This is a genomic window from Eubacterium sp. 14-2, from assembly GCF_000403845.2.
In the GTDB taxonomy this organism is placed as follows: Bacteria; Bacillota; Clostridia; order Lachnospirales; family Lachnospiraceae; genus Petralouisia.
In genome coordinates this window covers 280,278-337,948 of sequence record NZ_KE159567.1, presented here as the reverse complement: position 1 = coordinate 337,948, position 57,671 = coordinate 280,278, and the positions used below count along the sequence as shown (strand labels likewise).

Below are 57,671 nucleotides of genomic sequence, written 5' to 3'. Positions count from 1 at the left end.
GCCTGATAATCTTCCTGATCTTCCACAGACAGTTCCAGCCCCAGGCTGGCATTCCAGTTCTGTTTTGCAAGAACAGATTTTGCATGTTCCAGAAAAGCAAAGGATTCCTCTGCGGCTTCTGCTGCAGCGCCAAATTGTTCCATTCCTTCGGCCATACTGCCAAAGGTAAGGGTTTTTGCCAGTTCTTTTACTTCCATTAAGGACAGCTTCAAATCCCCGAAAGCATTTTTCATAACCTCTGCGCAGGACTCCTGAAAATACTGTGCAAACTGCTCTGTGGTAACCTCTGTGTCCTCTATGGCTTTCTGAAGCTCCTTTTCCCGGAATGTCACATTTTTAATGTCAAGGCCGGTGGCTTCAAAGACTTTCCGGGCCTTTTGGGCCTGCTGCTCCATTTCTTCCACATGTTCCTGATATTCCTCTTTGACTTTGTTGCCTTTTATCCAGCCGGCAATGCCGCCGATGCCTGCTCCGATTAACGCGCCAGGCACCGCCATAACTCCACCGAACATAGCCCCAATGGACGCTCCTGCCAGGGCGCCGGTTCCGACTCCCGTTATTTTCCAGGCACCGGATTCTCCGTATGCCGCCGCTTCTTCTTCGTCCTCAGATTTTAAAGCCTTATAAAAATCAATGCCTCCGCTGATAATCGCCGCACCTGCTGCAATCCCTCCTGCTGTGGCGCCTGCACCAAGAAGCGCAGCGGAACTGCCGGACATTGCGCCTGCCATATTACCAAAATACATCCCCGCTGTGCTGCTTCCTCCTGACAGTCCATACCCAACATTGGCCAGCATCCCCAGAAGCCCCGAACCTCTGACCATTGCATTTCCAGTTGCCCCTGTCAGGGAAGTGACTAACGACTGTCCAACAGAACTTCCCAGCAATGCCTTTCCCATGCCCATTACCGGCCGGGCCAGCTTCATCAGCAAGGCGGCAGAAAGGAGGGAAGACAGATCCGCAGACTCACCGCCTGGCAGCAATTTTCCTGCACTGGCAAACAGGTTCTGAAATACCTTTCCCAGCTTCGAGGTAATGGCGCTTACATCAAACCCTTCTGAGAATCCCCTGGCAAAAGAAGCCCCAATGCTGGCTCCTTCATCCAGGATGCCGGATACATCAATGCCAGGTAACGTTATGATTCCCATTCCCAAACCGGCTCCCAAACCGGAGCCAATATCTCCGATAATCTCCGCAATCTTCGCTTTCCCGGTACTGTTCCACCATTTTCCAAAAGGCTCTGCGATAATACCATCCCACAGAATTTCCACTTTTCCAAAAAAATCTGTATCCTGCCACCGCTCAGAATTTACAAGATCATCCAGTTTACGCCGGGCGGTATCCACATGCCTGTCCACAAAATCCATCAGGCTCTCCAGCGCTTCCTCCACCATGGGCATGGCATCTGTCAGCCATTCCGCAATTCCCCGGAAATAAGGTGCAAACCTTTCCCCAAAAGACAGTTTCACGTTATCCACCGCCCCCTGAAGGAGCGTAATGGACCCATCCAGGTTATCCATCATGCTTTCTGCCGCCTCGCCGACTGCACCATCCGCATTGTTGACAGCCGACGACAATTTCTCATAATCTTCTGCAGTGGCGTCCAGGATTGCCAGAAATTCCTTCTGGGCATCGGCGCCGGCCACCGTATTCGCAAGATTTGCTTTCTGTTCATCGGTATAATCTGCGGTAGCATCACGAAGTTCCTGTATAATATTTCCAAATGCCCTGGCTGACCCGTCCGTATTAAAATATGCAATCCCAAGGTCATTCAGAGCGTCTGCCGCGCCATTGACATTGGTGGAAAGCCTGGTAAAGACAGAATTCAGGGCGGCGCCGGACTGGCTGCCGCTGCTTTGGGCGCCGGCCATCAGCCCGGCGGCAAGAGCCACGTCCTCAATAGAGTAACCCAGCATACCGGCCATGGCGCCGGCAGCTTTAAAGGTCTCCGTCAGCAGGGCAACATTTGTACCGGATTTTGAGGACGCCGCCGCCAGCACATCGGCAAAATGCCCTGCCTCATCGGCTTTCATCCCAAAATCAGACAGGACATCCGCCACAAGGTCAGAAGCCTGCGCAAGATCTGTCCCGGACGCTGCCGCAAGGCTGAAAATTCCTTCCATGGCGTCCAGCATGTCCCCCGCTTCCCATCCGGCCATGGCCATAGAATGAAGGGCTTCTGCTGATTCTGCCGCAGTAAACTTTGTTGTTGCCCCCAGCTCCCTGGCCTTATCTGTAAGCCTGCCCATGTCGGAAGCAGCAGCACCGCTGATCACTTCCACCTGGGACATGGCAGCTTCAAAACCACGGAAGGCATCCATGGTGTCTGCCAGTCCAAAACTGACACCCAGTACCTCACCTGCCTGGAGTACCGGATCTTTCAGAAGATTCAGGATTCCCTTTACCGGAGCTGTCACAAAGTCCGCAGCCTTCAGCGCCACCTCATATTTTTCCTTCATCCAGCCGGACAGAGTTTTCTGAACCTTCTCTGCAGAACGGTCAAACTTCGATACCTGATCCCCGGCTTCCTGGGATGCAGTTCCTGCCTGCTCTGCAGCAGTTTTCACCTTTGTAAAATTACGGATACTGCCTGTGAGAACTGGTTCCGTTTCATTCCGGGCCTCTCCGGACTCTTCAATCCGCAGTGTTTCAGCCATCTTCTCCACTCCTTTCCGGGGAGCGCAATGCTATCTGCATGGAAGCCAGCAGAAATTTCTGTACGCCCCTGTTTTTTTTGTAAAATTCATCTGGTGTTATGCCGGTTTTCTGGAAAATATGATGGAGCAGGCAGGCTTTGCCCCCGGCCTCAATCAGTTTTTTGCCACTTCCTCCAGATTTGTATCCGCATAACCGCTTAAACTGTCTATGGCTTCCAGAACCCGGTCTTTTTCTCCTGCTTTTAAGGAATATTCAATGACGTCCAGCCCGTTCATAACGGGCAGCCCCATGGATTTCAGGGATTCCCATACCTTCCGGTTATCCCAGAGTTTTTCCCGGTCGTCCAAAACGGTTGCCTGATAAATCAGGGAAGCCCGGTATCTCACTGCATTTGTTTCTTCCGGAACTTTCATGCCAAGTCTTTTGTTGCGGACAAATCTGGTATTTTTCTTCTTACATCTTTCATATTCATCTTCAGATAATGGCCGGATATGGAATGCAAAAAACAGTTTTCCTTCCCGGATAATCTCAATCTTCTGCTTTTCTGTCTGGGTATACCCGGCAGCATGAATCAGCCCCTGGATAAAGTCCTCCTCACTGCTCCTTATCATTTCCAGGTCCTCATCTTCTGTAAAATCCACTTCTTTTACCGCTTCCTCCCCGGATACCAGATCCATTGCAAAATTACTTTCTTCTGTGGTTACCCCTGGTACAAATTTATTCTGTTCCATCTTATTTCCTCCTGTTTCATTAAAAAATATTCCGGTTTCTGAATTATACAACGGTAAGCTGCTGCTGAAGAGCAGGCGGACGGTTTACAAACAGGTTCCAGTTTCGCTTGATCACATCCCCCACCGTAAGGTTCTGAATGTCAATCTGGCCGGAAGGAATGCATTCATCGTATATCACTGTTTCCGTAGAGCCATTCCTTCCCATCAGAGTCCCTTTGAATCCCCACACCGGCATAGTCTGGGTTTCCATTGCTTCCATCAGTTCAATGATAAACTGATCATCTTCTATGACCACCTGGGACATGGTAAGACTTACGGAAAACGTATTGGACGTTTCATGCTCCTGAGCATCCCCCATAACGGAATATTTGGCATTGTTATACGTTACACTGGAAGCAAAGGAATCCACTGTGGCCAGCAAAACTCCGTCTTTGCTGTAAATCAGGCCGTCTTTTCCGGTTCTTGCATGCCGGGCATCCCCGGCCGCCTTTACATTTCTCATTTTTCTACCTCCTATTCATTCGTACTGAACTGAAACTGATATGTCAGATAAATATGTTCCATGGAATCTTTGTCAATAACGCTGATATCAAACCATGCGCTGTCCACATCCGCAGGATATGTGCTGCTTTCCGATGCTTTAAACGCAACCAGTTTTGATTCTTCCACCATGGCAGTGCCAATGTCGTTCATCCGGCTGACAATGGTGCTTCTTCCATTGCTGTCATTATCTGTTTTCCCCACCAGTTCTTCCACTGCTGCATTAATCCGCCGGAGCAGTTCAAAACGTGTTGTCACGCGCCGGATTTTTTTCCATCCGTCATCCTGATTATCCGTCGGCGTAATCAGCGTATTAATTGCATTGTCAATCCAAACCTGCTTTTCTCTGTTCTGACTGAACACAAGACATCCATTCCGGCTTTCAGCCCGGATGATCTGGGGGTTTGTCAGCTTCTCCAGAATTTCCGTAAATCCTTCCACCACAGCATGGGTCAGAGACTGGCTGGAAGGAGCTTCTCCTATCATTCCGGCAATACGTGCCGCTGTCCGGTAACCGTCAATTTCACGCTCCTGCCCGTCCTTTCCAATCTCCATCATGTGCGCATTCAGCACATAATTCATTTTTTCATTATTAAATTCTGCCGCATGTTCCTGTCTGGTTTCCAGTGACACCGTATGATTTTCCGCCACTACTGCCTGCGCCAGAAGGCCCTCCTCAAAAATCCGGTTTACAAATGCCGCCAGAAGCAGATGGATTTCATGATCTTCCGTATCCACGCAGATGGTATTGAACTCCCAGGCTTCTGTCTGTGCAAACCCATTGGAATAATCCTCTGCCGTCACCTGGGGATTGCTGCCCCCTGTAAAAGGTTCCTGCGCCACAACTGCAAGCAGTGCTTTTTCTTTCCCTTCTTTCAGCTCCCCATGAAAATGCTTCCTGGAATTCAAAGCGGTGACAAGGTGCTGCGCCTCTTCTTCCCCGGCTGCAAATTCCAGCTTTTCAAATTCCTGTGTCCCGGCATAAATAATGCATTCTTTCCGGGAACTGTCTGAAAGTTTTTCCCGGACAGATACGGAAAATTCCTTATCTCCCGGATAGTTGACTGAAATGACCACTGCCTCTGTACCCTCGGTATCATTTAATGCAACGGTGGCCGGCGTGCCTCCATTTCCAATGCGGCAGGCAAGGACTGTCCTGGCGCCGCCATCCATGGCTTCCCGTATTGCATCTGTTGTGAGCCCGTTTCCGAATGTTTCTTCCCATGGTTCTCCGGCCTTCAGTTCCACCACCGTATTAAGGGGTCCGAAATCAGCCCGGAACAGAACCGCAGTGACGCCTTCCAGTATGCTTTCCCCGGATTCCTCTTTCTTCTGAATATTGAAATAAGCGCCGGGCCTTATTTTTGTTTCTCCCAGTATAAAAGTTCCTGCCATTGTCTATTCCACCTCTCTTTTTAAAAACTCTTCTACAATTTTCTTTGCCTCAGAGACCGTACACTCTGCTTTTTTTGCAGCTTCCAGGGCCGCCAGCACACATTCTTTTCTGGTATGGAACATGTTTCTGGCACTGTCGGCCAGTTCTTCTTTCCTGTATACTGATTCTGCCGGCAGTTTTTTCTTTTTTCCGGTCTCCGGCTGGAGCCCTTTCTTTTTCAAATCTGTTTTTGTTTCTCCGGAAGATACTTTTTCTTCCGCTGTCTTTTCTGATGCCATTCTGCTTCCTCCTTACGCATAACTGATTTTTCCCTGCAGTAACCGGCGCTGCTCTGGCCGGTACCGCAAAAGACCGTAATGTCCGGTAAATAAAATCTGCCCTTCTTTCAGATAATCCGCCCTGTAATTTACAGAAATCCCTTTCAGAAACATGGGGGATCGGTCCGGAAGAATCAGTTCCCCGTCCAGAGACATCCGGTTTGCCATGCCGGCTGCCAGTTTCATCCTGATTTCATGGGACGGACTTAAAATGTGAATGGCAATTTTGCTGTCCATCCATGCAACCGTATTTGTTTCTTCTGATTTTTCCAGAGCCGCCAGCCTGCAGTAAACCACCGGCTGCTGTTCTGTAACTTCTGTGATGTCTCCTAAATTGTCACAGCCCATAACAAGGCATTCCGGATACAGCCCTTTCAGATATCCTGCCGCAGCAATAATCGGATCCGGGTCTGTACTTTCCTGAGAAGGGTATTCCAGAATATCAAAACGGATTTCACGCCCGTCTGTCATACTGCTCTTTTCTTCCCCTGCAGCAAACGCTTCTGTCCGCTCCCATATAAAACAGCAGGGATTCCCTCCTTCCGGTTTCAGGATAACATCCCGCAGGCAGTCCTTTACCAGCAGCTCTGTTTCCTCCGGGGCCTTATGGGTTCCCTGACAAAGCAGTGATACCGATAAGGTACCGGCACTGTGCCTTTCTCCACCTGCCTTCCTCTGAAAACTGTAAACCAGCTTCGGACAGAGACTGTTTTCTTCCCATCCTCCCTGACTGTCATCGGGCGGCGACGAACAGAAAACTGCCGGCGACCCTTCAAAAGAGCAAAGCTGCTTTACAAGGTTTTCTGAACTTACAAACCTTTTATGGATTAATTCTTCCAGTATCACCGGATTCTCCTCCCTCCATTTTGGGAACTCCATTCTTTTCTCCGCTGCTTTCTCCCATACCATATTCCTGTATTTCTGACAGTTCTTTTGACCACCGGATTTCCCACTGGCCCTCTGCCGCCTCAGATACCGGGATAACAAAATGATTTGTCACATTTCCGATACCCGGATGGTACTGCACAGTCAGCTGTTCTTCTGTTACCGCTGTCACAAAACCTGCCTTTCCTTCCTCCCAGGTACGATGCCTGCCCCAGAGCAAATACCCTCTGTCAATCAAAGACAGGTTAAAGGCAGCTATTGCTTTTTCTGTTATCAGCGCCATATGTGCCCTCCTTTCCCCACACCCGGACTGCTTTTTCCGCCTCGCCGGATTTCTCCTCTTCCCATAATTTCATTTTGCATTCCTCCTTTCCCCCGCAAGTCACCGGCCTTTCCATGGCCTGGCAATATATTAGCATTTCCTTTCCGGACATACGGGACATTCCGGACAAACTTTCATAAATCTCTGATTTAACTAAAACTTTTAAAACGATTTCACTTGTAGTATCTTTTAAAGTTACCACCGGGTAAAAAAAACAGATGCTGAATCAGAAACAGGAAGTTCCCGCGCCCAGTGCGGTGCGTCAGAGCATACGCAGTATGCTGAACGTATCGCGTTTTAGCACAATTGTCAGGCAATATGATACCTGTTCATTTATTTTATCCATCCTTACTTTCTTTTTTGTAACTTTTTAAGTTACCACTATATTATCACATTTTTGTAACTTGTCAAGATATTTTTAATTGATATCCCCCTGTTTTTGTGATATTATAGAGTTACTAACACAAGGAGGCTGCCCATGACTACAGGGGAACGAATAAAATCTGTGCGAGATAAATTGCAGATAAGCCAGGTAGACTTTGCAGATAAAATCAATGTCTCAAAGCAGACGTTATATAAGTATGAAAACAACATCATAACCAATATCCCATTTGCCAAAATTGAGGCCATAGCACTTATAGGCAATGTTTCTCCCGCTTATATCATGGGATGGGAGGAAACTATATCGGGAAAAGAAAAAAAGCTGAAAATTATCCATTATTATGAATCCCTCAATGACATTGGAAAATATGAGGCTGAAAAGCGTGTGGAGGAACTCACTCACATTGAAAAATACACCGCAGCAGATCGCCTGCTCCTGAATGCCGCGCATGAACGTACTGATACAGAAGTGACAGAAGAAATGCTTCAGCATGATGAAGATATTATGGATGATGAAATTTTTTAAATGAAACATGGAACTGTTTACAGGATTTTACTGTTCTATGGTAAAAACGGAAGGAAAGGAATTAAAAATGAAAAAGAAACTTGTACTTTTATTGCTGTTATCTGTTATGTCCGTTCACGCGGTTTCATGCGGCAGTTCTGAAAGCCCGAAAAATCCAAAGCAAACGGAAGACAGCAAAGAAAGCTCCGCGGATTCGGAAGAGACAGAAACCAGTATCCAGCCGGAAAGCAATAGGGATGAAAAGGAATTAGCTGATATTACAATTACACTTCCTGCCCTGTATGTGGGAGAAACCACTCAGGAGGAGCTGGACGAAAAGGCCGCACAATATGGATATAAAGTCACGAAAAATGATGACGGGAGCGCTACCTATGTCATGACAAAAACTCAGCACAAACAAATGCTGAACAGTTTTGCAGAGGAACTCCATACCGCACTGGACGATATCGCAGGCTCCGAAGATTATCCAAATATAACTGAGATAAAAGCTAATGAAAATTTTACAGATTTTAAAGTTACTACCAAATCAGCAGAACCTGACATGAGCGAATCTTTTTTACCTGTTGCTTTTTATATGTACGGTGGTATGTATAGCATACTTTCCGAAGAAGATACAGGCAATATACATGTTGATTTTATCAATGCAGATACCGGGGAAGTCATTTCTTCCTCTGATTCTTCAGACACCGGTTCCAATTAGAAATACTCCTGATTCTGTCATTCCATAAATCAGACAGATAAACTGCTCCTGATGCTGCAATATCAGGAGCAGGATTATATTACCGGAATCAATATTTTCAAAACAAATTTTCCCTTTTCGCATTTTGTTGTAAGCTGACCGTCATATTTTTCGGTGGCTTTTCTCATATTAGAAATACCAAAGCCATGAAGAAAATCACTGCTCCCTGTCGTACGTTTTTTAGCAGGCTTACTTTCTTCCGTGCAGTTATTTTGTATGACAATGGAAAGGAAATTTTGTATTTTACCTGCTTTTACAAAAATTGTCCTCTGTTCCACGGGAAGCCTTTCACTTGCTTCAATGGCATTATCCAATCCATTGCCAAAAATAGTACTGATGTCAAGGGGCTCTATAAAATCCACGCCATTAAAGTCAGCAGTAACTGATAAAGAAATCTGTTTTTCTCTGGCAAGCTCGGATTTCTCTTTCAGAATGATGTCAAGAATCCCATTGCCCGTATGCACATAGTCTTCATACATTGCCACCTGTGCCTGCAGTTCCTCTACCATCTCGGCTGTTTCGGGAGAATTGATCTGCTGCTGTAAAATAAGCAGATGATTTTTCATATCATGATAAACGGAACGTACCTTTTCTTCGTCCTTTTGTTTTTCCTGATAATAATCAAACTGCTTCTGAAGCTGTGCAATCTGCATTTTATCCTTTTGTTCCTGCTCCCGGAGATATAAGGTATTTCTCACATACAGAAAAAACATCATAAAGAACAATGGGAAAATCACTTCTACGATACAATAAGAGATTTCCGACACTGTTCCCAGATTCAAATGCATAAAAGTATTTTTTAGAAACATTAAGAATCCAATTGCAAAAACAATGGTTAAGACAAGTGTATCTTTCCACATAAGCTGGTATTGATTTTTCCTGCATATTTTATAAACAATAAAAACAGCCAAAGCCCTGATTGCCAATATAAAAAAATATGTTTCCCAGAGTAGAAAATACCTGCTGCCCACCCTGACAATCAAATCCTCATCCAGGGTCAATGTGAAAACCAACGTGCCAATACTCTCAGGTATGATTGATACCACAAAAAAATATACTTCATAAGCAACAACACATTGATAGATGCTGTCTTTATAAAATATCTTCAAAATGACAATCCCTATTATGATGAAGACAGGCATTTTGTATGCTCCCAATGCTGAACACCAGGTAAACGCATAAACACAACTAAAATAGATGCCTGAAATGCACCATTTATATCCTGGAGAATGAAAGCGGGGATTCCTGCAAAAACAGATAGCAAAAGCCAGTAAACTGACCGACTCTGTAATCGTTGACAGAATATCCAGGCTTTGATACAACCACATCATAGCATATTCCCCCAGTAATCCGTCAGTTTTACCATAAAATCCTTTCGCTTGGGCTGGCTGATGGGGATGCGCTTTCCTGTGGTCAGTACAAGTTCCAGTCCCTCAAGGCTTTTCACAAAGGAAAGATTGACCACAAAACTTTTATGACAGCAGGCGAATTGCGGCTGCTGTAAAAGCAGAGAAGATATTTCTTTCATAGTTTTATAAATAATCTGTTCCTGTCCGTCAAAATGCAGCATAACATTGCGCTTGCTGGTTTCCGCACAGGACAGATTTTTATACAGTACCTTGTATTTCCCACTGTCATTTCCAAAGCTAAGATATGGCTCCTCTTTTCCCTGATAACGGGCAAAATAACGGTCTAACTCCATTTTAAGCACATTATATTTCACAGGTTTTAAAAGATAATTGACCGCACTGTATTCATAACCTTTCCAGACATACTGTTTTAAAGAGGTTAAAAAAATAAGTCCCACATTACTGTCCAGCTTCCTGATTTCTTCTGCCGTCTTTAAGCCGTCCATCTTTTCCATCTTAATATCCATAAAAATCAGGTCAAGATCAGGCTGATACTTTGCAAGCAGCTCACTTCCGTCAGAATAAGCCTGGTAACAAAATTCCACCCCCGCATCCGCAGCATATCTGTCTAAATTTTCTTTTAATGTATGGATAAGTATTTCTTCATCATCACAAATTGCTATCTTAAACATATCTGTAACCTCTTAAAGAATAATTCCACATAGCAGTTTCCTGCCATCTGCCCCAATATTATATAGAAAGGAATTCCCGAAGTCAATATCCGGGGCTTTTGATTTTAAGCAAACACGCTGTTTTCTATCTTACAGTAAGAAGCGGAACACCCTGTCGTAAGCATTTTCACATTGTTTCATAAGAAGTTTTCACGCGTTAGCGTGACAAGGTCTTTCCTGGGTAGCGTAAAGGTCAGGCACCTGCCGGTACATCACTTTTTCTGATGAGCGAATATCCCGTATACGGTCTAATAACTCTTTCCAGTAATTTCCGCCTCCCAGATTCTTTAATCGCTCATCATCCATCGCAAAGCCTTTTATCATATATTCTTTCAGACGTTCAGTTGCCCGGTGCTGAAATTGCGTAGCGATTAAAGATTTCACACGATATCCAAGAGAAATTATCATATATTTATGTAGCAACTACTAATCTCAAGCTATTATCTTTCCATTAATTTTCTGCTAATCTCTCTTACGGAACCCAATTGTTTTTCAAACGTAATATCCCATAACTCCAGACATTTTTCAGCAATCTGCTTATCATCTCTTTTTTCAGAGTTAGCAGTTTCATCGTATAAAGAAATAATTAACTTTGAAATTTCGTCCTCTGTCCCCCATTGGTTTCTTAATTCTTCCGATTCCAGATACAAAATATTTTCACATGATTTTATGATAATGTCTGCATAGTCGACAACAGAAAATGCGTTTTCCTTCAGATAACGTGTAAAAGACCACACGATCCTTCTACCTGCTTTTGAATCCATAATTTCTTCCAAAAATTTTCTGTCATCTTCCAACTTAATATGTTCCTGGTTAAAAATCCGAACCAGCGGCAGCTCTAAATCCATATCACAATTTGTATATCTGAGAATAATTGTCTTTGCCACCTCTCGATAATCACCAATATCTAAATACGGAACAGCCATATCTAATATAGCTTTTACCTGATCCTCATTTAATGTTTCATCATGAAACATAATATGGTCAAACTTCCCGTATTGTATATAGAATTCACATACAGCCTGTCCGCCTGCTTCTATAAGCTCTTTGTCAGAATCATAAAAGCATTTTTCAATGATTTTTAAAATTCGCTCTTTATATTTTGGATATAAACGAAAAAACATATTTATAGAATCATAAAAACCTGCAGTCCGTACATCAGCTTCATAAATTTTTATGATGTTTTCCTCTGCCCATTCCCGTTCAATATCATAAGCAGGCCATAAAGCATACAATACAGCAAAACGTACCGCAGGATTTTCATCAAATGCCAGTTTTTCAATAACTTCTCTAAACTGTACTAATAAATTTTTATCCTTCCTCAATAAATGCCCGATTACACTTGCTGCTTGTCCCCTCACACAGTTTAAGGCATTGCTCCTTAACATTTGACAGCTTTTCATGTTCTTATCTTCCGGGCTTGTTATATTTGGCTTGTATAACACAGGATTTTCATGTTCTAATGCAATACTTTTCAACTGATTCAACACTTCCACAGACCACACAGCCGAATCCATTTCCTCAATAATGCCGCAAAACTGATATGCTCTATGTGTCTTCAAATCGCATGGAAATGTATGAAACATTTTTTCTATTGTTTCATGCCCAACCTCTTTCAAACGCTCTGAAAACTCTACGCCAGAAAACAGAGCATCTATAAAAACAGGCAATACATTATCTTTATACTCTAAAACAAGCTCTATCATTTCCTGTGGTACCTGTTTTACTGCTTCTCGGAAATCATCTGCATACGTTTCAAGATAACTCTTAATAATTCCTCCTTTTATTACAATATTTTTAAACCCATTTCGATTTTTTAATTTGCTATTCGTTATTATTTGAAGCCACTGTCTTTTACCAATATTTTTTCCAGACACAGGGGAACTTCCCCCTCTCCAATGTCCATTTTTATGATAGTAACGTGATTGAACTTTATGGAATCTTCTGCCAAGTACCTGTAACAAATCTTTGCTTTTCCCGCTGATTCTTTCTTCTGGTAAACATGATAATAATTCATATTGTAAATCACCCCAGAAGCTCCAATACACACGTTCGCTTTGTTTTGACTTATTCCATTCTATTCTACTTTGATACCATTCGAATGCTTCTGGAGAAACATATTTACAAATCACGTTTTCCAACCAAAGCAATTGTTCCTTTCCGCATTGTTTCCCATGAACTCGTAAAACATTTTTCACCAATTCTAATTCATTTTCTGCCCCACTGGTATAGTCAAAAATATTCTTATCTAAATCACTGCCAATATAACGTATAATTCGATTACTATAATAACCCGGCAAATAACTTAAACCATGCAAAATTATCTCATTAAATACATGATATCCATTTCCCATATATAGTTCATAATATTTCCAGAACTTTTCCGGTGATTTTGATATCACAGCAACATTCGCTTTTTTTATCAACTCTACGCAGGCTCTCTCTATTCCCCTTTTATTCCAATATTTTCCTGACCATTCATTGTATTTTACTTCTGCTGAATCGGTTTTAGAAATATAGGGAAGCAATTCCGTAAGAACAAATTCCCCATTTTCAACCAAAAAAGAATGGTCTGCATCAAACAATTCTTCTTCATAACGATAGACGTATTTCCCCTGACTCTTAAACTTGTTTTTCAGATAAAAAGAAATAAGTCTGACGGCACGCATCTCATATTGTCCCATCATAGATTTTATACCTATAGAAAATTCTTGAGACAAATCAGGATAATGCTCATATAACAACATCCTCAACTCAAACATGTCTTCACTTTCTTCTGTAATACCGCGCCAAAAACATTTGATAAATTTTTTATCATCTTCTTCACTTTTAAAAAGATATTTTTTAATAAACATGATATCTTCTACGGACAAATCCGGACTTAAACTTTGCAGCAAACAAAAAACAATTTCTTTTGTGTCTATATCCTGATACCATCTATCTAATATCCCATGATTCCTCAAAATAGCAACATACTGTTTTTTAGCGTAGATAACATTATTCCATAAATATTTTCCATAAATTTTATTTTCACAATTCTCTATGATAAATTGAATAATATTTTCATCAGGTTCTAAAATCTGTCCCAAAATTTCATAAAATACAAATTTCACATAATATCTTATACCCTCAGAAAACAGCATCGCTTCTCCTGCTCTGATAAAATCTGCACTGTCGTATTCCAATATATTCTGTAAGAACATCTGAACCTGATATCTTCTTCCCGGATTTTGCTTTCTTTTCTCTCCTATGATATTTTCAATATTTTCATCCTCAAAATATCTTTCCATCATTCTTTTCGATATGAAATAGTCCAAAATAGATTGATGTGCAAACCCAATTTTATTTTCCTGCTTTACAATAATTTCCGATGATATTAGATAATCTATTCCGGCCTCCCCAACATTTAAAATATTCTGCGGAACATACAAACGTCCTATTTTATCCAATTTATCCACTATAACAGACGTTGCTTCAATAACAGTTCTCTCCTGTAATCCCTCCGTAATACTTTTTCTGCAAATCTGATGAAACCACTTTTCGATTAGATGACTTGTAGTCAGACAATCGCTGTATGTTTCTTCTTTATCTAAATGCTGCCAAATATAAATATTGCCTGGTATTCTTAATAACAATTTCAGCTTAAAGGATAAGTTATCATACCTCTCACCAATAATTCTCTTTACCGTATCTTCATCAAAATTTTCTATATGAACAATTACCCAATCGCTTTCTTCTGCCTCTTCTTTCTTAAATAAGGAATTGATACTATTATCATTTTCGAAATCATAAGTTCTGCAGACAAACGCCATAATTATTTTCTTTTCCCTCTCACGGTTCAGGTATTTTACCTGCCTGATTAATTCCATGCATACGGAAATTGCCTCACTTGAATTTGCCTGTGTCCACCTCAAAGCATCCAACTGATCTAATACAATTACAGCCTTTTCATTCTTTGAAATACAATGAATTGCATAGGCAGCTGAACCTGGCAAACCCAACTCCTGCCCCCACCTTTCACAATTTCCTTTTGGTATCCTCCTATCAAGTTTTATAGAAATATGCGGTATCCTCTTTCCTTCGCAGTAATTTAAAATTGCTTCCGTACATCCACTTTTTCCATATCCTGCGTTTCCACAAATAATAAATGATTTTTCATTTTCTATTAATTCTATACACCTGCTAAATTCTTTTCTCTCTATCAATCCCTCTTGCAAGGGTTTAAAAGTTTCTCTGTATTCCTGATTAATTTCATTTACCCTTGGAACAATCCTATCATCATTATCTCTTAACCGAAGCTCTATTTTCTGATTCTTAAAATAATCATACAGCAAAGATTGCGTTATTTCTTTTCCTAATATATCCTTTGTAACTACCAAAGAAACAAGAGCGTTATATACAACATCTTTTTCACTTATAAACAAAAACTTTATGCTTTGATTTATAAGTTCTCGAAGCGTATATTCCGGCATAGGCTTATAACTAATTCTTCTTAGGTAATCTATACTTTTTATTATATCCGTATCTATCTCATAGTTTAACCCCATCTCCGTACAAAAATTTTTATAAAAATCTCGAAACTCCTTACCGCTTTCCATAATCTGAACCGCATAAAAATCTTCAGCTTTACCACTTGTGTTATTCGCCCGATCGTTTAAATCGACTAAAAAAGAACACTCCATTGGACTAATTAACGCAACCCTCCTACCATTATCTCGATTCAATTGTGTTTTCCATGCACTCAATATATTTCGTGCTCTTAAGTCACAAATCCCCCAACTTTTTTTACTGGCATTTCGTGCTTTACACTGCTGATGTTCCTTCATACCTTCAAAAGTCGTTACAAGAATATCTGTTCCTATTTCATCTACACCAAGCGCTTCGATAACAACGCTATAATTTATCTCATCTAAAATTTTCAGAATCTCATAAATAATACAATTTATTTCATATTGGTTACCTTTTTTGTCCGCTCTACCACCTTTTTCTAATGGCATATTATCCTCCCAAATAGCAATAACTTTTAATATTCAAACAGCGATTCTCTATTATAAGTACTCACCTGAATAAAAAGAAGTTTTTGCATAGGACAATTTTTCTCTTAAGATGTAGATATGAAAACCATCCTCATGCAAAAACAACACAATGTAATTTCAGATTACAAAAATATCAAATCTAAAATATATAACTATTTTTAAAATGACTATTTTTTGTATCCCCACACCCCACATCAACCACGGCCGAAACCTCAAAATACTTCTCTATCCTCTTTTTCCTCTTCCCCTCTTCATCTTCCACAAACACAAAATGCTTATAAAACTGTTTTAAATAAAGGATTTCCAGATATGTTTCCTTTGCATTCCCACCACACATTCTGTATGCACCGTTACCGCCTAATGAACACGTTTCGCCCACCACGTCACTCTCACATGAACACAAACTCAATTCTGCGTCCACTTCCATAATTACAGTCTTATCAACAACTTCTGCCAGCCCGTTCTCCATCTTATGACACCCTCTTTTCTTCCTTTGACTTCTTTGTCTTTTCCTTAAACTGCTCCTTAGCATGTGGCACTGTTCCTGTTTGATTACCTTTTAACACAAAGGTCAGCTTATAAGGATCGGGTGTACCGTCTTCCTCATATCCTCCAACAATTACCCTGTCGATGATACTCTCAAAAACTACCCTGTCAAATTCATCAAGGACTTGTTCCTTTTCAAGTGTGTCACGAAGTTCTGACATCCGCCTGTTTATATCTTTCTGCGTGCAGATGCTGTCCTCAAGAAGTGCTTTTCTCTCAGACAGCTTATGAAGCTTTCTGGTGAAATCTACCATTTTTTCCTCATACACCTCTTTGGATATTGTACCATCGATCAGCATGTCTGTCATCCGCGATTTTTTTGATTCCAGTGAAGAAATATCCTTATCAATCTGCTGTTTCTTCCGTATATTTTCATCACTGTCAGCCGATTCCGCCACATATGACAATACCACATCCAGCACATCATCAAAATTACCTGCCAGCAGTCCAAAAGCATCCAGAAAAGCTCCCTCTAAAATTGCTTCATCGGCTACTTTACAGTTCGGACAGTTAGCAATGCCATTCTTAGTGGCATTCATACACTGCCACACCGGTTTTTCATAATCAGACCTGCTGTGTCTTGTCCTGCGTGTTAGTTTATGTCCGCAATAGGCACATTCGCACATACTGCTGAATGAATACTGGCGTGTATAATGTTCCCTGTTTCCGGTTGTTTCAACTACTTTATTTCGGGAACGCTTCATGCGTATTTCCTCCGCCTTATCCCAGATTTCTCTTGAGACAATCGGCTCATGATGATCTCTGAGATAATACTGGTTTTCTTCTCCCATATTTGCAAGCCTGCGTTTGGAAATTAGATCGGTAGTAAATGTCTTTCCAAGAAGAATATCCCCTTTGTACTTTTCATTTTTAATCATCCCCATAACACCATGCGTATGCCAGCTTACTTCTCCTTTTTTATTCTTAATTCCAAGTTCCATCAGCCGTTTTGCAATCGTGGTTGTTCCATAACCCTCCAGATACATATCATAAATCATACGGACAATCTCCGCTTCTTCCTCATTGACAGTTATGCTCTTGTCCTCGGTATGATAATCATATCCATAACAGCCATTGAAACCGATTAATTCACCGCGCTTCATTTTCATCTGCAATCCCATCTTGACATTCTGTGAAAGCGACTCCACCTCCTGCTGTGCCAGGGAACTCATAATAGTCAATAACAGCTCGCCGTTCATATCAAGTGTATTGATATTTTCCTTCTCGAAAAATATGGCAATATTCCGGTCGCGGAGCATTCTCACATAATTCAGCGTATCTACCGTGTTGCGTGCAAACCGTGAAATAGACTTTGTAAGTATCATATCTATTTCGCCATTGTGGCAACGGGCAATCATATCCTGAAATCCACTCCGCTTATCCGTCTTTGTTCCTGTGACCGCTTCATCCGCAAATATTCCTGCATTTACCCAATCTTTATTCGATGCTATCTTTTGTTCATAATACAGTTTCTGTGATTCAAAGCTCCCCAACTGCTCATCATCATCGGTAGATACACGGCAGTATGCCGCCACCCTGATACGGTCAACCCTCAAAGCTCCCGTACTGCCCCTGTTCCTGCCATTCGGAACAATTTTTGTCTTTTGCAATACCTGCACTTCGCTCATACAATTCCTCCAATCTTTAAAATAATCTGCATATTAATTACTGTCAGTCCTATATGGGAAATGACAGCTACAAAGAATTTTTCTTTTTGAAACATCCTCTGTATGCTGCCATCATATCCTCAAACTTAAATATTAACGAATGTACCGAAAAATTTTATGCTGCTTCATCGGTATTTTCCACAATCATAAATCTGTCTTTCAGTTTCCCCTTTGTATATCGAAACTCTGATTCTGTAATACTCCCCTTGCGGTAAATCCTGCGAAGGACTGCTATACACTTTGCATACTCCATTTCTCTTGTCATCCGACTCCTCCTCATTCTAATATTTTCACTATCGACTTCTTTATTGATACATTGAATTTAACAAAATGAACATCTCTGGCAAAAGCGTTGACCCATTTGGCCTCCATTCGTATCCCATGCTGTCATTGCTGACCTTTAGCAACGATTTTTGTTTCAAAATCTGCCTGTGGGCTCCCCCTGCTCGGAATATTCCTACCCTTTCGGAAGTGTCTGCCTGCTCCTCTTTTCTACATAAGTATCTTTGCAGGTCTGTTGGCATGAAATACAGCTCATGAATCCGTTTTGGCGGATTATTTATCAATGTTCTTTTGCTGCTTCCAAACCTTCTTCCAATTTTTTCATAATTCGACACAAGATTTATCCACAGCATGATATAATTCTTTTGTAACCGCCTTGTCTGCCTGATGGCTTTAAGCGGCTACGCTTTCATGGATTTATGATACCAATACAGAAAACGGAAAAACATTGACAGAGACTTGACCATACATTGACATAGAATTTTTTGAAGGAGAAAATAATTTGAGAAACCGACTTACCTTTGCAAATATAATAAGCATACTGCTTGAAAATAAAAAGAAAACATATCAGCAACACCAGCTTGTCCGCAGCTTATTTTCTGCATACTTGAACGATGAACTTCCAAGCAGTGAAATATATGCAGAAAACAACACCATGTACAGCCGCTGGTGCACCGGAGCAAGACCGATACCTATGGAAATTCTGCGCATTTATGAGGAAAATAATTTTGAAGTCATGGAAAAAAATTTCCGATGCAAAATCATTCCGAACCTGATAAATGAATCACAGGCACGTTTCCAAATAGAGGAACTGATCAATGACAGCCGCAATATCATTGGTAACAAAACCGCAAATGAAATACTTGCACTTACCGATAATGCGGCATTTTTTACTGCCGCAGTCCGTTATGCCATTCTGTCAGATCATGAACACAGCGGCTTATTTTCACCCGATTTATCCGATACCATACAAAGCAGCCGCCTGCCCTCCATTACGGAAGAATTTGTAGGACGTAAAAATGAACTGAAAGAATGCGGGAAACTTTTGCAGGAACACCCCACACTTTTTATCAGCGGCGTGGCAGGGATCGGGAAAAGTGAATTTGCAAAATATTTTGCGGAAAAAAACCGTAAGAAATATACAAATATCATTTACCTCTATTATGTGGGAGATTTAGTGAAAAGCATTGCAGGCATGGAATTTGACAATGATACCAGTGAAATGACCGAAGATATGCTTTTTGACAGACACTATAAGATATTGAAAAAGCTGCACTATGACAGCCTTATTATTCTTGATAATTTTAATGTACTTCCAAAGGATGACAGCTTTTTCAGGGAATTTGAGCAGAATGATTTCCAGCTATTGATAACCACCAGATGCTGTCCTACGCAGTACCCCATTATGGAATTAAAAGAGCTGGATACAGATACCGAACTGCCGGAACTGTTTTACCGTCTGTGCCCTTCCGCAAAAAAAGATGCACTGGCTACAAAGCAAATCATACAAACCGTACACAGCCATACGCTGACTGTTGTGTTGTCTGCTTTATCCTTATCCGCAAACGGTATGGAAGCAGAAGAACTGCTATATGAATTACAGACCTGCGGACTGAGTATTTCTTCCGGTGAAGCTGTTGAATTATATAAGGATGGAGATTACACCGACGGACTGATGGCAGAGCATTTAAAGAAATTGTTACAGCTTGGGAAACTGTCTGATCCCTGCCTTGATATCCTGCGCAACCTTTCCCTGCTTTCTGCCTCTGGCGTTTTAAAAAATGCTTTTAGAAACTGGCTGAAACTGCCCTCATTAAATGATGTGAATTATCTCGCCAAATACGGTTTTATCCATGATGACAGAGAAAACCGAAAAATCAGTCTGCACCCACTGATAAGAGAAATTGTTGCACTGGAAACATTGCCGTCCATATCAAACTGCCATACACTGCTTGACAGTCTGCATTGCATCTGCCTTGTGCATGGACTGGAAGTTAAAAGACCGCAGAATGTGATTGATTCTCTTATCAGTATTACAGAAAAAATTTTAGCAGACATACCAGAGGATTATCTGCTGTTCCTTCAGGATATGTTCCCGTATCTTGAAAAATATCTTGTGACGGACTATCTGCCAAAACTTGTAGAACGGATAGAATATATAATGAAACAGGATACGCATTCCTACTGCGACAGGGCGTTGCTTCTTGACTATAAGGCAGAACTGTTTCTTATCAAAAATGATTATAAAAATGCCTTGAAGAAACGATTAAAAGCTGTCAGTATCTTAGAACCGTACCATACAGAAGATGCTGACCAGCGGACAGCAAATCTGCTTTCAAACCTGTACAACAATCTTTCCAATGTAAGCGCCAAATATTCCTGCGGATTTTCTAATCTTCTGGATTCCTCTATCATTGTAAATGAAATACAGTTAGACTATTTCACTACAATTACGGAGGATAGGTTATGGCAGCTACACGCAAAGCCCGTGTTCCGATGGCGGAACAGATCCGGCTTATCAATGAATGCCGCCAAAGCGGCATGACAGATGCTGACTGGTGCCGTGAAAACGGTATCGCTGTAAGCACTTTTTATAACTGGGTCAGCCGCTGCAGGAAAACAGCAGCGGATCAGATTCCGGCACCGAATTATGGTCATTGTGAGATCCCGCGTTCAAAGCAGGACGTGGTTCCCATTGCCATTGTTCCGGATCACCTTACGGAACAGCATACAGCATCGCAGATGCACCAGACGAACCCTGACAATTCCCATACGATTGAAGTGTCCATGAATGATGTGATAATCCGCATCAGCAATGATGCGGATCCTGTCCTGCTCACCAGGACGCTCCGCCTGGTCCGGGAGACCTCATGTTAGGTGATATCTCCGGCCTCGAAAAGATTTACATTGTCTGCGGCTATACAGATATGCGCAAATCGATCGATGGGCTCTGTGCCATTGTCGAAGACCAGCTTAAGATGGATCCGGCATCCAGTGCGCTCTTCCTGTTCTGTGGAAGAAGACGGGACAGGATCAAAGCTCTGTTCCGTGAACCGGATGGCTTTGTCCTGATCTATAAACGGCTGTCTGTCCGGGGCGGCTATCAATGGCCAAGGAAGCAGTCGGAAGTCCGAGATCTTTCCTGGCGGGAGTTCGACTGGCTGATGTCAGGAATTGATATCGACCAGCCAAAAGCAATTAAAGCAGAGTAAAAAAGCATCTGGATTCCGGTAAAAATCCTGCACAGAAAAATGGCAGATTTCCTTATAAATTCAGCGTTTTTCAGCACTTGTTTTCCTTTAGGAATGGCTGTATTTTTGGTATAATAAAGGTATCAAATCCAAGGAGAGAACGATGGCTTCCAGTGCAAAAGACATCCAGCTGCGAGAGCTGAAGGACACCATAACCGGGCTGAAAACAATGATCTCTGAGCAAACGGAACTGATCAGATCTCTCCGTCTTGTTATTGACGAAAAAACCAGCCACGAAAAAGCCCTTCAGGAACAGGTGGACTATCTTACCAAAAAGCTTTTCGGTTCCTCCAGTGAAAGAAGAACCGATGACATTCCAGGACAGCAGAACCTTTTTGATGAAGCCGAAGTGGAACAGGATCTATCCCTGTTGGAAGAAGATACCGTGATCCGGGAGCATGCCCGCAAGAAGAAAGCAACCCATGAGGAGCTTTTCAAAGGGCTGAAGGTTGAAAAAGCAGTTATCCCTCTTCCGGAAGAAGATCAGGTCTGCCCGGTCTGCGGTACGCAGATGGTGCTGATCGGCGAAGCGTATGTCCGCCGTGAGCTGGAATTCATCCCGGCCACATGCAAAGTGATCGAATACTACAGTCAGAGTTATGGATGCCCGTCCTGTAAGGAAGGACTGGGAGACACGGAAAAACCTGTGATTGTAAAGTCCCAAGTTCCACAGGCTCTGGTAGGAAAAGGACCGGCGACCGCATCCACCGTTGCATGGACGATGTATCAGAAGTACGCCAATGGACTTCCCCTGTACCGTCAGGAGAAAGACTGGAAACAGTATGGTGCCCGGATCAGCAGGACGACACTTGCCAACTGGATCATCTATTGCTCCAGGAATTACTTCCAGCCAATGTATGATTACTTCCACCGGGAACTGCTGAAGCGCAGCTTCGCAATGGCAGATGAGACCCGGGTCCAGGTACTGAAGGAAGAAGAACGCCGGGCACAGACACAATCTTTTATGTGGTTGTTCCGCAGCGGCGAAGACGGTCTTCCTGCCATTATTTTATATGGCTATTCTCCAACCAGGAGTGGCAGCCATGCAAAAGAGTTCCTGGAAGGTTATCATGGGTATCTGGAAACGGATGGTTATCAGGGCTACAACAGCCTGCCGGATATCAAGCGGTGTTCCTGCCGGGCACATATCCGCCGGTACTTTATCGACGCCGTTCCCAAAGGGAAACCGTATGATTACAGCCAGCCGGCAGTACAGGGAGTCCAGTACTGTAACCGCCTGTTTGCCATAGAGGATTCCATTCACAAAAAATATCCCGGTGATTATGAAAAGCGTAAGCAGCTGCGTCTCGAGAAGGAAAAACCTGTTCTGGAGGCTTTCTGGTCATGGCTTGAGCAGCAAAAGCCAGTCCGGAATACCCGCATGGATAAAGCAGTGAATTATGTCCTTAACCGGCGGGAAACAGCACAGACTTATCTGGAGGATGGCCGCTGCAGCTTCACAAACAATCTCAGCGAGAACGCGATGCGTCCGTTTGCAGTCGGCCGCAAAAACTGGCTGTTCAGTGATTCTGTAGAAGGAGCCAATGCCAGTGCTGTAGTTTATACAATGGTTGAGATGGCAAAGGCGCATGACCTGAATGTTTACGGATATCTGAAATTTCTGTTGGACCATCGGCCAACGAAAGAGATGGCCGATAATCAGCTCGCAGAGCTTGCACCCTGGAGTGAAAAACTCCAATCAAAAATCGCATGTGAATTATAGTGAATTACTCCAACTCGCAAAGGGCTGGGGTAATTTTATATCTGACCGCATTATTATTTGGCGCTTACGTTTCATCTGTTTCTTCTAATGTTTTTCTTTCCATCAGTGATAATTCCTGATTCGTTATAAAAGCAATTCCTTTTGCTCCGTTTCTATAAGCACCTTCCAAATCGTGTCTGTATTTCTTCTTTATTGCACTAAAATTTTGCTGCCCTCTTGGAAAATATACAGCTCCAATCCACTTAAAGCCATTAAATTCGCATAGCATATCCTTGCCACCGTCTTTTCCACCCAAGGGATGTGAAGGATCAATATCACGAAACCCCTCCTGCTCTAAAATCAATGCTGCCAGCCTTTCCGATGCCGCTTGTCCTTTATCCCATTCTAACAGTCTATAAAATGTTTCCCTGCCTTCTGCCCTTCTCAATAAAATCACCATCCAATTCTATTCTTCTAAAATCTTACCTAGAATTTTATATAGTTCCTTTATTTCATCTTTACTCAAAGTGATTCCTTTTCCCATCTTTTCATGTTGAGGCGCCCAATCTCTAATATCGTATTTGGAAGCTCCTCCATTCCACGAAATGAGATTCAATTCTTTTTTCCATCCCTTAGCACTCTCGGAAAGCACTCCGAGTTCTTCCAAGATATCATATTTAATATCTGCCATAATATACCTCCACTAAATCTGCATTCCTGTTTTTTCTCTTAGATAACTATCACATCTATCATCTAACACATTTTTATGAGTACTTAAAAAATCTGATACAAACGGTGCAACCCAATACTGTGAACCGTCTGGCGGCGTATCTCCGACATCCAGATAATCTGTATAGTCAGATGACATTATAAGCAATGGTTTTATTAACACTACCAAGAACAAAAATGAAATTGTAATAAAAATCGCTGCTTCACCAAACTCCTTGCACTCCTCTTTTATTTTGTTTTTTTCATCCAATCGGTTGTATGATTCATTATAAAACCGATAACCATTGGAATGCACATAATTATTTAGCTTATCTGCAAGCTTATCAAACGAATCCTTTAATTGAAAATCCTTTACTGCCTTTCTTGCGGATGGATGTGAAGCAATACACTTTAAAACGGAACCTATATGCAAATCATTTTGCTGGTTATGTACCCAATCCCAAATATTCTTTTCATCTTCATTTAATTGCTGTACATCAACATACTGTGTAAAATCACTATTGTCAGCCACTGTAAAAAGATACACATAATAAAATAAATCATCCCGATATTTACGCAGCAGAGAATATGCATCAGCAAAATTGGCATTCATACAGCAGAAGCGAATACTCTCCATAGTCCTTGTTGCAGAATCAAGAATCATATTGCCATTTACCGCCCCTGTTTGCCTAAAAACAGACATATCTCTGCCAAAAGTCAAATATCCTAATTCGCTAAGAAAATCTCTGATTTGCGTAAGTAAATCTATTAAAGAGATAAAATCCTGATTTGAACTCACACCATTTCTATTAATATCAAATTCATTGGTTGACGAAAACATACCTACTCCTCATTTACTTATTCACTCTCCGCAACTCCAAATTTCTGTCGAAAATCTTCGTAACCATTTACCCAGTCAAATCTTACCTGTTCAGATACTGCCTGAAAATGCAGTTTACCGCACCAAATCTTGTTCCTCTCTACTTCCTGTAAGTTGACATCCTGCTTATCTGCTTTCGTTTCAACAATAAAGTAAATCCCCAATTCCGGACTGTGCAAACTATCTTTCCTGCATACAATCGCCCAGTCAGGAGAATAATTTCCATAAGGTGTATCAATGATAAAACCGCCCTTTTTCAACTTTGTAAACAACAATACATTCTGGTTATTCTCAAGCTTCTGTGCAAACTCTTTTTCGCCTTTACTATCCATTTTGTAATACTCATTCGGGGGTGCGGACATTTTCTTGAACTGGCTAAGCAGCCAGACCAAGGCTCCTCCTGTACTCCAACGGGCTCATGTTTCCAAGGGATATTTTTATCCGCTTTTCGTTATACCATGCCAGATATTCATTCAGTATGTCAATGAATTCCTGGATGCTTACTCCTGTCCAGTCCCGGTTGTAAAACATCTCGTTTTTCAGACGGCCAAACAGCCCTTCGCAGGCGGAATTGTCAGGGGAGCATCCCTTTTTTGACATGGAACGCTCCAATCCGGCTTTCTCCATGCGGCTTATCCAGCCAGACCAGCGGTAGTGATCCCCTGTCAGAATGGACGACGGGATGCTCCGCCACCCCTGACTGTGAGATTGCGCCATCCAGCATGTCATTCACCAGGGCAGCATCCGGTGTCGTGCTGACCGTCCAGTATGGCAGCATCCCATCAAAACAATCCACAATCGGGGAAAGATAGACCTTTCCGGCAGGGATGGCGAATTCTGTGATGTCGGTAAGCCATTTCTCATTCGGTTTTTCCGCATGGAAGTCCCTGTTTACCACATTTGGCACAGAAGGCGAGATCTCCCCTTGATAAGAGCTATATTTCCGCCTGCTCTTGACTCTGACCGCAAGCCCATCTTCCGCCATGATCCTGCGCACAACTTTCTCGGAGATGACGGTTCCCTCGCGGCTGAGCAGGGCGTGTATCCTGCGATACCCATAACGCCCGTTGTTTTCATGGAAAAGGGCGGAGATCCTTTTACGTATGCTGGAATACTTGTCCTGTTTTTTGAAGACAGTCTCCTGATAATAATAACTGCTTTTTGGCAGTTTAAGCTGTTTTAGCAGCAATGGCAGCGGATATTTCCCTTTCAAGGCATCAACAATCGCTGCCTTCTCCCTGTTTTTGAGGGTTTCTGTGTTGATGCCGGGGTCTTTTTTTAATACATTGATGGTTTCCTTTAATATGTCTATTTCCATCTGCATGTCATCCATTCGGGCAAGCAGATGCCGCATTTCAGCATCAGGGGAATCCTGCGTGCCTTCCACAAGGGTACCAGGTTTTATGTTTTTGTCGTTCATCAGTGCGACCGTGCCTCCCTGGAGATATTTTTTCCGCCAGGCATAGATGCTTGCCCGGCTGTAGCCAATCTCCTCTGACACATATTTTATACTTTCTCCAAGCTCAAAGCAACGGTGGATCGCATCCATTTTGACTTCGACGGGAGGGTTACGTGGGTGCGTTGCGGTATTAGTGTTATCCAATGCCTTTCGCGGCGTCTTTTGGATACCCTCGTTTTCAATCCATGTATAGAGTGCCCTTCTGGTTGGATATCCCAGCACGCGTATGGTGTTAGTTACAGAACCGCACTGGTGATAAACCTGTAATGCGATGTTGATTTTGTCCTGAGAATACATAGTGATCCAGCTCCTTTCGGAGTCCGTGGAAGTCCAGTTTTTTGTCCGCACCCCCATCATATATAGTCCACTGTGTCGTGTTATCAACCATTAGAAGTTCTGAATCATGGTTATTTTCTACAGCTATGATTTTATCGAATGCACGATCTATAGCAATCTGTAAGTCACCAACTATATCTGATGCTCCAAACACAAGCTGATGGAAAGATTGCCCGGCTTTATTAATGGACAGTAAATGCACACCATCGCTCTTGCTAACAGAATTACGATTTGATTCATTAATCTCAATCTTACTCATAATTTTCGGAGCATCCAGTTCTTGCTCCATAAAAATATAAAGTAATATTTCTCCAAGAACCGATTCTGCATTTGCTCCATATGTAGTTATAAACTTTAGCATTGCCTGTGAACCTATCGCAGCCTGATTCTTTGTTCTATCATAAATCCTTTTTATTTGAGCTCTTGAGAATACGTAACTTCCAATATTATTTATAATAAAATCTTTCAGACCACTGAATCGAAATTTACAATTACTTGGATCAAGGTAAAAAACAGATGCTTTGGTTGGATTCGCAAGTGCAGATATAGTCATATCTGTTGCCTTAAGGAATAACCTATCAAACATCGGGTCTTTCAACGTTCTTTTTAAAGGTGATACTTGATCATTATCTACCTGTGGAAGTAGGAAAAACACTTTATCTTTAGAATTTGCAAAACTATCTACATAGTCTTTGCCAATTTCGTGAATAGCCGCTTTGCACTTATCATTTTCGGTTTGAGTGATGGCGTAGGTTATAATATTTGCAAGTGTCATCGCCTCGTACAGTGAATTCTGATTTAGAATGCTATCTTTCTCAAATCCAGGTGTAACCCCAACTACAGTTGTACCAACAATGCTTTTATCCTCACGTAGCACTTCCTTGATTGCAAGAAATAATTGATCATGTTTATCTTGATGAATCAAAGGAATTAAATTATCTTCAATGCCTTTTGCAACACAATCAATATTTGCAATTCTAGCTGCGGATATCAATTCGATAGGAACAGGGTCATGTCCACTCTTCAAGTGGCTAGGCAATCCATTATTGTATGTGTTAATATCCAACCCATAGGCCGCAAAAATACCACTACACACGGATTTAATTGTATCTGCACTACGTGTGCGGCTTTGATATATTAGGGTTATCATTGTTCCCAAGCATATCTGCTTCATTTTTGCGACCTCCTATTAAATCATTACAATTTCAAAATTTCCATATCCATTTTTCTTCCTGAAAGGTACAAATCATATGCCATTGTTGCAGGAATCAACCGTGTTTTTATATCTTGAAGTCCCAAATTAGAAAGCATCTCCATTCGAGCCTCACCCTTATCTTCTATCTCGTTATTTTCTGTTGGAAGCAGAAAACAGTTCTTTACAGCTGAGAAATTGTGCTCTTCTATAAACTTCTGATATGACAATTGATATAGATACTGTTTAGTAACAGATTCTATGCCGGGCTGCCCTGTTGGAACAATTCCTTTTTCCAAATGAGCATTATAATATTTCGCATCAAATATGATGAATTGATGCTGACCATTAACCTTACAAATGGAAACCAAATCTGGTATCAATGTATCTTTCGCACACTTTCCTGTAATCGTCCACAATGGTTTCTCGATTAATTCGATCAGCTTCCGTCTTCTGTCATAACCTTCTTTCAAAGGCACAGGCAGTTTTAAAATGCCAAGAGGAACATCTAACTGATTATCCATAATGTCTGCACAGATTTTTTCCCATACAAGGTTGAAACTATTTGTCCCAAATAATGACAAGCACTCTGTATCGTAGAGACTTCCTCTTCTATCGATATAAGCATACATTGTCTTCAAAACCAACTGCTTTCTTGTGTTGAACTGAGTATTAAGTTCGTTTTCAATTCGATATAAGATATATTCTTTATCTCCGAAATCATCCAACTCTTCGTCAGTAAGATCAACATCTGTCATTTCAAATAAGTCAAGTAACTCTGCGTCTTGAAGTTCTTTTGAAGCCATCGTTACTACACACTCATGGAGCCTCTTGAAATAATCAAAATCATTGGTGACTCTTTTACGAGTTTGTAATTCTATATAATATGGACGGTTCTCTGACAGCAAAGTAAAGGTTTCATTGATAGTCTTATCCCACAGTATTTCACCAGAACCGTTACATTCAATGATATCTTCTGTATTGGTATATACACCATTTTCAAAGTAATCCTGTAACAAAAATAACAGCACAGCCAACAGATTAAAGGAGCCACTTTCACTGCTATCGTTGAACATACGAACAATCTGTTCTTTAGAGTTGTATTTCTCCAAAACCTTTATGATCTTTCGCAGTTCGTCCGTAGGTTCCTTTGCATTCAAAAGATACTTAGGATAGCATTTCAGAACTCGTCCGGCTACAACAATAACTCCAACGAAGGTGAACACATAGAGATATTCATTTTCTCCTGCCTCTACATCCACCACCTTGATATCCTCTTCTAACAAATCCGCCATATTTTTCTGAATATCAGAAGCCTTAACAGCCTTTAATACACCGAACTCTTTCAGTTTTCTGATTAACGGAATCGCATGTTCTTCGCTGCACTTTAAAATGTGACACAATTCATTTTGCGTATACCTTTTCTGTTCTCGTACAAATTTAGAGATCATAAACAGACCTCCTTATTCCTGTGACTCATCGTTGGATTTTACATCTTCCACTTCACAGTCCAACTGAATGTCATGGTTAAAGATTCCGACACCTTTTGCTTCAAATTCTCTGCAAATTTCTGAGTATCTGCTATTATTTTGGAAGCAACCTTCAAACAATCTCGCTCTCTTCTGTTTTGCAGCATCTTCAAACAAATACATAATAACTTTATTTTTAAAAGTACTAATGAATCTGTCTCTATCAATCTCAGCCCCTGTTTTAGGAACAACAATACTTCTTGAAATGAAATAAGGTCCAAGCTGTTTGTCTTCGTTAATCTTCTCTTTTGCAAGGAAATTATTGATAGCTTTTCTTAACTTATTCCACTCCACTTTCTGGGATTTATCATCAGCAAGATATACATACTTGCCTTGGAGATCCTGGTCGTTGTCATCGATTCCAAGATATGTAAAATCCCATCTTCTCTTAAATGCTGTATCCATTGGGAATACGCCCTGATCTGCGCTATTCATAGTTGCCCAAATAAACATGTTATCCGGAATTTTTATTTTATTATAATCACTCGGATCCCCACCCAGTTCTCTCGCAAGATATTTTTTAACATCTTCGGTTGCCTGGATTGGATACTCGCTGACAAAATCATCACCTCTATCAAGCAACTGGAATATATCTCCGAAAACTGCTGCTACATTGGCACGATTTATTTCTTCTATAATTAACAAGAACGGTTTAACATTATCTGTCCTGCTGTTCTTCAATGCCTTAATGTACATACGCATGAATGGGCCAAGAACATATTCATAAGAGATATCTTTCTTTCCTTTTGATGGCTTTGAAAGATTTACATATGATCTAATTGCCTTTCCATGATTACGTTCTACGCTATTATCACCAGCTGCATCTGAACCGTCAGCTTTTCTTGTCTTAAAACTTTCATCTGTATACAGACCAAGCAAAAGCGGAAGTCTTGTTAGTCCATCCCCCTTGAATCTGTCATAAAGCAGATCGTATTTTTCTTGGGCAGACTTTGATTCATCAGTTAAAACAGCTAGCACTTCTTTTTCTGTTGCTAAGGAAATAGTCTCTGCAGAATCATCAACCATTACAGGCTTATACGTTCCTACAAAGTTAGCATATGAATAATCTGGATGGAAAGTTACACGTTCATAGTCATCCTCGTTACCCTCACCTAATAACTCTATACGGTCTCTGTTGATACTAAAACTCTTACCTGTTCCCGGTGCTCCAAAAAGAATTCTGTTTCTTGAAAACGAAGATTCATAGCCAGTCTTAAAAGGATCTTCTCTTTCCACATAAGTATCATCGACTAATTCATCTAAATTTGCTAAAACAGCATTTTCCATATATGGGCGATTATCATAAAAAGTAAGATAGTCGATCAAATTATCTTTATGAACTGCCGTTATATATATCCCTAATTTATTTACGATACGCTCTACTTGTTTTGATGGTGCATAATCATTTGGAATAATAATCTGATTTCCCGGACCATTTCTTGATCCATTAATAGTCCCTGAAATTTTTTCAATATCAGACTCATTACACTCTAAACTGAAAGCATATCCGTCATATTTATCAACAGTATCATTTACCCCTATACAGAAGTATTTTAAGTTATTATCAATTGCATAATTCCATGTAACGCCTCGTTCGTAGGCACCACTATCCCTTGTATCAAAATAATTTTTCGTATTATCTTGCTTGTGAACCAAAGGATAAACAAAGATTACTGCTTTTTCTCCATTTGGCAATGAGAATACAAAGCCTCTATTCTTTGTATTCTCAATTATTTCTTTTTCACCATTATTTATGCCCAGATAACCATTCAAGGTTTCTATGGCTTGATTTGTAGTATATGCCACTATACATTACCTCCTAGTTACTATTCTCTGTGAGAATATCATAGACTGCGTTTGCACAACATTTTGCCGCTAAAGATGGAACCGCATTTCCTATCATTTTATATAGCTCCATGTTGCTTCCCTCGAAAATGTAATCATCAGCAAAAGTTTGTAATCTTGCTGCCTCTCTAACTGTGAGAGTTCTACACTGAGATGAATCTGGATGAATATGTCTTAATCCATCTTTGTATAAATGTGCAGGAATTAAGTTACTCGGTTCATCCCACTTGATGACATGATACTTATGAACATTTGAGCTCTTTCCTGTCATCTTTGTATATAATTCCTTTAATGCAGAAATGGAGGTATATTCATTTCTTCCAGATTCAATATCTTCTGTCAAAAGTTTAAAAATACCAACATCTCTATCACTCTGCCATCTAGCCACATGATTTGCGACCATAGGATCTGGTAAAGAATGTCTTGTTCTTGCCCCGTTATATTTCATATCTTCTGTCTGAGGAAATAATTTAGGCAAATCCCCAATAGCTTCCTTTACAGTTACTTTTCGAGGAGATTTATACTTTGGCAATGCCGAAAAATAAAATGATTGAACAATTTCTTCACTTTTGTCTTGAAATATATCTTTTCGCACTCCAAAAATAATCACTCTCTTACGATTCTGTGGAACTCCATATTCCGTAAAATCTATAATCGCTTTACTGAGATCCTTCATTATATGATATCCCGCAGTTTCAAAACTCTCTTGTATAATATCAATTATTGGTCTATCTCCTGGTTTTGCGCTAAGTATTCCTGGAACATTTTCAAACAAGAACGCTTTGGGTCTGTATCTTTCTAGCACTTTTATATAACTTTCAAACAGATAATTTCTGTAATCATTCTTCATTCCATTTTCATCTCGCACTCGACCAGCTATCGAGTATGCTTGACAAGGAGGACCACCAATAATTACATCTATTCCATCTGCAGATTCTATAAGTTTATCTAATCCTACCGATGAGCCATAATCTGGATCATCAGTCCACCCCTTAAATAATACATCTGTTCTCTGTATATCAAATCTAAGAACTCTCTGACTCGCATCCGAATACTTCCATTTTGTTCTTAATCTATTTTCAAGATTTTGACATGGCACCTTTTCCCACTCAACTGCTGCAACAGTATCGTAATGTCCAGATTGTTCAAAGCCATCCATAAGACCACCACACCCGGCAAATAAGTCGATTGCTTTAATCTTAGTCATTATTCTTCTCTCCTATAATTCCAAGTATAGCTTTTCCTAATGCTTCGCCCAATAAAGGTGGAACCGCATTTCCAACCTGTCTATCTTGCTTTGTTCTTGTTCCTGTAAACACAAAGTCATCTGGGAACGATTGAATTCTTGCATTTTCTCTCACAGTAGGAACACGATTCAACTCATAATGAAAAAGATTTCTATGTCCTGTATCTACCGTTCGTGCAGGTGCGTTACCGCCTAATCTTGTCCATGCCATATGAAAAGTTCTACTCTCTCCAACTCCTACAGGCAAATCTTTATAATTTCCCCCTTCTGGAACTAATGCAATAGTTTCTTTCACGAAATCTTTATGATTTGTAGCGACATGGTTTGAAAGAACCATACAGTTCTTTCTCATCATTTTCTGATACTCTGTCGCTGCATCCTGTGAATAAACATCTTCATTCGTTCCTAATTCAGTATTTCTCGTAGGCAAATCTGATATTGCATCGCGGCAAGTACGATAAGGTCGATCTGTTCCCGGACCAAACTGCGCTTCAGGAAAACAAGGTTCCCCTAAGTCTTTTCTTATTCCCATGAAAATAAGACGTTTCCTCATCTGTGGCACACCATAATCACAGGCTTTTAAAATTTTACAATCAATGTTGTACCCCATATCTCGGAATCTCTTAAGAATTTCTTCTTTGATTTGGCCCTTATATAAAGTTGCCATTCCTGGAACATTTTCAATGATAAAAGCTTTAGGTTTATACTGTTTTACCATTTCAATTACTGCCAGATATAGTTTATTTCTCTCATCATCAAAATTACGAGGGCCTGTTAATGAAAATCCCTGGCAAGGTGGTCCAGCGATAATCACATCTATTGTTCTATCTCCGGCTATTTTCTTTATCTCGTCAAACGTTTCCTGCTTGGATAAATCTGCATTCAACGGCTTTGCACCATTATGGTTAAGCGCGAATGTGTTTAGCGCATCCTGATCATTATCAACACCGACAATGATATCAAATCCCGCATCCATAAATCCTTTCGATAATCCACCGCATCCTGCGAATAAATCTATTGCATTCATTTATTTGTTATCCTCCGTTAATTTTTCTTGTTTAAACTCGCAAACATCAGAAATATCGCAGTCTAAGCTTGAACATATTTTCATTAGCACTTCCATGCTAACAACTTGATTTTTGCTTAACTTTGCAAGTGTATTTGTCCCAATTCCCGTGACTTTTCTCAAATCACTCTTATTTGGCATTCCTTTATCAATCATTAATTTCCATAATTTATTGTAACTTACTTCCATCTATTTCCTCCGATTAAGACGTGTAGTCAAACTCTATTTTATATTATACATGGAGAAAACATTTTTATCAACGGAGAAATAAAATATTTCGCCCTCTATATATTTAGAAATTGAACCCCTCTAGGGTTCAACTTCTTGCTATCCATTCCCTAGTGTCAACCCTGCTGAGTAGACCAATTTACACTTAACTATTTTCAAGCATCAAAAAAGGACTTCCACAATGACTTCATGCACCTTTTAACAATAGCCCTTGAGAAAGTTCTTTGTTTACTACACATTATTTACTTGTTAGGGTTCACCCTTGACATCAATACGACGCACTCCACATGTGTCGGAGCTACTATGTAAACACAATTTTTCAGCCTCGTCACTCGTATAGGAACACAATTCTGCGTCATTATGTACAGCCGCAGCGTTTTTACGCTTTGGCTTAAAATCCTTTCCATTAAAATTGGAGTGGATACCAGTTTTATACACAAAGGTTATCTTCAAAGGCTCCTCCACTCCCTCATCATTATAACCTCCGATGACTATTTTTTCAACCACGCTTTCAAAAACCACCCTGTCGAAGCTCTCCAGTATCTCCCCAGAACCTAACACTTTTCTGAACTCCCTTAACCGTGTTCTGGTGTTATCCTGATTCCTGCCCAATTCCATCAACCGCTCCTGTTCCTCTTGGAGCTTCTTCAACTGCTCGGACAGCTCTTGGTTTTTCTTTTCGTAAATGTCCCTGTCGATATTATTATCAAGCCTTAAATCAAGCAGCTTTTCCTTTCGCCTATGCAGGTCAGCCATTTCCTTTTCAATCTTAGGCAGACGCTTCAAAGAAGTATCATCATTAAGGATTCCCTCAACTTTTTGCAGGAACTCATCGACAACCTCCTGCTGGTCTGTGCATAAAAGCTGGTAGCTCTTTACAAAGGCTTTTTCAATCACTTCTTCGGGGATTCCCTTACAATGCGGGCAATGCCTTTTCCCGTTTTTTGTGGCGGTGACGCACTGCCAGATTGTCTTAGTGTATGCGGAGCTGCTGTGCCAGTTCCGCCGTGTCAGAGTACCGCCGCAAAATCCGCACTTTATCATGCAGCTAAACGCATATTTCCTGCTGAACTTGTTCCTTTTCTGCCCCTCTTGATGCACGTTGCGGTTTGTGTTCCGCTTCGCCAGTATCTTCTGTGCTTCCTCAAAAATTTCCTCACTGATTATCGGTTCGTGATGGTCACGGATATAAAACTTATCTTCTTCCCCAAAGTTTTCCAGCCGCCTTTTTGAAATCGGGTCAACCGTGAATGTCTTTCCCAAAAGCAGGTCGCCTTTGTATTTCTCATTTTTGATAATTCCGATGACTGTGGACTGTACCCATTTTGAACTGCCGTACTTTGTCTTGTATCCTAAGTTTTCCAGTTCGTTCCCGATGACCGTGCAGCCTGCGCCCTCAATATAACGATTGAAAATATACCTCACAATTTCAGCCTCCTTTTCATTTACGGATATGCTTTTTGTATCCTTATGGTAGTCATATCCCAGACAGCCTTGAAACCCTACAAGCTCGCCCCTCTGCATCTTCATTTTCAATCCCTTTTTGACATTGGAAGATATATTCTCCACTTCCTGCTGTGCAACGGAGCTGAGTACCACCAACAGCAGCTCGCCGTCCATCGTTAAGGTATTGATGTTTTCATCTTCAAAGAAAACGGCAATGCCTTTCTCTTTCAGCATACGGACATATTTCAGAGTGTCCAGTGTGTTTCTGGCAAATCTTGAAATGGATTTTGTAATCACCATATCAATATCCCCATTCATACAGTCGTTAATCATTCTCTGGAAATCCTCTCGCTTCGCTACCTGTGTGCCTGTTATGGCTTCGTCAGCGTATATGTCCGCCAGTGTCCATTCGTGTTTCTTCTTAATCAAATCCGTGTAATATGTGACCTGTGACTTATAGCTGTTGAGCTGGTCTTCACTGTCCGTGCTGACACGGCAATAGGCGGCTACCCTTAACACTTCGACCTTTCTGCCACGGATACGGTTTTCACTACGGTTCGCTTTGATTACCTGCACATCGCTCATATGATTTACCTCCAAAATATTTATTGATGAATGTCAAGCCGCAAGGTTCGTAACGACATTGTAATCTCTCATAAGCCGCTTCTTGATGGCTTCGTATTCATCTACCGTAATTAAACTTCTTTTCTTCAGCTTCTGCAAACATGCGAATTGGATGCTGTAATGTACAAAATCCTGCTCCCTATTCTGCCCCATCGCCACACCCCGCTTTCTGTTGCTTCATGGATAAGCTAATGGCAAGAGCCTTGTCAATCCTTGCCATTATGTCCGTGGGAATTGTCCCCATATGCTGTTTTAACCGCTGTTTGTCAATCGTCCTTATCTGCTCAAGCAGGATAATGGAGTCCTTATCAAGCCCTTTGTAATCTTTCACGGCGGTATGTGTCGGCAGTTTCGCTTTTGTCTGCACTCGGCTCGTAATGGCAGCAATGATGACTGTCGGGCTGTGCCTGTTTCCTATATTATTGGAAATGATAAGTACGGGTCGTGTGCCGCCCTGTTCTGAACCGACAACGGGATTAAGCTCTGCGTAGTAGATGTCGCCACGCCTGATTGTTCTTTCCATATTCTTTATAAACCTCCTATCTGGATTTTAGGCAGGAGTTTTCTGCCTATGTAGCCGCCAGATACAAGGAAGCATTTAAGGTCGTGAGAATATAAAACAAGCCCTGTTCCAATAGACCGTCCTGCATCTGGCTTTATGATAAAAAGCATTTTCTATTTGTCCCCGACACCCCGAAAATGCTGATGCGTGATTACGCAAGGGAAATCACCAAACGGTCAGCAGCGAACTGACGCCACGGGAGTTCCACCCCAACTGTCGGTCTGACAGAGCCGCCCCCATTGCCTGCGACGGACTGGTTACCGCTCGGACTGTGGCTGGACGGGAGTATCATTGTCCTCTTTGTGGGTCTTGGCGAAATCGGGAGCTGCCCGATATTTTTAGTCGGTATTTTCCGCTTGCCGCCTTTCGGCGGGTCATGGCGTACCGCTGCACACGCTTATGCTTATTACAGCCACAAAGAGAATGTATTTGGTGAATGGGTATTCGGTTTTCAAAGAGCCGTCCCGTTTCCGATATAAAGAAAACTGGGCAAGAGGTTTTTGCCCTCTCACCCAGTAGCCGATGGGAGAGTGCGATTTTGGACACTATCCCAAAAGTTTTTTAATTTTTTTCTTAAATCTGTTCAAACGCTTGTAAATGACTTCCTTGTTTAAACTTAATTCCACTGAAATTTCAGTGACTGAAAATCCCTGCGTCCTCATCAGCAACGCTTGGAGCGTGAGCTTGTCCAACTGATGCAGCTCTTGGTACAGCACTGCATTTTCAATGCTGTCTAAAAATTCCTCAACCGTTTTTATTTCGGGCTGTGCCGTGTCCTCTGCGACTTCCTCAAGATATGTACCCGCATCCTGCAATTTCTCATAGTACCGTCTGTCGGAATTGAATACCGCCCAATCATGGACACGGAGCTTTTCAATATCGCCCTCGCTGACACCCAAGCTTTTAAGCTGCTTTTCCTCGGCTTCTTTCCATAGCCGCCATTTTCTTTCTTCTCTGGCTTTGTTGTACGCCATAATCCGTTACCTCCAATCTGAATTTTTTTAATAATCCAGATTGACGGGCGGAGAACGGCATCCAAGCCCAGAAAACGCCTTACGACGTGTTCTAACAAAAAACGACAAAAGAAAAACCGCAAAGGCTGTCACGCCCTCACGGTTTATAGATATATTGGTTCTTATATGTAGAGATTTAACTTCTACTTCTTGGGTAGAAAGCCCCCTTGCATTGACAAGGATTTTTTTAACAGGCTGTCCACCCATCCCCGATATGATATATGTAAATGGAAATTACTATTTGCAGGCAATAAAAATCCCTCCAAACTTGAAACAGGTTTGGAGAGTGTTTGTTAAGTCTTTCGGGCATAGCAATATCGCCCACCAAGGGCGGCGTTCCATAAGGATGTTAAATCCAAAGACTTCGTAATCAGCCAGAATGATTGGATTGTAGGCAAATTCAAATCATACGGAGGAATTGCAAAATGGCAAAATCAATCTTTGAGAGATTAGGCGGCGAATATGAACAGCAAGGGGATTACTTAACTTAAAGATAGTATATACATACAGCCTGCTGACACATTGCTTGCAGATGCCCCGCAGAAACCAAACCATACAGAAAAGGAGTTTTTGCATATGAAGTCAATATTTGAACAGTTAGGCGGCACATATCACGAAGAAAATGGGTATCTTATTCCAGATTTAATATTACCCAACGAAGAAGAACAGCCGATAGGCACATGGGGACAGCGGCATCAGGATTATCTGAAACAGTACCACAAGGTTACATACACCAATCTTCTCACAAGTGGCAGACTGAACTCCTATCTAGCCGTCATTGACAGGCAGGCGCAGGAACGCTTTGAAAGGCTTATAGAGAGCATGAAACAGGCACAGGACATAACGGAACGGCTAAAGGAAGAAAATGCCATAGAGTGGACAGGCAAAATAAATAATATAAGGGCTTGTGCGAGGGAAATTGTGAACGGAGAAATTATTTTTATATAATCAGAATTGGCGGCAGGGAATATAATTCTTTGCCGCCTTTCAAATGGAGTAACTATATTATGAAATTAGCTTGTGAAATATATTGCTGATTCTTATCCAGCAAATGTTTTAGGGTTTTCAGTCCTGTTTCCAATTGTTGTAAGGAATCAGGGGAACAGGTTGCAATTCTTATAGCTGTGGATTCAGCTTTGCCAACGGTAAAACGGTCAGAACAGAAGATATGAATGCCATTGTCTGTTGCCTGCATTTCCAACTGATAACCGTTATAATGGGCAGGCAGGGGCAGCCATTGGAAGAAGCTGTATTCATTCGGGCAGATGCTGTCTGGAAAGTATTTTTTATATATCCTGTTCCGTTCTTTTGCCTGTCTTTTTTTCTGCCCTATGATTCTGCCTGCATTGCCGCTTGCAATTAATTCGCTTATAATTTCTGCGTTAAGCAGCGGTATTTTCAAATTTACATTATTAGCCGTTTCAAGAAAGGTTTGTCTTAAGCAATCAGGGATAACCATATATGCGCATCTTAAGCCTGCTGAAAGTGATTTTGACAGGCTGTGCAGGTAAATGGTATTATCTGGTATCAATGTCTGAATCGGTTCTCCTGTATCATTTGCAATAAATCCATAAGCGTCATCTTCCATTAAAATCAGATGGTATTGCTGTATGAGGCTGGCAATTTTCCTTTTTCGTTCCATTGACATGACAGTTCCTGTCGGATTATTGCAGGACGGCATTAGGAAGATTCCTTTTATATCCATTATCCTGCACTGCTTTTCCACTAGGTCGGGTATCATTCCATCCTCATCTGCGGCTACTGATATCAACTGGACATTTAACTGTCTGGCTAAGCCGATAAAATTGGAATAAGTGTAAGAATCAGTTAGGATTTTATCTCCAGAGTGGAAAAGAGCCAAAAATACAATCGTCAGGGCATTTTGAGTTCCTGCCGTCAGCATGATGTTTTCAGGCTCTGTTTCTATATGGAAAGATTTCAGCCATTTTATGGCGGTCTGTTTGTGCTTGTAAGATTCCGATATGCTGTCAAATTCAAAAAGATACTGGGAAGTATTGCGTTGTATGGTTTTTTGCGCAATATCAGCGACAATCTTATTATACTGGTAAAAAGGTCTGATTATGCCCAGTTCTACGCACCCGTTATTTGCCTTATGTAAAAAAGGGATGGCGGCATTTGGGGATACAAATGTGCCTTGCCCTATATTGGCATAGATTAGCCCCTTATTTTCACAAATCTTGAATGCACGGGTTATTGTGCTTAGGTTCAAATCAAGAAAGTCTGCTAATTCCCTTTGGGGCGGCAGTTTTGTATTTCCAGCCAGTTTGCCGCTTTGGATATCCTGTTCCAAAAGTTCCGCAATAGATATATAAATTGGTGATTTTAATTTTTCTTTATCGGGTATCCATGGCATTGGGTAATTTTCAAAAGAATTAACTGGCAAGCTTTTTCCCTCCCTGCTCAAAATTGTCTTACATACAATATTAGCATTGAAAGCATACAAAGTCAAGAATATAATCTATATTGTATGTATTGTGTGCAAATAATACCATGCAACAAAAAGGAATAAATTTTATTTTAGTAGGAAAGAGGTTACGAAATGAAGGATTTAACGAGAGAACATGAGTTAAAGACAATATTTTTATTTTCACTGCCAATTTTGGTCGGCAATCTATTCCAGCAACTATATAATCTTGCGGATACGGTTATTGTAGGTAATTTTTTGGGGAAAGAATGTCTGGCGGCGGTAGGGTTCAGTTTTCAGATACACTATCTGCTGATTGCCCTTTCTATGGGCATTTCAATGGGGGCAAGCATATTGGTTTCACGTTATTTTGGCAGTAAGGACATGGAATCTGCGAAAAAAGTTATGGATACAGGATTTGCTTTCTGCTTTTGCCTCAGTTTGATAATTGCTGCTTTGGGCATATGTTTTTCCTATCAGATTCTGCTTGTCTTCCGAGTGCCGTCCGCTTTGCTTGAAGCGGCTGACATATATCTTAAAATTATGTTTATCGGCGTTATCCCCACGTTTGCATATAACGCGCTTACAAATATTCTTCGCGGGATGGGGGATTCAAAAACACCTACATATATTCTGATAGTGGCAGCGCTTCTGAATATTGTGCTTGATATATTGTTCATTAAGGCATTCGGAATGGGTGTGGCAGGGGCGGCATTTGCGACTGTGTTATCGCAGCTTTTGTCATTTATCGTTTGTATGGTATATATGAAAATACATTATCGCAGCTTGTTTATTAATGTATTGCATTTACAGTTTGACAAGGCAGAATTAAAAAAGAGCTTGAAGATAGGTACGCCCGCCATGATACAGCAAGTATTTGTGAGTGTGGGATTTATGTCATTGCAGTTTCTGATTAATGGGTTTGGCACGGATTGCATGGCGGCATATACTGCCGCATCTAAGGTAGATGCTTTTGCAGAAATGCCCGCCTTGAACTTAGGGCAGGCTATGACTAATTTTACTGCCCAGAATTTAGGGGCAAAAAGGAAAGACAGGGTATTGAAAGGCGGGAAATACGCATTGGTTATGGGGATTGCAGTATCAGCGTGTATTTCTGTTGTCATTGTATTGTTTCCGTCTGTATTTATATCAATATTCAATAGGGATACGTCTGTTTTAGATATTGGCAACAGCTATCTGAAGATTGTGCCTGCTTTTTATATTATCTTTACAGCCATGCAGGTATTAAACGGATTGCTTTTGGGGTATGGAAAATCATTTGTGCCGATGATTGCTTCCATATGTTCCCTGTGCTGTCTTCAAGTGCCTGTCGCTATTATTTTGTCTGGCACAAAGCTTGGTTATAATGGAATTTGGATAGCCGCTCCAATCGGCTGGTTTGGAGGGCTATTAATCCGCGCAATTTATTTTTATCATGTCAGCAAAAAAGAAAAACAATAAAAATATACATAAAGAATTTTACCAAACTTGAATCAATGGATAAAAAATTAATGTGGCAATTTAAGCAACAGCTATCTGCAAAAAAACAAATTTGTGTTGAGGATAAAAAGAAGATGGATAGCTATTGCTTATTGCCTGCATTTCATTCATAGCATGGATGTTCACCATATAAAAAAACGGCGTGTGGTGGGCGGTATTGCTATGCCCTAAAAAACTTAACAGACACTCTCCAGACCTGTTTTTGAAGTTTGGAGGGTTTTTTATGTTCTTTTTTCGGGCGGTAATCTATCTGCTCATGCAACACAGAATTTATCCGTACATAGCATATCGGGGAATGGCAGGAAGCCAGTTAAAAAAATCCCTGCCCATGCAACGCTACTTCTTGCCATGCAACCAGAAGTATAATCTCCACTTAACAGAATATGTATCTCCGTTATGAAGTGACTTTTGTCAAGAGGTAAATCAAAAATAACAAACTTTTTTCTCTGACAAAACTCACATTTGTATTTATGAGATATCTTGAAGAAGCCTTTTGATTAACAGTTCCCGGCATTTGGCCACTCCGTTATTCGTGGATTGGTTACCTACAGGTCAATGGTCCGCCGCGGGCTCTGCTGTCCTATAACGTGGATCAGTGTATCGCTACCCTGCCGACAAGGAGATGCCGCAGATAACCCGAACCTTGAAGTTCCAAAAGACTCCTTCAAGATATCTCCAGTTTTTTGTTAATAGTTGCTGCGGATTATGCAGCTGCGCCTGCTTAATCCGCTTGACTGCCATCCATCAGGATGACAGCTGGCTGTCAAGGGCTGCGCAGCAGTTTATTTACCCTTGACGGGCAGATGGCAGGCTGATATCACGCTATACGGATGTTATCCGTCATCATACCCCATATAAAGCACGCAAGTTCCCTTGCGACTGCCGTTACCGCCACATTCTTTTTCTTGCCATGCCTTATCATTTTGTAATACTTCCTTCTTAGCCTTTCGTTTGCTTTGTCTGCATACGCAATCACCTCCGGCGGATTCCCGCTCTGCCTTGCCTTTAAATCTTTCGATTTATGGCCGACCGCTCCCTTACAGATCCCTTTGGAAGCCTCAATCAGCAGTTTCCTTACATGGCTGTTGCCGGCTTTGGTGATGGAAAGCCTGTTGATGTTATCACTGCTCGAATCTTCCCCCGGCACTAATCCCAGATATGCAGAGTAGATGTTCCCCTTTGCAAATCTCTGGAAATCCCCAGTTTCAACCAGGCAGGATAACGCCGTATGGGTTTTTACGCCCAGAAAGCATACCAGTCTTTTTACCTTCTCCACATACTCTGTTTCAGAGGCCAGTTCCTCTATCCTCTTATCAAACATTTCTATCCGGTTGCTCTGATATTCGTATGTGATCAGATACTCGCCAAGCGTTTCTCTGTCCCATTCGCTAAGTTCAAGCGATTTCAGCCATTTTAATTGCGCCTGCGTCCATTTCCCACCGTCATAATGGAAACCCTGGCTTAAACAGAACGCACAGATCCTCTGTTTTGTCTTCTTTAAATCCAGCTTATGGTCATCCCTCATGCGCAGATATGTTTTGACATCATCATCCTTTTCTGTCGGAATGTGTACCGCATGGTAACCGCCATAGGCAAGGCATTGCGCAATCATCAATGCGTCGCGTTTATCTGTTTTGATCCGCTTTCCCTGCTGGGTCATCATAGTTGTCGGGGCAAGAATTACACAGCGGATTTCCTTTTTGACTAATTCATGATATAAAGAGAATCCCAGACAGCCCGCCTCATAACCGCAGAGAATATCACATTCTTCTTTTATCTTTTTCTTTAAGTTTTCAATGAACTGCACGATATTGTCCGGGTCAGGCGTTACCTTGACATTTGCGTAAATAATGTCGTCTCCGTCAAATCTTGGCTCAATGGCGCATAAAGTGTAGTTTGTGCTATGGACATCCATTCCGATTCGTAGTATTCTTTTCATGTAAGTGGCCTCCTTTTGTATGCGGTAATCCCTGTTACCATTGTTCTTAACAAACTCTAGTATACAGGTAAATCCACGTTGCTACAAATGTGGGGTCACTTCATATTGTCCTATAACCGTAGAGGTCACCGAGCCTTTGCGGTTTTTCTTTTGTCGTTTTTTATCGGAATGTGCCGCAGGGCTGTTTCTGCTGTTGGCTGCCGTTCGCCTCCTATCCAATCTGGTTTTTAGCATTTTCAAAAATTTCAGATTGGAGGAAAAAAGAATGGCATACAACAACGGACGGGAGAACAGGAAATGGCTTATCTGGAAAGAAGCCGAGGAAAAAATATTACGGGAGCATGGAGTTGATGAAACCACCATTGAACAAATCCGCACAGACGACAGGGCAGACTTCAATTCCAACAGGCGGTTTTACCATTGGACAAGCGACTTTGGCGAATACCTTGAGGGAATGGCAGACAGGGAGCGGAATGCCGAGGTAAAGACCGTTGCTGATTTACTGGATGAGATTGAGGACGAAACTCTGTATCGGGCATTGCTTACGGTGGACAGGCGTACCCTGCAAATCATCCTGCTGAAAATGCAGGGCTATTCCACAAAGGAAATTGCACCGCTTGTTGGATTGACAACAGGGGCTATTTATGCACGATTAGACCATCTGCGGAAAAAGTTGCGGAAGATTTTATAACCAACTAATAAAGACAGCTTTTTGACGGGCTATTGGGTGGGGGATAAAATTCCCCCGCCAAATTATAAAATTGATGTATAAAATTCCTGTCCACAGGGAATACTAAAAAGTTTGCCCAAAATCTTGACATGGGTACAGCCGCTATGATATTCTGAAATACCCGTGAGGGAATTGGAAGATTGAAAATGAAATAGCACATAGATGGAAGAACGGAATGTCAGCCAATGGACAAGGCTGACCGCTGCCGAATTTATGCTGCCCTTTTCGGCTGGTGTATGGCAGCATGGTTTTGAATTTCAAAGCCGTTACATAGCATTGCGAATCCGCGCAGGAGAAAACACTCCTGTCATTCGTGGTGCGGTGTAGCGGCTTTTTCATTTATCCAAAAGTCAAGAGAAATCAAATCCAGAACGGAGGTGCAGGGACATAGGATTTTCTTTTCGGAGGGTAAGACAGGTATGGAAGAATGGCGGCTGCACAGGAAATAGGGTTCCCGAAAAGTCGCTAGACTTTTTGGGAGAAGGAGGAGCAGTGGAGTGAGTGATTTTCCGTGCCTGCACGGAAATGAGCGATACGGAACTTGTGACGACGCGTCCACAGAGATAGCGAGCATCGGATTGTGTCAGCCATAGCGGAAAATGCTTTGCATTCCCCGCTATGACCACGGTGCTCCTCGAATGCCCATGCAAGCATGGCATTCTCATCGCTACTCGCGCACAATCCAATCCACAGCCTAAAGGCGTGTGGACTTCACTCAGGGGACAGCCCCTGTTTACCCCGAAGAAAGAAAAATAAGACTGGAGGATTGAGAAAAATGAGCAGAAAAAAATCAGAAAAGGATGTGCGGAATGTCCCGATTACCGTCCGATTGAACGAGGAAGAACATGAAAAATTAAAGCAATGCGCCGCTGCTTGCGGTCTGTCCGCAGCCGAATTTATGCGCCAGTTATGCAAGGGAAACGCCCCGCAGCCAAAGCCTAAAACAGAGTTTTGGGAGCTGTTAAACAGGCTCTATGAAGTGCATGACGCTTTCAAAAAGTGTGTTCCCGACTATCCAACCGCCGCCGAAATCTGTAAGGAGATTGAGGATTTTATCTTAGAACTGCAACAGAAAACAACTCTCCCACAACGATATAGCTTAGAAGAATTGACGAGACAGGGGGCGGTCTGATATGGCGGTAACGAGCTTATGGCATGTCAAAGGGAGCATAAAAGACTTGATTGACTATATAGAAAATCCAGAAAAGACCGTGCCGAATGAGGATATGCAGGACTTCTTTGACGTGTTCTCCTATGTGAGAAATCCGTCAAAAACAAATAAGGGCGAGTATGTTTCCGCAATCAACTGTCTGAAAAAAACCGCCTTGCAGCAGATGATTTTGACAAAGAAACAGTACCAAAAGACAGGCGGGTATATCGCATGGCATGGCTACCAGAGCTTCAAGCCAGACGAGGTAACGCCCGAACAGTGCCATGAAATCGGATTGAAACTGGCAAGGGAAATGTGGGGCGGCAAGTACCAGATAATCGTTGCCACACACCTTGACAAAGGGCATCTGCACAATCATTTCTGTTTTAACTCCGTTTCTTTCATAGACGGACAGAAATATAATTACTCAAAATCGGAGCAGAAAAGGTTGCGGGAAGCGTCCGACCGCTTATGCCGAGAGTACAGTTTATCGGTGATTGAAAACCCCAGGAAAGCCCCGTCAAGACCGCTGTATCTGGACGAAAAAAGCGGAAAGCCGACACGGTACAACGTCTATCGGGAGGATTTAAGGGAGGCAATCAACGGGAGCAGGGATTTACAGCACATGATGAAATACCTTACCGATAAAGGATATGAGGTTGATTTTTCGGGCAGCCATTGGAAAATGAAGCTGCCGCAGTACAAGCATTTCACAAGGTTAGACACGCTTGATGAGCGGATGACACCCGATTTCATACGGTCATGTTTAGGCGGGGCTTCCCGGTATGGAAACTACAAAGCAAGGATTTCCTACTCCCCACATATGCCAGAGCAGTACAAAAACGCATGGAAACCACACCAGAAAAGCACGGGAATCTTAGCGTTGTATTACTACTGGTGCTATCAGTTAGGGATATTCCCCAAAGGCACGGACTACAAGCCGACAAGCCCGCTGATGAAAGAGGAGCTTCGGAAACTGGACGAGATTACCGCACAGGTACGGTATATGTCAAAGCATAATATCTCTACACTCTCCGACTTACACGCCGACAGGGAGCAAAACCAGAGTGAAATGAATAAACTGATTGACTACCGCCAGCACTTGCGGAATAAAGTACGCCGTGCCACACCAGCCGAAAAAGAAACACTCCGAGCCGAAAAACAGGGCGTGACGGAGCAGATAACGGAGCTTAGGAAACGTCTGAAATATGCAGACGGGATTGAGAAACGCTCCGCACACATTGACGGCTGCTTAAACCAAATCCACGACACGATGGAAAACCAACGGTCAAATACAAATGCCAGAACAGGCAGGGCAGACCGCAGGAGGGAGGAACCATTGCGATGAATGAACCTTTTGGCGGCACAGAAAAAGAAGAATTTTCAGAAGAAACTGCCATCCGCCAGATGATTGATGGGATTACGGACTGCCTTGCATCCATGACAAAAGAAGAACGGTTGGCATGGTTCCGCAGGTCGCAATATCCCCATCCACTTAATTTCCAGAAAGAAATAGACGGCACGGTTTACACAGTCAATGCCCATTTTAACGCTTCCGCATCTGAAAGCATAGAGGAAAAGACCAAGCGTATTCTCCTCGTATAAACAGGATTTGAATTAAGGCTTTAAAGCGTTGAAGTATTCTGCCAGATATGGTATGATAATGGCACCTGCAATTCATATCATATCTGGCTGTGGAAAGGAGAATTATGAGCAGCCAGCCAGATAAAATAACAGCTTTATACTGCCGTTTAAGCCGTGACGATGAGCAGGACGGTCTTTCGGGCAGCATAAAAAACCAGAAGTCCATACTGGAGAAATACGCAAAAGAAAATGGTTTCCGCAATGCCCGCTTCTTTATTGACGATGGATTTTCGGGGGTGTCGTTTACAAGACCCGCATTTATGGAGATGATGGACTTAGCCGAGCAGGGGAAAATCGGGACGATTATCGTCAAAGACCACTCAAGGCTTGGGCGCAACCGCCTTGTCGTCGGGCAGTTATTGGAGGAAGATTTTGACCGCATGGAGGTACGTTATATCGCTATCATGGACAACATCGACACCGCCAAAGGCATCAGCGACCTTGTCCCCATGCAGGATTTGTTCAATGAATGGCACGCCAAGAACACAAGCCAGAAAGTAAAGAATGTATTCCGCAATAAGGGGATGTCAGGAATCCCGCTTACAAGCAACCTGCCATACGGCTATAAAAAAGACCCCGAAAATCCCCGAAAATGGATTATCGACGAGCCTGCGGCAAGGATAGTGAAACAGATTTTCAGCTTATGCGTTGCAGGGCTTGGACCGACGCAGATAGCAAAAAAACTGAAAGCCGACAAGGTAATGACGCCGACGGTTTACTGGAACAGCATTGGGATGGCATACCGAAAACCGCCCGCCACACCCTACCACTGGTCAGCAGCCAGCGTGGTACGCATCCTCTCCCGACAGGAATATATCGGGGACACCGTCAATTTCCGCACCATGCACAAATCATTTAAAAGCAAGAAGCGGCTGGAACTCCCGCAGGAGGAATGGCAGATATTTAAAAACACCCATCCCGCAATCATTGACGAAGAAACCTTCATGCTCGTGCAGGAGCTTCGGGAACACCGCCGCAGACCGACAAGGAGCGGGATTATCAGCATGTTTTCTGGTCTGCTCTATTGCGCTGACTGCGGGGAGAAACTCTATTACAGCACAGTAAATAATTACAAGAGGGAACAGGCTTATTTCTTCTGTTCTTCCTACCGCAAAAACTCTGATGTATGCTCTGCCCACTATATCCGGGAAAAAGTAGTGGCAAAGGCAGTATTGGACAGTATGCAGCGTGTGTTCTGGTACGTTCAGTGTTTTGAAAAAGATTTTGCCAGAAATCAGATGGCGGCTTACGGAGAGGAAAAGAAGAAAGAATTATCCGAAAAGCGCAGGGAGCTTGCACAGGCAAAAAAGCGGGTGAAAGAGATTGACAGCCTTATCCAGAAGATTTATGAGGACAATGTAAGCGGGAAAATCTCTGATGGACGCTTCGCCACCATGTCAATGGCATTTGAGGACGAGCAGAAACAGTTAAGAGCATCTATCCCCAATATGGAACAGTACCTTGAAACCGAAACGGACAAGAGTGACAGCCTTCAGCGTTTTATCGACAGGGTAAAATGCGTCACACAGCTTACGGAATTAACTCCCGAAATCGTACACGAGTTTATTGAGAAGATTGTCGTGTCCAAGCCAGAATATATTGACGGTCAGCGTTACCAGAGCTTAGATATTTACTACAACAGCGTCGGCATTGTCAGAGAGCCGATGCCCGAAGAAATGGAAGAACTGTTCCAAGAGCATATGCGGAACAGTTCTTCCAGCCAGAGCAGCAAAACAGCGTAGCCGCAAGGCTGCACTGTCTACATAGCAGCATATTAAGATATTACAATTTTTAGGGCAACTTCCTTACGGAACACCATCCAAATTGCCGTTTTTTTTATTTGGTGGAGATGAGTTTGTTATGTAAAAAACAAATTATGATTGCTCACACGTTCATTGGCTCTGCATCTAAAGTGTCTGGCTCTTTGATGACTGGTACTTGTATGTTTTTTGACTCAATCAAAACTTTTTGCTTGCACTTCCGATAGTAGGAGGGAGATACTAAAGCCTTTTAACATTAATTTTTCTTTGCTCAATATTTTTTTCGTATTGACGAATAATAGAGTCATTTAGTTCTTGACTGGGTTTTTGTTTTATTCTAAGCGCTTTTCTCAATAACAGTTCTATCTCGTTTTTATTGTTATTGCCTTTTGAATGATTCTTCATAAGTTTTCATCTCCTTTTATCTTGTTAAAAATTCCCTCTGCCATTCTCTGCGCCAAGATTTCCTGATAGTCGTCATTTAACAGCTTTTGACTCTCAGAATAATTTGAAAGAAATCCCATTTCCACCAGAACAGCAGGTATTTGAGTATTCCGCAAAACATAATAGTTTTCGGTTTTTGCATATCTCGTTTTCACGTCATTGCTTAGCGAAACTGCATGGATTATGCTTTCTGCATATGCTTTGCTTTCCGTTGCGTCTGGACTATTGTAATAACATTCCAAACCTGCTATCTGCGCATCATCTTCATAATAGTTGCAATGAAGGCTGATAAAAAAATCTGCATTGGAGTCGTTTGCAACAGAAGTCCGCTGTGCAAGGCTCATCTTCTCATCGGAGTTTCTGGTCAGAATAACTTCAATATTGTTATCCTCCAGAATCGTTTTTAACTTCAATGCAACCGAAAGGTTAATATCCTTTTCTATAATTTTTCCACTGACAGTCCCACCGTCACTTCCGCCATGTCCTGCATCTATGATGACGCAAAACTTTGAAACGCAGTCAGCTGTTGAAGTAATAGGAGCAGTGCCATTGCCAGTGTTCGTATCTGTATATGTATTGGTATATATATCTGTGCATATATCTGTTTTTTCATCTTCCTTTGTAAACTTTTCGTATATGTAAAGACAGCCGCAAACCATAAGTATTATCATTATTACTGGTATCAGTATAACGACTGCCCTAAGCAGATAAGCTATCACAAGCCGTTTGACCTTTTTTCTCTTCCTGAGATTTTTTCTCTTTCTGTGTTGTTTTTTATCCATTGCCGCATTTGTTCCTCATTCCTTTTTCCAAAATATATTGTTTCATAGGAAAGTCAAAAACTGGTCAAGAATCAGGCATTATTCAACGGCTTTTTGATAAAACGATATTCTCCCCGCTTTCTTTTGCTAATATATAAATGTTGCTGGCATCACAAGTAACCGACATTGCGGGCGTATCGCTAATCAATCTTTTGTTGCTCCCATCCTTGTTGCAGGAATATACACGATTTCCGTCTGTTCTGGATACATAATAAATCGACTGCTCATCAATGCAGAAATCATACGCAACTACTTTTTCATAAGTAAAAGTTTCGCCGCTTAGAACATGATACCTTGTTAAAACCGATTGCTCGTTTTTGTAAAAAATGTTTTCTCCATCGAATGAGATATTTCCACTTGTAGGGATGTCAAGTTTTGTAATGCCTTTCATGAAACGGTTTACTTCTGTTATACCATCATTGCCAATGAAAAATATGCTGTCATCATTTATGAAAAAATCGTAATGGAACTCTAAAAACTTCCATTTATCACCCGTCTCATAATCAATGCCAAAGAGGGAACGACCAGAATTTGTAATCTGCTCAAAAACGATTTTTTCCTCAAAGGTATCTAAATTAAGTTCTATCACCGACACCTTTGTTATACTGCTGTTATAGTTTCCGATGCGGTTTACATAGCTTTCCGTAACCGATGTCGTATAATAGAGATATGGTGAACATACACAAAACGCACATACCTTTTCTTCATCAGAAAACGCCCCAAACATAGGTGAGCGTACTAAATGAAGCATTTCTCCCGTGGAAGTGTTTTTAAGATAATAATCAAAAGTTTCTGCGTCCTGTGTTATTTCATAGCCCATACAATCATATTCCGCCGATGAATTATAAATAAAATTCTGGCTTTTTCCGTTATCTGAACATCCTGTCATTGTCAATACGAAACTAAGTATGATAGCAAGAGTCGGTACATTCCGCATTTTCCTTGTTTTCATTTGCCATTTGTTAGAATTGCTCCGTAAAATCCAAGCGGCAGCCAAAATACATAAGAATACGGATACTGAAAACAAAATCAGCAGTGTAATAGTATTAATCTCTGCAAAAACAATTTTCTCATCACCTGTAAAAGCATCACTTAAAACAATATCTCCTGCAAAAAAGTCTGTTCCGAGCAGAAATGGCAAAGGCAACGGCAGACGGTAAATAATTGTTTTGGATAGACCTACATAGGGAATAATGACCGATACTGCACCTGCAAGCAAGGTCACCGCATATTTTTTCGCCAAAACAGAAATAAACATAAGAAGTATTGCTAAAAACACGCTGCCAAAAAGACGGAGCAATCCTATATATACATATCCCTCGAATAAAGTTATGCTTTTGTTGCTGCCTGCAAAGTAACTAAGGCTTTGGATGGGATAATTCCCATTAGGCAGTCCATATTTGAGGCTGTAAAATCCGTATTCAATGAGCGATATGCTTACGCACATCAAGAGGACGCCCGAAATAACAATAAGCAGCTTATGCAAAGAGCTTTTCCGCCCCTCTTTTGAGGTCAAAATCAAAGCGTCCATCTGGCAGCTATACTCGGAACAGAATACGGGCGTAACAATCAGCAAAATGCCAAGGAACAGGACAAAATTAAGCGTACCTCCGCCAAGAAGTCCCGTCCATCCGTTTGTTTGAAGAAAATAACGGTTTTTTTCATTTTCGCAGGTGTAGAGATATTGCTGATAAACGACCTCAAATCCGTTCTGATGTTCCAGAACCTTTCCAATTTCTTGGCTCTCCTTCTTATATTCGCTTTCACTGATTTTGCCATCATAGTAGCTTTCCAAAAGATAATTTTGTTTCTCCTTGGCGTCTGCAATTCTCTCTGCTTCTTGTTCCAGATAAAGAGAAGATTCATCGCTGCAGTATCCATTTACCTTTTCAAGATACCATTCATATTCACTTTTGTACTGTTCCATTGCACTATTATAAGGATTGTCTGATGCAACGAGCCAAATGGTGCCAAGTAATAGAACAAGGACGATATAGCAAAGCCCTTTTTGGTGGAGCATTATCTTTTTTATTTCGTACATGAATCCAGACATTTTATCCTCCTGTCCAGGTAATGGCAGTTCTTTTTAGAAAGTATAACCATTACCGTTATTACAGCCATTCCCACTATTACGGCAAAAATAATAGCTGCCAAAAAACTTTGTATTGGATAGCCCGCAAAACCGATAAATTCAGTCTTACCGAACAGAATGCGGTTCGTGAGCAGCGAGTATGGGTTTATTATCTTTAGCCAAATATTGCTTGAATAACTCTGTGACGCACCTGTAATAATCAAACATAAGGCTACTCCAAAATTAGCGACAAATGGGATAAGAGCATTACGCCAAAACATAGAAATCAATAGGATTACCATACTCATAGTCCATATGCCGATTGCTTTTGTAATCGCGGATAGAATTACATATTGCCACAAATTGCAGTTTACCGCAGCCGTACTGAAATTGCTGATGGCATACAAAGGAAGATTATATCCCTCCATTGTTCCAAATGAAAAGGAAAAACCAAGATTATCCAGCACGGAAAACCATATTACAACGCTTATTACAAATAAAGTAACTGCAACAATTTTAGCTAATACGGTTTTTTTACCGCCATTAGGGTTCGTCAGTAACAGCATATCCATCTGCGTTTCCTTTTCATAGACGAAAGTGCTGATAATCCCGTATAAACAAAGTAACAAAACCAATATATTTGAAAAATCATAGTTCAAATAATAGTTATACATTTCCCGATAGGCAAAAGCTGGTATATTCCGTCCAGAATAAAGATTGTAAATTACACTGTTTTTACGCACTTCAAAGTTAAGTCCTTGTTCCTTGTAAAATGCAGCATTTTCTTTTGCCTTTTTTGCCACTTCCGAAGCATAAGTCCGATAATTATAGAAATATTCCATAGGCTGTACATAGTATTTTTCTAAGATGTTTTCGTCACTATATATATTTCCCGTCATCGTATTCGGGTCATCTGTGTCTGTGCTTGCCGTCATATCAGCCGTAGCATCTGCTAACGGCTGATATAAGTCAAGAAGATTATTGATTTTATCGGTAGTTATCTCTCCACGATATTTTTCATAGAGCTGCCAATACACGCTGTTCCAACTGCGGCTGTCATTCCCGTCTGCCAAGTAGGAATAGGAATGAAATTCATTATTTATTTTGAACAGGTTTATTACGCTGAACAGAATAAGTACAACAAGTATTGACCGCTTGCAAAATAATTTATAAAATTCATATCTGATTAAGCGTGTCATTTTTTCTCTCCAATGTCTTTCGACTCTCGCGGCATTCGTCAAATGCTCGTGCAAGCACGGCGCTTGACTCATTGCCCGCGGAAATAATATAAAAATACATCTTCCAAGTTAGGGGAAGCTTTTACTGCGTTTGTTGCGGGCGAACTATCGCTTACAATCTTTACTGAAAAATTTTCGCCCTGCTGTTTCATATTACTGACATAATATTTGTTACTAAGGCAGGCAGCCTCTTTGGCGTTTGTTGTCACTTCCCACACTTTACCATAGATACTCTGTTCTAATACGTCGGTAGTTCCTTGCGTAATCAAAGCGCCTTCTTTGAGAATGATAATCTCTTTTGCAATACACTCGACATCGGAAACGATATGGGTAGCCAGCAAAATCGTCCGTCCCTGTGCAAACTGTGAAATCAAATTGCGAAAGCGGATGCGTTCACTTGGGTCAAGCCCTGCTGTAGGCTCGTCTAAAATAAGGATTTTAGGGTCGCCTAACATTGCTTGGACAATGCCGACTCTCTGCCGCATACCACCAGAAAGTGCGCCAATTTTTTTATCTTTCGCATCTAAAAGGTTGACAATGCCCAGAAGCTCCAAAGCCCGTTCTTTTCCTTGTTCCGCAGGGATTCCTTTTAACGCACACATATATAACAGGAAATCCATTACCGTAAAATCCCGATAGAAGATAGGGTATTGCGGCATATATCCGATTTTTGATAAAAAGTCTTTGCCCATTTTTTTTGCATCTTGACCGTCTATCAAAACAGTTCCATTATCGCTGCCTAAAATGCCGACAAATATATTTATCAGCGTTGTTTTTCCTGCGCCGTTAGCCCCTAAAAGTCCATAGATGCCCTCCGAGAGTTCAGTGGTAAAATTCTTTAAGGCATATTTACCTTTATACTGTTTTGAAATATTCTGAAATGATACTTTCATAGATAATTACCCCTTAAAGCCAAATGTTGTTATTAAGGTGCTTACCTCGCCAATACCTCGCCCAAGCACAACGATACAGGCGCCGGATTCATCCAAAATTAAAACCTGCGGGACACGCTGGAAATAAGTACTGTTGTTGTCCTTGACCGTTTCGGTATGGATAACCTTTCCCGATGCTGTATCATAAATATTTATTGTTACGCTGGCTTCTCCCAAAATGGAAGTAGCAACATATTTCCCTTGCTCAGAGCAGAAAACCCCGTCCTTTCCTTCGCTGCTGCCTGAGAATGTAATCTTTTTTTCTGTATTAGATGCAGTATCAAGCATTAGCAGCGTTCCATTATTTTTGTTAAAGCTCTGGGGCATTACAAGTAAGTTCCCGCCCTTTTGCACTTCTTCAACATCCACTTCATAGTCGGCTTTTGGGGTGATACTAAGACTTGCATTGTCTATGGATACTGTTCCATAAACAGAGACTCCATCCCCGCCATTAGAGCTTATTCCCATGCCTACATAAGTTAAAGTTTTATCTCCCGTAAATGCAAGACTATCCATCGTTACAATCTCCATATTATTTGCCCTGCCATTTTCGGAATAGTTCAGAATGGCATGTACCTTTTGGGAAGAAGTATCATAGAGATAAAGTCCTTGTAATCCGCCGAAAGCGATTTGTTTTCCGTCCTGTGAAATGGTGACACTCGCCATTTGGAGGACAGAATCATCATTTAGCAGCCCACGAAAGGAAATTGTATTCTCAACAACAAAATCCTTATTCAATAGGTATCCTTTTACTCCATTACTGCTTTGTGCCGTTGCAAATGAGTCCGTGCTGCCGCTATTTTCTTCACCGACAATGAAATACCCGTCCGAATAAGGCTGCACACATAACTCATTCAAAAAAATATCCGCACTTGCTATAATCTCGCTTTTCCCAGTATCATAAAGATAGAGCTTATCTGCTGCAACAATAATCCGATTGCCATCAGCGTAATAACAGCCGCTGACCTTTCCAGAGAAAGCCGAGCCATTCACTGTGCCAACATCCATAGTATTTTTATCTGCATCACTATTCTGTGGGTTGGACTTATTATTGTCGCTGCTTCCGCTTCCTGTTTTTTCCGATGTGTTATCTTCTTCGGATTGTGGCGCATCTATGGAGCTTCCGTTTTCAGAACGATTCACATTTTCCTGACTGTTACCACAAGCTGACAGATTAAGAGCAAAAGCAAGTATAAGCATAATGCACATGAATTTCATTTTCATTTTTCAGTCCTCCTATAAAGCAAAATTGAGCCTGTCTTATTTGTAGAACAATCATTGCTTGCAGCAACAGCTACCGCATAGAAAGTATTGAAGTCATCTAATTTAGAGGTGTCTATGATGGCTTCAATTATCCACACATTTCCTTTGCTTAATGTTGCATCGTATGAAATCACTTTATCAAACGATATAGGCTTATGATTTAAGAAGAATGATATGCCATACCTTGTACCCGGCGTTCCGCAAATCGTGTAACGCACTGTAAGTGTATCTTTATTGGTAAGATTGATATTGTCATACACTAATTCGCCATCATAGGAAATAGTCGAATAAACGCCGCTATCCAATGTATCCATAGTAATTCCATCCCAACCGTTTTTCACAAGCTCATTCTCAATAAAAGAGGAAGTGATTTTTTCTTCTGCAACGCTGACATCACGAAAAATATTTTCACTTTCTCCATAAAAGATATCGCTGTCTGGAGCATCCTCATTAAAATGCAGTTTCAGCGCTCTTTCAAGGTGTTGGTGATACCAGCCGTAACTTGATGTTTCTTTCATATCGGGTTGGAAAGCGGGATTGGTAATGCTCATGATTGTAATATTTAAAGTATCACCTTTTTTCCCCGTGTTCGGTGTAAACACAAACGAAAATTTTTCTTCGTGTTTTTCAGATGTTTGGAAACAATGGAGATACTCATATTCCGCCCCCGTATCATTTACCTTGTATGCCTGTGGCTTTCCGTCCAAAAAGAGCAGGAAGCCTATGTTATCCAATTTCCCCTCTGATACAAACTGATAGTCCAAGGTAAATTCTCCGCCGTTATACTCATACGGTAAAACACTCTGGTCATCAGCTCTGGCGGGACTCGCTTCCTCGTGGCTGAGAAAACCTAAAGAGCCATCTTCCTCTGATTTTGTGAATGGATTTTCTTCCGTGTTTTGCGGGGGAGCTTTTCCGTCCTCTATGTTATAATTTCCGCAAGCTGTCGTAGTGAATAGCAAGCCGCAAATCATAACTAATGATAATATTCGTTTTCGCATTGTTTATCCTCCTGTCATGTTTGATGTATTTCAATTATAAAAGCCAAATGTCAAAATGCGGTCAAGGAATAGAAAATTACATAAGAAAAACCAACAAACTGTGATTTCTCACAAGTCTGCTGGTTCTACGTCTTATGTGTCTTACTCTTTATGTATTTATGTTGCTCGATAAATGGGAATTTTTAAATATTTTCAGTGCTTTTTTGAAGAAACGGCGGCGCAAACTACAAGCAAAATTAAGTCAATCCAGTATCCAATACAAATGTACCCAACAATCGGATGGATCAATTTTATTTCATTCGTCAAAACAACAGCAAGCAGAAGACCTATCAAAAGAAGGACAATGCCGATACCTGCCGAAAAGCGAACAATCTTGTCCATCTGTGCAAAAGAACCGATACACAGTATGATAGCGGAAATCCATACAGCCAGATGAAATACAACACCAAGATAATTAAATGCTCCTACCCCCTCTTGAAAAAGTATTTTAAAAGTTTCAGTAAAAAACCATGAATCCTGATTGACTATCAGCCCATTAGGAAAAATATTATACATTGGTACAGCAAAACTGCATAACAATAGAACAACTGAAACTGTTTTCAAAATTTTATTTTTTCGTTCCATCTACGTTTCCTCCGTAAAATAAATAATCTCAGTACACCTTAATAAGATTAAGGCAAAGGTATCATATTTTGATTTTCCAATATGTCAAATGGGAAGTTGTCATCTCACAAATTCTTTGAAAGATACAAGACCAAATCGTCATCATTTTTGCATTCCTCATATGGTTTATATCATCCATCAATCCCGAATTTGCGACGAGGGAAACGCTTTCATCAGCGTTTCCCTAAATGGAACATATTACTTGGTGTCAGCTTCCTCATTGAGGGGCTTATAGTTGCTGTCCATGTAGTTCTTTTTCCCGAAGGGAACGTAATTTTCATCCAATAAAATCAAATTTCCGTTTCCCAAATCAGGGAACTGCCGCGCAACCTCCTTGAGCACTTCCCATTCATCTCTGGTATTTTCTTTGTTGTCTTCCTCCACCTGTCTTAGTGCTTCTTGAACAGACTGTTGATCTGCCGTTCCCCAATAGAGAGGATGGGGCTGGAAGGAAGAATGGTAATCGCCGCCCTCATAGCAGAAAAAACAGGAGCAGGGGATTTTTTCAAATAGAATTTTTTGCGCCCCGTCAAGTTCCTTTACCTCCAGACAGTAGCACCCATTTACGGTTGCCGCACCATCCCGCGCGGTCATGTTTGCGATTGCCATGATAGTAAGGGGTTCTGTTTTCACGATCATGCCGGGAACCAAAAGCCCCTCCTCGTACATTTCCCGTAAATACTCGTCAGAAAATTTTCCGACAGCCCGCCATAGGAAAAACAATGCAAGAAGGAAACAGATAACGGCGGGAATCCAGCTTTTAAACAAAGAAATTCCTGACATACATAGGAAGCACACGCAGATTATCGCGGAGCTTCTCCGCTTTTTGACGACGGCTTTTATTATTTCATCCTTTTACCGTATCCGGCTCACATCTGCATGGATGCCGGATTTTAC

The 57,671-nt window shown here is 41.4% G+C and carries 55 protein-coding genes and 2 pseudogenes (1 of these 57 only partly in view); 14 read left to right on the top strand and 43 right to left on the bottom strand.

Features of this window, described 5'->3' with window-relative positions; genetic code table 11:
- From C805_RS25010 to C805_RS08775, 7 genes are all read right to left on the bottom strand, one after another.
- Window positions 1–2,657, bottom strand: the 5' portion of a protein-coding gene (locus tag C805_RS25010; protein WP_016213465.1) for a phage tail tape measure protein. It extends 1,642 nt beyond the left edge of the window; only the first 2,657 of its 4,299 coding nucleotides appear in the window; the start codon lies at window positions 2,655–2,657; the stop codon falls past the left edge of the window.
- 153 nt (window positions 2,658–2,810) lie between these two features.
- The gene (locus tag C805_RS08800) at window positions 2,811–3,389 is read right to left on the bottom strand and encodes a phage tail assembly chaperone (RefSeq protein ID WP_016213464.1); all 579 of its coding nucleotides are present in this window, start codon (window positions 3,387–3,389) and stop codon (window positions 2,811–2,813) included.
- 43 nt (window positions 3,390–3,432) lie between these two features.
- Window positions 3,433–3,891 carry a hypothetical protein gene (locus tag C805_RS08795; RefSeq protein WP_016213463.1) on the bottom strand — a complete coding sequence of 153 codons (459 nt, stop codon included), beginning with the start codon at window positions 3,889–3,891 and terminating at the stop codon, window positions 3,433–3,435.
- Between the two features lie 11 nt (window positions 3,892–3,902).
- The gene (locus C805_RS08790; RefSeq protein WP_016213462.1) at window positions 3,903–5,324 is read right to left on the bottom strand and encodes a phage tail sheath subtilisin-like domain-containing protein; all 1,422 of its coding nucleotides are present in this window, start codon (window positions 5,322–5,324) and stop codon (window positions 3,903–3,905) included.
- A 3-nt stretch (window positions 5,325–5,327) separates the two neighbouring features.
- Window positions 5,328–5,603: a YqzN/YkzM domain-containing protein gene (locus C805_RS08785; protein WP_016213461.1), complete on the bottom strand. Its 276-nt coding sequence runs from the start codon at window positions 5,601–5,603 to the stop codon at window positions 5,328–5,330.
- 12 nt (window positions 5,604–5,615) lie between these two features.
- A complete protein-coding gene (locus tag C805_RS08780; protein ID WP_016213460.1) occupies window positions 5,616–6,521 on the bottom strand; it encodes a hypothetical protein in 906 nt (301 codons plus the stop codon).
- Window positions 6,463–6,810 (bottom strand): DUF5026 domain-containing protein, encoded by a 348-nt coding sequence (locus tag C805_RS08775; protein WP_016213459.1) that lies wholly within the window; start codon window positions 6,808–6,810, stop codon window positions 6,463–6,465. The genes C805_RS08780 and C805_RS08775 overlap by 59 nt, the downstream gene beginning before the upstream one ends.
- Window positions 6,811–7,327: 517 nt before the next feature.
- Between C805_RS08775 and C805_RS25710 the strand changes: the two genes are divergently transcribed.
- The gene (locus C805_RS25710) at window positions 7,328–7,756 is read left to right on the top strand and encodes a helix-turn-helix domain-containing protein (protein ID WP_016213458.1); all 429 of its coding nucleotides are present in this window, start codon (window positions 7,328–7,330) and stop codon (window positions 7,754–7,756) included.
- Between the two features lie 67 nt (window positions 7,757–7,823).
- Window positions 7,824–8,456: a hypothetical protein gene (locus tag C805_RS08765; protein ID WP_155957605.1), complete on the top strand. Its 633-nt coding sequence runs from the start codon at window positions 7,824–7,826 to the stop codon at window positions 8,454–8,456.
- A gap of 74 nt (window positions 8,457–8,530) precedes the next feature.
- Here the strand turns inward: C805_RS08765 and C805_RS26930 are convergent, their stop codons facing one another.
- From C805_RS26930 to C805_RS0104200, 8 genes and pseudogenes are all read right to left on the bottom strand, one after another.
- Window positions 8,531–9,283, bottom strand: coding sequence for an ATP-binding protein (locus C805_RS26930; protein WP_242832656.1), 753 nt, complete (start codon window positions 9,281–9,283; stop codon window positions 8,531–8,533).
- Window positions 9,284–9,822: 539 nt separating this feature from the next.
- Window positions 9,823–10,536, bottom strand: a complete 714-nt coding sequence (locus C805_RS08755) for a LytR/AlgR family response regulator transcription factor (protein WP_016213455.1) — start codon at window positions 10,534–10,536, stop codon at window positions 9,823–9,825.
- Between the two features lie 219 nt (window positions 10,537–10,755).
- Window positions 10,756–10,983 (bottom strand): annotated as a pseudogene (gene rhuM / locus C805_RS08750) (RhuM family protein); the annotation flags it as partial.
- A gap of 32 nt (window positions 10,984–11,015) precedes the next feature.
- Complete coding sequence (locus C805_RS08745) at window positions 11,016–15,572, bottom strand: hypothetical protein (RefSeq protein ID WP_016213453.1); 4,557 nt, start codon at window positions 15,570–15,572, stop codon at window positions 11,016–11,018.
- A gap of 178 nt (window positions 15,573–15,750) precedes the next feature.
- Window positions 15,751–16,080 (bottom strand): hypothetical protein, encoded by a 330-nt coding sequence (locus tag C805_RS26630; protein WP_016213452.1) that lies wholly within the window; start codon window positions 16,078–16,080, stop codon window positions 15,751–15,753.
- A gap of 1 nt (window position 16,081) precedes the next feature.
- Window positions 16,082–17,785: a recombinase family protein gene (locus tag C805_RS08735; RefSeq protein ID WP_016213451.1), complete on the bottom strand. Its 1,704-nt coding sequence runs from the start codon at window positions 17,783–17,785 to the stop codon at window positions 16,082–16,084.
- Window positions 17,786–17,939: 154 nt separating this feature from the next.
- Window positions 17,940–18,089 (bottom strand): hypothetical protein, encoded by a 150-nt coding sequence (locus C805_RS26240; protein WP_004055080.1) that lies wholly within the window; start codon window positions 18,087–18,089, stop codon window positions 17,940–17,942.
- A gap of 40 nt (window positions 18,090–18,129) precedes the next feature.
- Entirely contained in the window at window positions 18,130–18,441 is a 312-nt protein-coding gene (locus C805_RS0104200) for a hypothetical protein (RefSeq protein ID WP_155957604.1), read from the bottom strand.
- A 167-nt stretch (window positions 18,442–18,608) separates the two neighbouring features.
- Between C805_RS0104200 and C805_RS08730 the strand changes: the two genes are divergently transcribed.
- The 4 genes from C805_RS08730 (at window position 18,609) to C805_RS08715 (ending at window position 23,080) form a co-directional block, all read left to right on the top strand.
- Window positions 18,609–20,651: a hypothetical protein gene (locus tag C805_RS08730; protein WP_016213450.1), complete on the top strand. Its 2,043-nt coding sequence runs from the start codon at window positions 18,609–18,611 to the stop codon at window positions 20,649–20,651.
- Window positions 20,573–20,983 carry an IS66 family insertion sequence element accessory protein TnpA gene (locus tag C805_RS08725; RefSeq protein WP_031200797.1) on the top strand — a complete coding sequence of 137 codons (411 nt, stop codon included), beginning with the start codon at window positions 20,573–20,575 and terminating at the stop codon, window positions 20,981–20,983. Before C805_RS08730 ends, C805_RS08725 begins: the two co-directional genes overlap by 79 nt.
- The gene (gene tnpB / locus C805_RS08720) at window positions 20,977–21,318 is read left to right on the top strand and encodes an IS66 family insertion sequence element accessory protein TnpB (RefSeq protein ID WP_016213448.1); all 342 of its coding nucleotides are present in this window, start codon (window positions 20,977–20,979) and stop codon (window positions 21,316–21,318) included. Before C805_RS08725 ends, tnpB begins: the two co-directional genes overlap by 7 nt.
- Window positions 21,319–21,460: 142 nt before the next feature.
- Window positions 21,461–23,080, top strand: coding sequence for an IS66 family transposase (locus tag C805_RS08715; RefSeq protein ID WP_016213447.1), 1,620 nt, complete (start codon window positions 21,461–21,463; stop codon window positions 23,078–23,080).
- Window positions 23,081–23,144: 64 nt separating this feature from the next.
- Here C805_RS08715 and C805_RS08710 read toward each other — a convergent pair whose 3' ends face one another.
- The 16 genes from C805_RS08710 to C805_RS08645 all read right to left on the bottom strand — a co-directional run bounded on the left by C805_RS08710 (window position 23,145) and on the right by C805_RS08645 (window position 37,154).
- On the bottom strand, window positions 23,145–23,519 hold the full coding sequence (locus C805_RS08710; protein ID WP_016213446.1) for a hypothetical protein: 375 nt from the start codon (window positions 23,517–23,519) through the stop codon (window positions 23,145–23,147).
- A gap of 6 nt (window positions 23,520–23,525) precedes the next feature.
- Entirely contained in the window at window positions 23,526–23,750 is a 225-nt protein-coding gene (locus tag C805_RS08705; protein WP_016213445.1) for a YdbC family protein, read from the bottom strand.
- Between the two features lie 12 nt (window positions 23,751–23,762).
- Window positions 23,763–24,608, bottom strand: coding sequence for a hypothetical protein (locus C805_RS08700; RefSeq protein WP_016213444.1), 846 nt, complete (start codon window positions 24,606–24,608; stop codon window positions 23,763–23,765).
- Between the two features lie 17 nt (window positions 24,609–24,625).
- Window positions 24,626–24,979 carry a restriction endonuclease gene (locus C805_RS08695; protein WP_242832655.1) on the bottom strand — a complete coding sequence of 118 codons (354 nt, stop codon included), beginning with the start codon at window positions 24,977–24,979 and terminating at the stop codon, window positions 24,626–24,628.
- A gap of 43 nt (window positions 24,980–25,022) precedes the next feature.
- On the bottom strand, window positions 25,023–25,247 hold the full coding sequence (locus C805_RS26925; protein WP_016213442.1) for an IS3 family transposase: 225 nt from the start codon (window positions 25,245–25,247) through the stop codon (window positions 25,023–25,025).
- Window positions 25,222–26,403 carry an IS3 family transposase gene (locus C805_RS08690; protein WP_016213581.1) on the bottom strand — a complete coding sequence of 394 codons (1,182 nt, stop codon included), beginning with the start codon at window positions 26,401–26,403 and terminating at the stop codon, window positions 25,222–25,224. The genes C805_RS26925 and C805_RS08690 overlap by 26 nt, the downstream gene beginning before the upstream one ends.
- Complete coding sequence (locus C805_RS25000) at window positions 26,339–27,616, bottom strand: HamA C-terminal domain-containing protein (RefSeq protein ID WP_016213440.1); 1,278 nt, start codon at window positions 27,614–27,616, stop codon at window positions 26,339–26,341. The genes C805_RS08690 and C805_RS25000 overlap by 65 nt, the downstream gene beginning before the upstream one ends.
- Window positions 27,617–27,639: 23 nt before the next feature.
- Window positions 27,640–29,085: an LlaJI family restriction endonuclease gene (locus C805_RS08680; protein ID WP_016213439.1), complete on the bottom strand. Its 1,446-nt coding sequence runs from the start codon at window positions 29,083–29,085 to the stop codon at window positions 27,640–27,642.
- Between the two features lie 12 nt (window positions 29,086–29,097).
- On the bottom strand, window positions 29,098–30,969 hold the full coding sequence (locus tag C805_RS24995) for a 5-methylcytosine-specific restriction endonuclease subunit McrB (RefSeq protein ID WP_016213438.1): 1,872 nt from the start codon (window positions 30,967–30,969) through the stop codon (window positions 29,098–29,100).
- A 13-nt stretch (window positions 30,970–30,982) separates the two neighbouring features.
- On the bottom strand, window positions 30,983–32,215 hold the full coding sequence (locus C805_RS08670; protein WP_016213437.1) for a DNA cytosine methyltransferase: 1,233 nt from the start codon (window positions 32,213–32,215) through the stop codon (window positions 30,983–30,985).
- Window positions 32,208–33,281 (bottom strand): DNA cytosine methyltransferase, encoded by a 1,074-nt coding sequence (locus C805_RS08665; RefSeq protein ID WP_016213436.1) that lies wholly within the window; start codon window positions 33,279–33,281, stop codon window positions 32,208–32,210. The genes C805_RS08670 and C805_RS08665 overlap by 8 nt, the downstream gene beginning before the upstream one ends.
- On the bottom strand, window positions 33,282–33,509 hold the full coding sequence (locus C805_RS08660) for a helix-turn-helix domain-containing protein (RefSeq protein ID WP_016213435.1): 228 nt from the start codon (window positions 33,507–33,509) through the stop codon (window positions 33,282–33,284). It lies immediately after the preceding gene.
- Window positions 33,510–33,797: 288 nt separating this feature from the next.
- A complete protein-coding gene (locus C805_RS08655) occupies window positions 33,798–35,579 on the bottom strand; it encodes a recombinase family protein (protein WP_016213434.1) in 1,782 nt (593 codons plus the stop codon).
- Between the two features lie 33 nt (window positions 35,580–35,612).
- A complete protein-coding gene (locus tag C805_RS26235) occupies window positions 35,613–35,771 on the bottom strand; it encodes a hypothetical protein (RefSeq protein ID WP_022750877.1) in 159 nt (52 codons plus the stop codon).
- Complete coding sequence (locus tag C805_RS08650; RefSeq protein ID WP_016213433.1) at window positions 35,758–36,141, bottom strand: type II toxin-antitoxin system PemK/MazF family toxin; 384 nt, start codon at window positions 36,139–36,141, stop codon at window positions 35,758–35,760. The genes C805_RS26235 and C805_RS08650 overlap by 14 nt, the downstream gene beginning before the upstream one ends.
- A 584-nt stretch (window positions 36,142–36,725) precedes the next feature.
- Window positions 36,726–37,154 carry an RNA polymerase sigma factor gene (locus C805_RS08645; protein WP_016213432.1) on the bottom strand — a complete coding sequence of 143 codons (429 nt, stop codon included), beginning with the start codon at window positions 37,152–37,154 and terminating at the stop codon, window positions 36,726–36,728.
- Between the two features lie 615 nt (window positions 37,155–37,769).
- On the opposite strand from C805_RS08645, the gene C805_RS08640 reads away from it, so the two are divergent.
- Window positions 37,770–38,141, top strand: a complete 372-nt coding sequence (locus tag C805_RS08640) for a TnpV protein (protein WP_016213431.1) — start codon at window positions 37,770–37,772, stop codon at window positions 38,139–38,141.
- Window positions 38,142–38,193: 52 nt separating this feature from the next.
- Here C805_RS08640 and C805_RS08635 read toward each other — a convergent pair whose 3' ends face one another.
- Window positions 38,194–39,597: an aminotransferase-like domain-containing protein gene (locus tag C805_RS08635; RefSeq protein WP_016213430.1), complete on the bottom strand. Its 1,404-nt coding sequence runs from the start codon at window positions 39,595–39,597 to the stop codon at window positions 38,194–38,196.
- 156 nt (window positions 39,598–39,753) lie between these two features.
- Between C805_RS08635 and C805_RS08630 the strand changes: the two genes are divergently transcribed.
- Window positions 39,754–41,079, top strand: a complete 1,326-nt coding sequence (locus C805_RS08630; protein WP_016213429.1) for an MATE family efflux transporter — start codon at window positions 39,754–39,756, stop codon at window positions 41,077–41,079.
- Window positions 41,080–41,935: 856 nt separating this feature from the next.
- On the opposite strand, the gene C805_RS08625 is transcribed toward C805_RS08630, so the two are convergent.
- Complete coding sequence (locus C805_RS08625) at window positions 41,936–43,057, bottom strand: IS110 family RNA-guided transposase (RefSeq protein ID WP_016213428.1); 1,122 nt, start codon at window positions 43,055–43,057, stop codon at window positions 41,936–41,938.
- Window positions 43,058–43,322: 265 nt separating this feature from the next.
- On the opposite strand from C805_RS08625, the gene C805_RS08620 reads away from it, so the two are divergent.
- From C805_RS08620 to C805_RS08600, 6 genes are all read left to right on the top strand, one after another.
- The gene (locus C805_RS08620; RefSeq protein ID WP_016213427.1) at window positions 43,323–43,748 is read left to right on the top strand and encodes an RNA polymerase sigma factor; all 426 of its coding nucleotides are present in this window, start codon (window positions 43,323–43,325) and stop codon (window positions 43,746–43,748) included.
- 201 nt (window positions 43,749–43,949) lie between these two features.
- A complete protein-coding gene (locus tag C805_RS26225) occupies window positions 43,950–44,114 on the top strand; it encodes a hypothetical protein (RefSeq protein WP_155957602.1) in 165 nt (54 codons plus the stop codon).
- Between the two features lie 448 nt (window positions 44,115–44,562).
- The gene (locus C805_RS08615; protein ID WP_016213426.1) at window positions 44,563–44,919 is read left to right on the top strand and encodes a plasmid mobilization protein; all 357 of its coding nucleotides are present in this window, start codon (window positions 44,563–44,565) and stop codon (window positions 44,917–44,919) included.
- Between the two features lies 1 nt (window position 44,920).
- On the top strand, window positions 44,921–46,285 hold the full coding sequence (locus C805_RS08610; RefSeq protein WP_016213425.1) for a relaxase/mobilization nuclease domain-containing protein: 1,365 nt from the start codon (window positions 44,921–44,923) through the stop codon (window positions 46,283–46,285).
- Window positions 46,282–46,542: a transposon-encoded TnpW family protein gene (locus C805_RS08605; protein WP_016213424.1), complete on the top strand. Its 261-nt coding sequence runs from the start codon at window positions 46,282–46,284 to the stop codon at window positions 46,540–46,542. The genes C805_RS08610 and C805_RS08605 overlap by 4 nt, the downstream gene beginning before the upstream one ends.
- Window positions 46,543–46,646: 104 nt before the next feature.
- Window positions 46,647–48,323 (top strand): recombinase family protein, encoded by a 1,677-nt coding sequence (locus C805_RS08600; protein ID WP_016213423.1) that lies wholly within the window; start codon window positions 46,647–46,649, stop codon window positions 48,321–48,323.
- Window positions 48,324–48,465: 142 nt separating this feature from the next.
- On the opposite strand, the pseudogene C805_RS25695 reads toward C805_RS08600, so the two are convergent.
- The 10 genes and pseudogenes from C805_RS25695 to C805_RS08565 all read right to left on the bottom strand — a co-directional run.
- Window positions 48,466–48,564 (bottom strand): annotated as a pseudogene (locus C805_RS25695) (cysteine-rich KTR domain-containing protein); the annotation flags it as partial.
- A 17-nt stretch (window positions 48,565–48,581) separates the two neighbouring features.
- Window positions 48,582–48,746, bottom strand: a complete 165-nt coding sequence (locus tag C805_RS26220; RefSeq protein ID WP_016213422.1) for a hypothetical protein — start codon at window positions 48,744–48,746, stop codon at window positions 48,582–48,584.
- On the bottom strand, window positions 48,743–49,567 hold the full coding sequence (locus tag C805_RS24990) for an N-acetylmuramoyl-L-alanine amidase (protein ID WP_016213421.1): 825 nt from the start codon (window positions 49,565–49,567) through the stop codon (window positions 48,743–48,745). The genes C805_RS26220 and C805_RS24990 overlap by 4 nt, the downstream gene beginning before the upstream one ends.
- 82 nt (window positions 49,568–49,649) lie before the next feature.
- A complete protein-coding gene (locus C805_RS08595; RefSeq protein ID WP_016213420.1) occupies window positions 49,650–51,659 on the bottom strand; it encodes a DUF5050 domain-containing protein in 2,010 nt (669 codons plus the stop codon).
- Window positions 51,635–52,876, bottom strand: a complete 1,242-nt coding sequence (locus C805_RS08590; protein ID WP_016213419.1) for an ABC-2 transporter permease — start codon at window positions 52,874–52,876, stop codon at window positions 51,635–51,637. The genes C805_RS08595 and C805_RS08590 overlap by 25 nt, the downstream gene beginning before the upstream one ends.
- Before the next feature lie 68 nt (window positions 52,877–52,944).
- Window positions 52,945–53,808, bottom strand: coding sequence for an ABC transporter ATP-binding protein (locus C805_RS08585; protein WP_016213418.1), 864 nt, complete (start codon window positions 53,806–53,808; stop codon window positions 52,945–52,947).
- A 6-nt stretch (window positions 53,809–53,814) separates the two neighbouring features.
- Window positions 53,815–55,071 (bottom strand): hypothetical protein, encoded by a 1,257-nt coding sequence (locus C805_RS08580; protein WP_016213417.1) that lies wholly within the window; start codon window positions 55,069–55,071, stop codon window positions 53,815–53,817.
- Window positions 55,068–56,111 (bottom strand): hypothetical protein, encoded by a 1,044-nt coding sequence (locus C805_RS08575; RefSeq protein WP_016213416.1) that lies wholly within the window; start codon window positions 56,109–56,111, stop codon window positions 55,068–55,070. Before C805_RS08575 ends, C805_RS08580 begins: the two co-directional genes overlap by 4 nt.
- 192 nt (window positions 56,112–56,303) lie before the next feature.
- On the bottom strand, window positions 56,304–56,735 hold the full coding sequence (locus C805_RS08570; protein ID WP_016213415.1) for a hypothetical protein: 432 nt from the start codon (window positions 56,733–56,735) through the stop codon (window positions 56,304–56,306).
- Window positions 56,736–56,972: 237 nt separating this feature from the next.
- Entirely contained in the window at window positions 56,973–57,542 is a 570-nt protein-coding gene (locus C805_RS08565; RefSeq protein WP_242832654.1) for a DUF3239 domain-containing protein, read from the bottom strand.
- Window positions 57,543–57,671: the final 129 nt, after the last annotated feature.

Bases quoted from the DNA above. Each gene is read 5' to 3' on its own strand.
- C805_RS08800 (WP_016213464.1), bottom strand. From the start codon at position 3,389: ATGGAACAGAATAAATTTGTACCAGGGGTAACCACAGAAGAAAGTAAT.
- C805_RS08795 (WP_016213463.1), bottom strand. From the start codon at position 3,891: ATGAGAAATGTAAAGGCGGCCGGGGATGCCCGGCATGCAAGAACCGGA.
- C805_RS08790 (WP_016213462.1), bottom strand. From the start codon at position 5,324: ATGGCAGGAACTTTTATACTGGGAGAAACAAAAATAAGGCCCGGCGCT.
- C805_RS08785 (WP_016213461.1), bottom strand. From the start codon at position 5,603: ATGGCATCAGAAAAGACAGCGGAAGAAAAAGTATCTTCCGGAGAAACA.
- C805_RS08780 (WP_016213460.1), bottom strand. From the start codon at position 6,521: ATGGAGTTCCCAAAATGGAGGGAGGAGAATCCGGTGATACTGGAAGAA.
- C805_RS08775 (WP_016213459.1), bottom strand. From the start codon at position 6,810: ATGGCGCTGATAACAGAAAAAGCAATAGCTGCCTTTAACCTGTCTTTG.
- C805_RS25710 (WP_016213458.1), top strand. From the start codon at position 7,328: ATGACTACAGGGGAACGAATAAAATCTGTGCGAGATAAATTGCAGATA.
- C805_RS08765 (WP_155957605.1), top strand. From the start codon at position 7,824: ATGAAAAAGAAACTTGTACTTTTATTGCTGTTATCTGTTATGTCCGTT.
- C805_RS26930 (WP_242832656.1), bottom strand. From the start codon at position 9,283: ATGCATTTGAATCTGGGAACAGTGTCGGAAATCTCTTATTGTATCGTA.
- C805_RS08755 (WP_016213455.1), bottom strand. From the start codon at position 10,536: ATGTTTAAGATAGCAATTTGTGATGATGAAGAAATACTTATCCATACA.
- C805_RS08745 (WP_016213453.1), bottom strand. From the start codon at position 15,572: ATGCCATTAGAAAAAGGTGGTAGAGCGGACAAAAAAGGTAACCAATAT.
- C805_RS26630 (WP_016213452.1), bottom strand. From the start codon at position 16,080: ATGGAGAACGGGCTGGCAGAAGTTGTTGATAAGACTGTAATTATGGAA.
- C805_RS08735 (WP_016213451.1), bottom strand. From the start codon at position 17,785: ATGAGCGAAGTGCAGGTATTGCAAAAGACAAAAATTGTTCCGAATGGC.
- C805_RS26240 (WP_004055080.1), bottom strand. From the start codon at position 18,089: ATGACAAGAGAAATGGAGTATGCAAAGTGTATAGCAGTCCTTCGCAGG.
- C805_RS08725 (WP_031200797.1), top strand. From the start codon at position 20,573: ATGGCAGCTACACGCAAAGCCCGTGTTCCGATGGCGGAACAGATCCGG.
- tnpB (WP_016213448.1), top strand. From the start codon at position 20,977: ATGTTAGGTGATATCTCCGGCCTCGAAAAGATTTACATTGTCTGCGGC.
- C805_RS08715 (WP_016213447.1), top strand. From the start codon at position 21,461: ATGGCTTCCAGTGCAAAAGACATCCAGCTGCGAGAGCTGAAGGACACC.
- C805_RS08710 (WP_016213446.1), bottom strand. From the start codon at position 23,519: ATGGTGATTTTATTGAGAAGGGCAGAAGGCAGGGAAACATTTTATAGA.
- C805_RS08705 (WP_016213445.1), bottom strand. From the start codon at position 23,750: ATGGCAGATATTAAATATGATATCTTGGAAGAACTCGGAGTGCTTTCC.
- C805_RS08700 (WP_016213444.1), bottom strand. From the start codon at position 24,608: ATGTTTTCGTCAACCAATGAATTTGATATTAATAGAAATGGTGTGAGT.
- C805_RS08695 (WP_242832655.1), bottom strand. From the start codon at position 24,979: ATGGATAGTAAAGGCGAAAAAGAGTTTGCACAGAAGCTTGAGAATAAC.
- C805_RS26925 (WP_016213442.1), bottom strand. From the start codon at position 25,247: ATGTCAAAAAAGGGATGCTCCCCTGACAATTCCGCCTGCGAAGGGCTG.
- C805_RS08690 (WP_016213581.1), bottom strand. From the start codon at position 26,403: ATGTATTCTCAGGACAAAATCAACATCGCATTACAGGTTTATCACCAG.
- C805_RS25000 (WP_016213440.1), bottom strand. From the start codon at position 27,616: ATGAAGCAGATATGCTTGGGAACAATGATAACCCTAATATATCAAAGC.
- C805_RS08680 (WP_016213439.1), bottom strand. From the start codon at position 29,085: ATGATCTCTAAATTTGTACGAGAACAGAAAAGGTATACGCAAAATGAA.
- C805_RS08670 (WP_016213437.1), bottom strand. From the start codon at position 32,215: ATGACTAAGATTAAAGCAATCGACTTATTTGCCGGGTGTGGTGGTCTT.
- C805_RS08665 (WP_016213436.1), bottom strand. From the start codon at position 33,281: ATGAATGCAATAGATTTATTCGCAGGATGCGGTGGATTATCGAAAGGA.
- C805_RS08660 (WP_016213435.1), bottom strand. From the start codon at position 33,509: ATGGAAGTAAGTTACAATAAATTATGGAAATTAATGATTGATAAAGGA.
- C805_RS08655 (WP_016213434.1), bottom strand. From the start codon at position 35,579: ATGAGCGATGTGCAGGTAATCAAAGCGAACCGTAGTGAAAACCGTATC.
- C805_RS26235 (WP_022750877.1), bottom strand. From the start codon at position 35,771: ATGGGGCAGAATAGGGAGCAGGATTTTGTACATTACAGCATCCAATTC.
- C805_RS08650 (WP_016213433.1), bottom strand. From the start codon at position 36,141: ATGGAAAGAACAATCAGGCGTGGCGACATCTACTACGCAGAGCTTAAT.
- C805_RS08645 (WP_016213432.1), bottom strand. From the start codon at position 37,154: ATGGCGTACAACAAAGCCAGAGAAGAAAGAAAATGGCGGCTATGGAAA.
- C805_RS08640 (WP_016213431.1), top strand. From the start codon at position 37,770: ATGAAGTCAATATTTGAACAGTTAGGCGGCACATATCACGAAGAAAAT.
- C805_RS08630 (WP_016213429.1), top strand. From the start codon at position 39,754: ATGAAGGATTTAACGAGAGAACATGAGTTAAAGACAATATTTTTATTT.
- C805_RS08625 (WP_016213428.1), bottom strand. From the start codon at position 43,057: ATGAAAAGAATACTACGAATCGGAATGGATGTCCATAGCACAAACTAC.
- C805_RS08620 (WP_016213427.1), top strand. From the start codon at position 43,323: ATGGCATACAACAACGGACGGGAGAACAGGAAATGGCTTATCTGGAAA.
- C805_RS26225 (WP_155957602.1), top strand. From the start codon at position 43,950: ATGGAAGAACGGAATGTCAGCCAATGGACAAGGCTGACCGCTGCCGAA.
- C805_RS08615 (WP_016213426.1), top strand. From the start codon at position 44,563: ATGAGCAGAAAAAAATCAGAAAAGGATGTGCGGAATGTCCCGATTACC.
- C805_RS08610 (WP_016213425.1), top strand. From the start codon at position 44,921: ATGGCGGTAACGAGCTTATGGCATGTCAAAGGGAGCATAAAAGACTTG.
- C805_RS08605 (WP_016213424.1), top strand. From the start codon at position 46,282: ATGAATGAACCTTTTGGCGGCACAGAAAAAGAAGAATTTTCAGAAGAA.
- C805_RS08600 (WP_016213423.1), top strand. From the start codon at position 46,647: ATGAGCAGCCAGCCAGATAAAATAACAGCTTTATACTGCCGTTTAAGC.
- C805_RS26220 (WP_016213422.1), bottom strand. From the start codon at position 48,746: ATGAAGAATCATTCAAAAGGCAATAACAATAAAAACGAGATAGAACTG.
- C805_RS24990 (WP_016213421.1), bottom strand. From the start codon at position 49,567: ATGGATAAAAAACAACACAGAAAGAGAAAAAATCTCAGGAAGAGAAAA.
- C805_RS08595 (WP_016213420.1), bottom strand. From the start codon at position 51,659: ATGTCTGGATTCATGTACGAAATAAAAAAGATAATGCTCCACCAAAAA.
- C805_RS08590 (WP_016213419.1), bottom strand. From the start codon at position 52,876: ATGACACGCTTAATCAGATATGAATTTTATAAATTATTTTGCAAGCGG.
- C805_RS08585 (WP_016213418.1), bottom strand. From the start codon at position 53,808: ATGAAAGTATCATTTCAGAATATTTCAAAACAGTATAAAGGTAAATAT.
- C805_RS08580 (WP_016213417.1), bottom strand. From the start codon at position 55,071: ATGAAAATGAAATTCATGTGCATTATGCTTATACTTGCTTTTGCTCTT.
- C805_RS08575 (WP_016213416.1), bottom strand. From the start codon at position 56,111: ATGCGAAAACGAATATTATCATTAGTTATGATTTGCGGCTTGCTATTC.
- C805_RS08570 (WP_016213415.1), bottom strand. From the start codon at position 56,735: ATGGAACGAAAAAATAAAATTTTGAAAACAGTTTCAGTTGTTCTATTG.